Source organism: Actinoallomurus sp. NBC_01490 (assembly GCF_036227085.1).
In the GTDB taxonomy this organism is placed as follows: domain Bacteria; phylum Actinomycetota; class Actinomycetes; order Streptosporangiales; family Streptosporangiaceae; genus Actinoallomurus; species Actinoallomurus oryzae.
On the sequence record NZ_CP109433.1, the window covers coordinates 6691618 to 6749288 of the forward strand.

At 71.2% G+C, this 57671-nt stretch carries 47 protein-coding genes, 1 tRNA gene and 1 pseudogene (2 of these 49 only partly in view); 27 read left to right on the forward strand and 22 right to left on the reverse strand.

What is annotated here, in order from left to right:
- From OG417_RS31310 to OG417_RS31330, 5 genes are all read right to left on the reverse strand, one after another.
- A protein-coding gene (locus OG417_RS31310) for a hydrogenase maturation protease (protein WP_329236175.1) crosses the window boundary here: on the reverse strand, window positions 1–37 show its 5' portion. Its footprint begins 461 nt before the window's first position; the window shows 37 of its 498 coding nt (coding positions 1–37); the start codon lies at window positions 35–37; its stop codon lies off the left edge, out of view.
- Window positions 34–1068, reverse strand: a complete 1035-nt coding sequence (locus OG417_RS31315) for a hypothetical protein (protein ID WP_329236177.1) — start codon at window positions 1066–1068, stop codon at window positions 34–36. Before OG417_RS31315 ends, OG417_RS31310 begins: the two co-directional genes overlap by 4 nt.
- 176 nt (window positions 1069–1244) lie before the next feature.
- Complete coding sequence (locus OG417_RS31320; RefSeq protein ID WP_329236178.1) at window positions 1245–1931, reverse strand: D-sedoheptulose-7-phosphate isomerase; 687 nt, start codon at window positions 1929–1931, stop codon at window positions 1245–1247.
- A 31-nt stretch (window positions 1932–1962) separates the two neighbouring features.
- The gene (locus OG417_RS31325; protein ID WP_329236180.1) at window positions 1963–2166 is read right to left on the reverse strand and encodes a HypC/HybG/HupF family hydrogenase formation chaperone; all 204 of its coding nucleotides are present in this window, start codon (window positions 2164–2166) and stop codon (window positions 1963–1965) included.
- Window positions 2163–2774, reverse strand: a complete 612-nt coding sequence (locus OG417_RS31330) for a D-sedoheptulose-7-phosphate isomerase (protein WP_329236182.1) — start codon at window positions 2772–2774, stop codon at window positions 2163–2165. Before OG417_RS31330 ends, OG417_RS31325 begins: the two co-directional genes overlap by 4 nt.
- A 303-nt stretch (window positions 2775–3077) precedes the next feature.
- Here OG417_RS31330 and OG417_RS31335 point away from each other — a divergent pair, with 303 nt between their 5' ends.
- From OG417_RS31335 to OG417_RS31345, 3 genes are all read left to right on the forward strand, one after another.
- The gene (locus tag OG417_RS31335; protein WP_329236184.1) at window positions 3078–3323 is read left to right on the forward strand and encodes a DUF6400 family protein; all 246 of its coding nucleotides are present in this window, start codon (window positions 3078–3080) and stop codon (window positions 3321–3323) included.
- The gene (locus OG417_RS31340) at window positions 3310–3531 is read left to right on the forward strand and encodes a hypothetical protein (RefSeq protein ID WP_329236186.1); all 222 of its coding nucleotides are present in this window, start codon (window positions 3310–3312) and stop codon (window positions 3529–3531) included. The genes OG417_RS31335 and OG417_RS31340 overlap by 14 nt, the downstream gene beginning before the upstream one ends.
- A gap of 209 nt (window positions 3532–3740) precedes the next feature.
- Complete coding sequence (locus OG417_RS31345; protein ID WP_329236188.1) at window positions 3741–7268, forward strand: FG-GAP-like repeat-containing protein; 3528 nt, start codon at window positions 3741–3743, stop codon at window positions 7266–7268.
- A 66-nt stretch (window positions 7269–7334) separates the two neighbouring features.
- Here OG417_RS31345 and OG417_RS31350 read toward each other — a convergent pair whose 3' ends face one another.
- Window positions 7335–7844, reverse strand: coding sequence for a hypothetical protein (locus OG417_RS31350; RefSeq protein ID WP_329236190.1), 510 nt, complete (start codon window positions 7842–7844; stop codon window positions 7335–7337).
- 229 nt (window positions 7845–8073) lie between these two features.
- Between OG417_RS31350 and OG417_RS31355 the strand changes: the two genes are divergently transcribed.
- On the forward strand, window positions 8074–9531 hold the full coding sequence (locus tag OG417_RS31355) for an MFS transporter (RefSeq protein ID WP_329236192.1): 1458 nt from the start codon (window positions 8074–8076) through the stop codon (window positions 9529–9531).
- Between the two features lie 30 nt (window positions 9532–9561).
- On the opposite strand, the gene OG417_RS31360 is transcribed toward OG417_RS31355, so the two are convergent.
- The 3 genes from OG417_RS31360 to OG417_RS31370 all read right to left on the reverse strand — a co-directional run bounded on the left by OG417_RS31360 (window position 9562) and on the right by OG417_RS31370 (window position 12821).
- A complete protein-coding gene (locus tag OG417_RS31360; protein ID WP_329236194.1) occupies window positions 9562–11121 on the reverse strand; it encodes an MFS transporter in 1560 nt (519 codons plus the stop codon).
- Window positions 11118–11816 (reverse strand): LppX_LprAFG lipoprotein, encoded by a 699-nt coding sequence (locus OG417_RS31365; protein WP_329236196.1) that lies wholly within the window; start codon window positions 11814–11816, stop codon window positions 11118–11120. The genes OG417_RS31360 and OG417_RS31365 overlap by 4 nt, the downstream gene beginning before the upstream one ends.
- 285 nt (window positions 11817–12101) lie before the next feature.
- Window positions 12102–12821 (reverse strand): MBL fold metallo-hydrolase, encoded by a 720-nt coding sequence (locus OG417_RS31370; protein ID WP_329236198.1) that lies wholly within the window; start codon window positions 12819–12821, stop codon window positions 12102–12104.
- 481 nt (window positions 12822–13302) lie between these two features.
- Here OG417_RS31370 and OG417_RS31375 point away from each other — a divergent pair, with 481 nt between their 5' ends.
- The gene (locus OG417_RS31375; protein ID WP_329236200.1) at window positions 13303–14352 is read left to right on the forward strand and encodes a LacI family DNA-binding transcriptional regulator; all 1050 of its coding nucleotides are present in this window, start codon (window positions 13303–13305) and stop codon (window positions 14350–14352) included.
- Window positions 14353–14575: 223 nt separating this feature from the next.
- On the opposite strand, the gene OG417_RS31380 is transcribed toward OG417_RS31375, so the two are convergent.
- Window positions 14576–15700 carry a helix-turn-helix domain-containing protein gene (locus tag OG417_RS31380; RefSeq protein WP_329236202.1) on the reverse strand — a complete coding sequence of 375 codons (1125 nt, stop codon included), beginning with the start codon at window positions 15698–15700 and terminating at the stop codon, window positions 14576–14578.
- Between the two features lie 125 nt (window positions 15701–15825).
- Here OG417_RS31380 and OG417_RS31385 point away from each other — a divergent pair, with 125 nt between their 5' ends.
- Window positions 15826–16275, forward strand: a complete 450-nt coding sequence (locus tag OG417_RS31385; protein ID WP_329236204.1) for a hypothetical protein — start codon at window positions 15826–15828, stop codon at window positions 16273–16275.
- Between the two features lie 108 nt (window positions 16276–16383).
- On the opposite strand, the gene OG417_RS31390 is transcribed toward OG417_RS31385, so the two are convergent.
- On the reverse strand, window positions 16384–16572 hold the full coding sequence (locus OG417_RS31390; protein WP_329236206.1) for a hypothetical protein: 189 nt from the start codon (window positions 16570–16572) through the stop codon (window positions 16384–16386).
- 136 nt (window positions 16573–16708) lie between these two features.
- The gene (locus OG417_RS31395; protein WP_329236208.1) at window positions 16709–17545 is read right to left on the reverse strand and encodes a nitroreductase/quinone reductase family protein; all 837 of its coding nucleotides are present in this window, start codon (window positions 17543–17545) and stop codon (window positions 16709–16711) included.
- Between the two features lie 74 nt (window positions 17546–17619).
- Between OG417_RS31395 and OG417_RS31400 the strand changes: the two genes are divergently transcribed.
- A complete protein-coding gene (locus OG417_RS31400; RefSeq protein ID WP_329236210.1) occupies window positions 17620–18069 on the forward strand; it encodes a MarR family winged helix-turn-helix transcriptional regulator in 450 nt (149 codons plus the stop codon).
- A 23-nt stretch (window positions 18070–18092) separates the two neighbouring features.
- Here the strand turns inward: OG417_RS31400 and OG417_RS31405 are convergent, their stop codons facing one another.
- Both OG417_RS31405 and OG417_RS31410 read right to left on the reverse strand, forming a co-directional pair.
- A complete protein-coding gene (locus OG417_RS31405) occupies window positions 18093–20057 on the reverse strand; it encodes a S9 family peptidase (RefSeq protein WP_329262758.1) in 1965 nt (654 codons plus the stop codon).
- A 151-nt stretch (window positions 20058–20208) separates the two neighbouring features.
- On the reverse strand, window positions 20209–20796 hold the full coding sequence (locus OG417_RS31410; protein WP_329236212.1) for a helix-turn-helix domain-containing protein: 588 nt from the start codon (window positions 20794–20796) through the stop codon (window positions 20209–20211).
- A 202-nt stretch (window positions 20797–20998) separates the two neighbouring features.
- Between OG417_RS31410 and OG417_RS31415 the strand changes: the two genes are divergently transcribed.
- The 7 genes and pseudogenes from OG417_RS31415 to OG417_RS31445 all read left to right on the forward strand — a co-directional run bounded on the left by OG417_RS31415 (window position 20999) and on the right by OG417_RS31445 (window position 30544).
- Window positions 20999–21673, forward strand: coding sequence for a cyclase family protein (locus OG417_RS31415; protein ID WP_329236214.1), 675 nt, complete (start codon window positions 20999–21001; stop codon window positions 21671–21673).
- Window positions 21674–21722: 49 nt separating this feature from the next.
- A complete protein-coding gene (gene gabT, locus OG417_RS31420; RefSeq protein WP_329236216.1) occupies window positions 21723–23060 on the forward strand; it encodes a 4-aminobutyrate--2-oxoglutarate transaminase in 1338 nt (445 codons plus the stop codon).
- Window positions 23061–23095: 35 nt separating this feature from the next.
- Window positions 23096–24529: an aldehyde dehydrogenase family protein gene (locus OG417_RS31425; RefSeq protein ID WP_329236218.1), complete on the forward strand. Its 1434-nt coding sequence runs from the start codon at window positions 23096–23098 to the stop codon at window positions 24527–24529.
- A gap of 80 nt (window positions 24530–24609) precedes the next feature.
- Entirely contained in the window at window positions 24610–27120 is a 2511-nt protein-coding gene (gene pepN, locus OG417_RS31430) for an aminopeptidase N (RefSeq protein WP_329236220.1), read from the forward strand.
- 420 nt (window positions 27121–27540) lie between these two features.
- A complete protein-coding gene (locus tag OG417_RS31435; protein ID WP_329236223.1) occupies window positions 27541–28416 on the forward strand; it encodes a LysR family transcriptional regulator in 876 nt (291 codons plus the stop codon).
- 224 nt (window positions 28417–28640) lie between these two features.
- Window positions 28641–29383, forward strand: a pseudogene (locus OG417_RS31440) (SAM-dependent methyltransferase).
- A 201-nt stretch (window positions 29384–29584) separates the two neighbouring features.
- Window positions 29585–30544, forward strand: coding sequence for a LysR family transcriptional regulator (locus tag OG417_RS31445; RefSeq protein WP_329236225.1), 960 nt, complete (start codon window positions 29585–29587; stop codon window positions 30542–30544).
- A gap of 60 nt (window positions 30545–30604) precedes the next feature.
- Here OG417_RS31445 and OG417_RS31450 read toward each other — a convergent pair whose 3' ends face one another.
- The gene (locus OG417_RS31450) at window positions 30605–31861 is read right to left on the reverse strand and encodes a lactate racemase domain-containing protein (RefSeq protein WP_329236227.1); all 1257 of its coding nucleotides are present in this window, start codon (window positions 31859–31861) and stop codon (window positions 30605–30607) included.
- Window positions 31862–33039: 1178 nt separating this feature from the next.
- Here OG417_RS31450 and OG417_RS31455 point away from each other — a divergent pair.
- Window positions 33040–33115 (forward strand) — tRNA-Leu (locus OG417_RS31455).
- Between the two features lie 612 nt (window positions 33116–33727).
- On the opposite strand, the gene OG417_RS31460 is transcribed toward OG417_RS31455, so the two are convergent.
- The 3 genes from OG417_RS31460 to OG417_RS31470 all read right to left on the reverse strand — a co-directional run bounded on the left by OG417_RS31460 (window position 33728) and on the right by OG417_RS31470 (window position 37472).
- Window positions 33728–34729 (reverse strand): sulfotransferase family protein, encoded by a 1002-nt coding sequence (locus tag OG417_RS31460; RefSeq protein ID WP_329236229.1) that lies wholly within the window; start codon window positions 34727–34729, stop codon window positions 33728–33730.
- Window positions 34730–34816: 87 nt separating this feature from the next.
- Entirely contained in the window at window positions 34817–35857 is a 1041-nt protein-coding gene (locus OG417_RS31465) for an acyltransferase family protein (protein WP_329262762.1), read from the reverse strand.
- Between the two features lie 1351 nt (window positions 35858–37208).
- A complete protein-coding gene (locus OG417_RS31470; protein ID WP_329262766.1) occupies window positions 37209–37472 on the reverse strand; it encodes a GlsB/YeaQ/YmgE family stress response membrane protein in 264 nt (87 codons plus the stop codon).
- A gap of 227 nt (window positions 37473–37699) precedes the next feature.
- Here OG417_RS31470 and OG417_RS31475 point away from each other — a divergent pair, with 227 nt between their 5' ends.
- Window positions 37700–38506 carry a SecDF P1 head subdomain-containing protein gene (locus OG417_RS31475; RefSeq protein WP_329236231.1) on the forward strand — a complete coding sequence of 269 codons (807 nt, stop codon included), beginning with the start codon at window positions 37700–37702 and terminating at the stop codon, window positions 38504–38506.
- 421 nt (window positions 38507–38927) lie between these two features.
- Here the strand turns inward: OG417_RS31475 and OG417_RS31480 are convergent, their stop codons facing one another.
- The 4 genes from OG417_RS31480 to OG417_RS31495 all read right to left on the reverse strand — a co-directional run bounded on the left by OG417_RS31480 (window position 38928) and on the right by OG417_RS31495 (window position 46257).
- Complete coding sequence (locus OG417_RS31480) at window positions 38928–42305, reverse strand: pyruvate carboxylase (RefSeq protein ID WP_329236233.1); 3378 nt, start codon at window positions 42303–42305, stop codon at window positions 38928–38930.
- Window positions 42306–42413: 108 nt separating this feature from the next.
- Window positions 42414–43337 (reverse strand): hypothetical protein, encoded by a 924-nt coding sequence (locus tag OG417_RS31485; protein ID WP_329236235.1) that lies wholly within the window; start codon window positions 43335–43337, stop codon window positions 42414–42416.
- A gap of 173 nt (window positions 43338–43510) precedes the next feature.
- Window positions 43511–44734 (reverse strand): helix-turn-helix domain-containing protein, encoded by a 1224-nt coding sequence (locus OG417_RS31490; protein ID WP_329236237.1) that lies wholly within the window; start codon window positions 44732–44734, stop codon window positions 43511–43513.
- Window positions 44735–44934: 200 nt separating this feature from the next.
- Window positions 44935–46257 (reverse strand): PucR family transcriptional regulator, encoded by a 1323-nt coding sequence (locus OG417_RS31495; protein WP_329236239.1) that lies wholly within the window; start codon window positions 46255–46257, stop codon window positions 44935–44937.
- A gap of 531 nt (window positions 46258–46788) precedes the next feature.
- Between OG417_RS31495 and OG417_RS31500 the strand changes: the two genes are divergently transcribed.
- From OG417_RS31500 to OG417_RS31550, 11 genes are all read left to right on the forward strand, one after another.
- Complete coding sequence (locus tag OG417_RS31500) at window positions 46789–47400, forward strand: hypothetical protein (protein ID WP_329236240.1); 612 nt, start codon at window positions 46789–46791, stop codon at window positions 47398–47400.
- A 116-nt stretch (window positions 47401–47516) separates the two neighbouring features.
- Window positions 47517–48149 carry a hypothetical protein gene (locus OG417_RS31505; RefSeq protein ID WP_329236242.1) on the forward strand — a complete coding sequence of 211 codons (633 nt, stop codon included), beginning with the start codon at window positions 47517–47519 and terminating at the stop codon, window positions 48147–48149.
- A gap of 120 nt (window positions 48150–48269) precedes the next feature.
- Window positions 48270–48770: a hypothetical protein gene (locus OG417_RS31510; protein ID WP_329236245.1), complete on the forward strand. Its 501-nt coding sequence runs from the start codon at window positions 48270–48272 to the stop codon at window positions 48768–48770.
- A gap of 210 nt (window positions 48771–48980) precedes the next feature.
- Window positions 48981–50939 (forward strand): DUF6801 domain-containing protein, encoded by a 1959-nt coding sequence (locus tag OG417_RS31515; protein ID WP_329236247.1) that lies wholly within the window; start codon window positions 48981–48983, stop codon window positions 50937–50939.
- 389 nt (window positions 50940–51328) lie between these two features.
- Window positions 51329–52018, forward strand: coding sequence for a hypothetical protein (locus tag OG417_RS31520; RefSeq protein ID WP_329236249.1), 690 nt, complete (start codon window positions 51329–51331; stop codon window positions 52016–52018).
- A gap of 360 nt (window positions 52019–52378) precedes the next feature.
- Entirely contained in the window at window positions 52379–53350 is a 972-nt protein-coding gene (locus OG417_RS31525) for an ABC transporter ATP-binding protein (protein ID WP_329236251.1), read from the forward strand.
- Window positions 53347–54135 carry an MlaE family ABC transporter permease gene (locus OG417_RS31530; protein ID WP_329236253.1) on the forward strand — a complete coding sequence of 263 codons (789 nt, stop codon included), beginning with the start codon at window positions 53347–53349 and terminating at the stop codon, window positions 54133–54135. The genes OG417_RS31525 and OG417_RS31530 overlap by 4 nt, the downstream gene beginning before the upstream one ends.
- A 4-nt stretch (window positions 54136–54139) precedes the next feature.
- Window positions 54140–54964, forward strand: a complete 825-nt coding sequence (locus tag OG417_RS31535; RefSeq protein WP_329236256.1) for an MlaE family ABC transporter permease — start codon at window positions 54140–54142, stop codon at window positions 54962–54964.
- Window positions 54961–56187: an MCE family protein gene (locus OG417_RS31540; protein ID WP_329236258.1), complete on the forward strand. Its 1227-nt coding sequence runs from the start codon at window positions 54961–54963 to the stop codon at window positions 56185–56187. The genes OG417_RS31535 and OG417_RS31540 overlap by 4 nt, the downstream gene beginning before the upstream one ends.
- Window positions 56184–57230 carry an MCE family protein gene (locus OG417_RS31545; protein ID WP_329236260.1) on the forward strand — a complete coding sequence of 349 codons (1047 nt, stop codon included), beginning with the start codon at window positions 56184–56186 and terminating at the stop codon, window positions 57228–57230. Before OG417_RS31540 ends, OG417_RS31545 begins: the two co-directional genes overlap by 4 nt.
- Window positions 57227–57671: the 5' portion of an MCE family protein gene (locus OG417_RS31550; RefSeq protein ID WP_329236262.1), read on the forward strand. It continues 566 nt past the right edge of the window; 445 of the gene's 1011 nt are visible here — the first part of the coding sequence; the start codon lies at window positions 57227–57229; its stop codon lies off the right edge, out of view. The genes OG417_RS31545 and OG417_RS31550 overlap by 4 nt, the downstream gene beginning before the upstream one ends.

Sequence of the window (57671 nt, forward strand, 5' to 3'; positions counted from 1 at the left end):
GGAAGACGTTGCCCACGCCCGCGACCAGGATCTTCACAGCGGCTCCACGTCCTGCGGGCCGAAGTACCAGTAGCGACCCTGGGCCCGGCGCAGGTCCGTGCCGGGGTCGTCGTCGACGGTGACGGCCAGGTGCCGCGAACCGTCGACGTCGAACAGCACGGCCTCGACGGTCGCGATCCGCCCGGCCACGAACATGTCCTGCGCGTCGGCGCGCCCGCCCGGCGTGAGGCGCACCTTGCTGCCCCTGCCGACCTCGTGCCCGGCGATGGTGATCCGGTCGGCCTCCGGGGCGGCCGGAGCGTCGGCGCCAGAACCCCACCAGGGCCGGTCGGTGGGCGTCGTCGCGGGCTCGCCGGGGTCCTCCCCGGTGAGGCGCGGCCGGTCGCGCAGGATGACCGGCGAGGACAGCACCAGGTCGTCCGCGACCAGCACCGGCCAGGCGCGGAGGTTCTCGCACCCTTCGGCGTACGGCCGCGCCCACTCCGGCGGGTCGGCCAGTGAGAGGAACACCCCGCCGGTGAGGCCGAGCAGCGCGTGCGCCGCGACGAGCGAGCGCCGCAGCGCCTCGGGCCGCTCTTCGCCGGTCCATCCGCTGGTGTTCTCCAGCCGCAGCCGGAGCCGCACCACGCCGTACGGGCCGGGCAGGCGCTCGGCGGAGGCGCGGACCCGCACGTCGAGCGGTTCCGCGGTGCGGGTGACGCCGTCGGCGGTCTCACGGCCGCCGGGGATCCGTTCGTCGTGCCGGCGTTCGCCGGCGAGCAGGTCGGCGAGGGGCCAGGCGAGGTCGATCTCACGCTCGGCCGCCTCGTCACGCGGTGCGGCGCCCTCGGCGGTTCGCGCCCGTACGTGCAGGAAACGGCAGCGTACGTGCAGCACCCCGCCGTCGCCGCCGTCCAGCAGGCACTCGGTCTGGGCGGCCGACGGTTCCTCGGTGGCGGTGAAGCCGGACGGTACGAGCACGCCGAGCTGCCGGCGGGCCCGATCCCGCACCGCGCCGTACGGAGCGGGCCGGTGACCGTCGTAGAGGACGGCGTCGGCGACCGCGCGAGCGACCTCCAGGTCGGTCACGGGGCCTCCTTCGCCGGAGGGGCGACCACGCGCGCGTGTCTTCTGGCTCGTGCGCTCACGAGGCCTTCTCTCGATGGCCATCGTGGCGGTGACCTGCGATGACGGGCACCTTTGACAGTTACCCACCAGGTGGAGGCGCCCAACCCACCGAACCGGCAGGCGGCGCGGGGAGGGCGTCAGAGCTCGTACTGGGTGAGCTCCCACAGGGCGTGGTAGACGGTCGTCTGCGCCTCCTGGATGCGGTGCACCGATGAGGAGGGCACCGTGAAGAGGTGGTCGAGGCCGTCGAGATCGGCCATCTGCCCGCCCGTGTGCCCGGCCAGTCCGATCGTCAGCATTCCCCGGCGCGTGGCCTCCTCGAAGGCGCGGATCAGGTTCGTGGAGTCGCCGCTCGTCGACAGGCCCAGCGCGAGGTCCCCCGCCCGGCCGAACGCGCCGAGCTGGCGGGCGAACACCACGTCGAAGCCGATGTCGTTGGACAGCGCGGTCATCACCGCCACGTCGGTGGTCAACGCCAGCGCCGGCAGCGGACGCGCGTCGCCACCGGGGTTGAGGAAAAGCGCGGCGACGTCCTGCGCGTCGGTGGAGCTGCCGCCGTTGCCGAAGGTGAACAGCCGGCCGCCGGCACGGAAGGCCGCCGCCATCCGCGCGGCGCAGGCCTCCAGCCGCGGGCCGTCCAGGGCGAGCACGCTCTGGCGCAGCGCCACGATCTCCTCCGCCTTCTCGACGGTGGACCGGCGCACGTCGGCCAGGACCGACTCCAGGTCGGCCGTCCCGGAGTAGAGGAACGGGTACAGCTCCCGTATCCCTCCCGGGAGCGCCCCGTCGCCGGACGGCACGCGCTCGTCGCTCCGCTCTCTCATGAGCCCTCCTCCGCCGGGCGGTCCGGTTCGCTCACGGCACCAGGCCGATCGCCTCTTTGGCGTGGACCAGGATGACGTCGCCGACCTCGGCGTCCACGAGGGCGACGCTGACCTCCTCGATGCGTCCGCCGCCGACGTCGACGTCGGCCAGGTCGCCGTCGCGCAGGCGGACCACGCGCACCGCGACGGCCTCGTCGGAGCAGGTCACGCAGTGGTCATCGGAGCAGTGGTTCACGTGATCACCTCCGGGCCGAGCACGCCGGGCTGTTCGAGGAGGACGTGGACCAGCTCCCACAGCACGTGATAGGCGGTGACGTGCACCTCCTTGACCACGCGCGGGTCATCGGAGGGCACCACGATCCGGTGGCCGGCGACCCCGGCCGCGGCGATGTCGCCGCCGTCGCCGCCGAGCAGCGCCACCGTCAGCAGGCCCATGTCCCGGGCGGTGCGCAGCCCGGCGAGCACGTCGGCGCACCGGCCGTCGGGCGAGACACCGAGCGCGATGTCGTCGGGCGCGGCGAAGTGCCGCAGCTGGTGCGCGAAGATGTCGGCGAACCCGGCCGCCGCGCCGACCCCGGTCAGCGTGGCGACGTCGCCGGTCAGCGACAGGGCGGGCAGGGCGCGCTTGCCGACGATCACCGGGTGGACGAACTCGACCGCGATGTGCTGGGCGTCGGTGGCCGCGCCGCCGTTGCCGAAGGTGAACAGCCGGCCGCCCCGGTGAAAGCGCCCGGCCATCGCGTGGCAGGCCTCCGCGATCGCTTCCGCGTGGGCCGCCAGCGCCCGCCCGGGCGCCTCTCGCCGGGCGAAGACGGCACCGAGGTGTTCTGTTGTCCGCGGCATGGCGGACCTTCTTCCTGCGCGAGGTCGGAGGCGTCGATGACGGCCTGTGACAGAGGACTCACGGAACATATGTCAGCCGCCGGGGAGCGACAACGCGGTCCGCACCAAGGGATCTCCTGTGCTTCTCCAATCACGACAATGCCCCGGCCAAGGACTCCGGGGCCGCTCGGACGGCGTTCAGCCCATGACGGCACCTCGCTGACCAGCGATAACATGAGGCATAACCCCCTTTGTCCAATTCCACCCTCCGTGATCGGCGTGCCTGTTCCGGGCGTCCGGTCACCCCCACCCCCGGGAAGCCGAATGCATCAGGACCCCCAGAGGTACGTCGTCTTCGAGGTCGATCTCGAGCGCGAGGAGGCCCGCCGCCGCGCCGAGGCGGTCGCGGCGCTCGGCCCGCACTGGGATCCGGCCGCCGCGCTGCGGGACGAGGAGGCCGCGCACGACCTGCTCTACTCCGGTCTCGACGCGAAGCAGCAGGAGATCTACGACCGGCTGGTCTCGGCCGGTGTGCTGCCGCGACGGGAGCCCGGCCGTGCTGCCGATTGACCCCGGCGCCGACATCGCACGCCGCGCCTGGATCCCCTGCCCCCGGTGCCGTGACCACGAGGGCTGCGACGACTGCGGTGCCGGCCGTACGTGCACCGTCCACTGGCGCTACCTGCTCGCCAACCGAGGCCGCGTCCTGTACCTGCAGTGCCCGTCCTGCACCCACCTGTGGGAGCACGAGACGCCTCTCGGCGGCGACGCCGCGTAGCGCGGAAACCGGGCCCACGGGGCGATGCGCCCGCCCGTGGCCGGGAGATGACGGTCACCGTGCCGCTCGACGGCGACCGCGTCGCGGGCGTTCACCGCATCCCGATAACGCGAAAATTACTCATGTCCTCATGCGGTCAAAGGGGTATTCCTGACTCCCCGATTGCCTCAATGTGATCAGCGCGATCAGACGCGATTGAGGTGGGTCGGATGAGGCGTGTCCTGGCCGTCGTGTTCGCCGTCGTCCTCGTGGTGACGCTCTCCGCCGGTCGGGGCGGCGCCGCCACCTTCCCGGCCGGGCCGCCGGACGACCCCGACTACGCGCCCGCCGAGCAGGGCGGCGCCCTCACCTGCCTGACGACGGGGGCGCCCGGGGCCGAGCAGCACAACCTGTACTCCTTCATGCCCCGCTGTACGCCGGGCGCGAAGGACCCCGAGGGCGCGTCCGGCATGTCGGTCGACGCGGCCTGGCGGGACTACACCACCGGGTCGCCCGACACGGTGATCGCCTACGTCGAGGCGGGCATCAACTGGCACGGCTCGGACGTCGCCGACCTGGCGAACAAGGTCTACCTCAACACCGGCGAGCTGCCGAAGCCGCAGGGCTCCGCGTCCTACGACCGCGACGGCGACGGCGCGGTCACCGCCGCCGACTACAAGGACGACGACCGCGTCCACGACGCCAACGGGAACGGCCTCATCGACCCCGAGGACCTGATCGCCGCCTTCTCCGACGGCAAGGACGACGACGGCAACGGCTTCACCGACGACATCTCCGGCTGGGACTTCTACGACGACCAGAACGACCCGGCCACCTCCGACGGCACGTACGGGCACGCCAACGACCAGCTCAGGAAGGCCGGCGCGCAGACCGACAACGGAAAGCTCGGCGCGGGGATCTGCCCGAAGTGCCGGCTGATGCCGATCCGGGCCGGCCAGGAGGCGCTCGACCGCACCGACGACCTCACCGCGGCGTGGCTGTACGCGGGGCGCGCGGGCGCCAAGGTCATCGTGAGCACCACCGCCGACCTCGGCTACTCCTCCGCCATGCGCCGCGCCGTGGACAAGCTCTGGAACGACGGCGTGATCATGGTCGAGTCCAGCAACGACTTCGACTCGACCGACCACCAGGGCGGCATGTTCTGGCCCCACGTCATCCCCGGCAACGGGCTGGTGCCCAACACCGACGGCGTCACGGGCCCGCTCGCCAACGCGCTGACCACGACGTACCGCGAACGCTCCAACCTGACCTCCTTCGGCGCGCACGCGATGTTCTCGGTGGCCACCATGGGCGGCTCGACGTCGGAGTCGACGCCGACGACGGGCGGGCTGTTCGGCCTGCTGCTGTCGTACGGGGCGCAGGCCGCGGGAGAGAAGAAGATCGCCTGGCCGCTGAGCAACGGCGAGGCCGTGCAGGTGATGCGGGCGACCGCGAGCGACATCGCCGACACGAGCCTCGGCTGGCCGGGCCGGCCCGGCTGGGACAGCCAGTACGGATACGGCCGGCCGAACATCCACGCCGCCATGGCCGCGGTGGCGAAGGGCGACATCCCCCCGGTCGCCTCGATCGAGAGCCCGGACTGGTACTCCCTCTACGACCCCGAGACGACGGCGTCGGTGCCGGTCACCGGGCACGTGGAGGCGCGGCGGGCGTCGGGCTTCCGGTACGAACTGCAGTTCGCGCCCGGCCTCGACCCGGCGGAGGGCGACTTCGCCAAGGCCGGGTCGGGGGACGGCAGCGGCGTCTACGACGGCAGGGTCGGCACGCTCGACCTCTCCGGGCTGCCACGGTCCTTCTGGACGAAGGCCTACACGATGTCGGACGACAAGGCGCTGTCGTCCACCGAGCAGTACACGGTCACCCTCCGCCTGCGCGTCTGGGACGACCAGGGCCGGATGGGCGAGGAGCGGCGTACGATCGCGGTCCACCACGACGCGAGCCTGCGGGCCGGCTTCCCGCAGAAGTTCGGCATCGGCGGGGAGAGCCAGCCGGCGCTGGCGGACCTCCAGGGCACGGGCCGCCAGGCGATCGTGTTCGGCGACGCCGACGGCCGGGTGCACGCGATCGACGGCGTGAGCGGCAAGGAGCTGCCCGGCTGGCCCGCGTCCACGAACGCGAGCCCCGTGCGGATCCCCGGCTTCGACCCCGGCCACGAGCCGATCGTCGCGCCGGTCGCGGTCGGCGACCTGTTCCACGACGGACGGCAGGAGGTCGTGGCGACCAGCACCACCGGCCGTGCGTACGCCTTCGACTCCTCGGGAAAGACGCTGCCGGGCTGGCCGAAGACGCTCGACACGGGCGTGAGCAAGCCGGCCATCCCGCGGCCCTCGCTGCCCTACACCCGTCTGCCGCACCAGGGCGCGACGGCCTCCCCCGTCCTCGTCGACCTGGACGGCAAGCCCGGCCTGGAGGTCGTGCAGGCGGGCTGGGACGGGCACGTTCACGCCTGGCACGCGGACGGCGGTGCGGTGGCCGGCTGGCCGGTGAAGGTCGCCGACCCGCCGAAGCCCTCCTCGGGCGTCGCCATCGACGACGCGAAGCTGGACGCGACGCCGGCCGTGGCCGACCTCGACGGCGACCACAAGCCGGAGATCGTGGTGCGATCGCAGCACTCCGAGAGCCCCGGCGCGGGCATCCAGCTGCTCGGCGCGAACTACGTGTACGCCTACCACGCCGACGGTTCGCCGGTCGGCGGCTGGCCCGTACGGCTGCCGTCGATCATCACCTACTACGGCAGCGCGCAGGAGTTCATCACCGAGGCGGCGGGCAGCCCCGCCGTGGCCGACGTCGACGGCGACGGCAAGGACGAGGTGGCGGCCGGGCCGTCGTTCGCGGCCACCTTCCTGGTCGGCGGGGACGGCAAGGTGCGGAACGCCTACGGCCCGCTGAACAACCCGGCGCTCGGCCTGCTGAACGGCGACGAGAGCGTCATCCGGGCGCTGCTGGGCGGCAAGCTGCCCGCCGACGTGCCCGCCTCGTTCACCACCACCGGCGCGTTCGGGCGCTTCGGGGCGGCCGGGCGGCTGGGGTACGCCGAGTCGGGATCGGGCGCGGTGTCGCTGATCGCGGCGCTGCTGTACCCGGGCAGCGGCAGCCCGATCGGCAACTTCGAACGCGGCTACGACGCGGTCACCGGGCTACCGGTCCCCGGCTTCCCGCACGAGCGGGCGGGCCTGGACTTCCTGGGCGCGCCGCTGATCACCGACGTCACCGGCGACGGTAAGGCCGAGATCGTCGACGGCGGGGACACCTCGACCGTGCACGCCTTCACCTCCTCCGGTCAGGCCGCGGGCTTCCCCAAGTTCACCGGCGGCTGGACCCTGTTCTCCCCGGCGGCGGGCGACCTGGACGGGGACGGGAAGACCGACCTGGTCACCACGACCCGCGAGGGCTACCTGTTCGCCTGGAAGACCGACGGCAAGCCGGACGCCGAGTCGTGGGCCTACCACCACGACGAGTGGCGCACCGGCCGGTACGGCACCGACACCCGGCCGCCGGGTCTGCTGAAGGATCTCCAGCGCAGCGGCGCGACGGTCACCTTCACCGCGCCGGGCGACGACGGGTACACCGGCCGCGTGACGTCGTACCGCGTCACGGCCGACGGGACCACGACGACGGTCCCGGCGACCGTGGACGCGGGCGGCAGGCAGAGCGTGACCGTCCCGGCCGGCGCGCAGAAGATCACCGTCCAGGCCGTGGACGACGCGGGCGGTCTGAGCCTCCCGGCGAGCCCGTGAGCGTACGGCATGCCGATCTCGCCGCCGCGTCATGGACCCACGGCGGGCTCTCGGCGTCGACGCTCTCTAGTCGTCCGCCTGCGCGACGATGCTGGAGGCGATGTCGTCGACCACAGAGCCGGTCGCGTAGACCTCGATGGCGAGTTCGGTCTGACAGTCCTTCAACCACGCGAGCAGATTCGTCGCGTCGTTGACGTCGTACGACGGACGGTCGAAGACGATCCGTGCGCCACCGGCCGCACCGGGAACCCTGAGCGGCGCGTAGCCGGTGACGTTCGTGTCTCCCTCGCTGCGCCGTAGGTCGGCTTCCTTCGGGCAGTGGCTCATGGTGGAGTAGCCGGCCGTCATGACCGTCTCCCCGGAGGCGTCCCGCCAGTGATGGCCGCCGTTTCCATCCGTCTCCTCCCGCCACTCTCCCGGCACCGCGAAGGCGAAGTTCTTCCAGGAGACCGCCTTCATCCCTCCGGGGGGAGAGATCGTGGGAAACGGCGCGTCCTCGCCTCCCACGCGAAGCCCTGAGCAACCCGACGAGACCAGCGTGAGGACGGCGGTGGCGATCAGGAACCAGCGTCGCAAGATGAGATCCGATCTGAAGGCCGCGAAACGGATGTCAAAGGCGGGGATCCCCGGTGGCCGCTGCCGGCAGCCGGGATGCCCGCTCTGCCGGGGCGAACCACCGTACCGTCCGGGTTCGAGGGTGTCAGCCCGGTTCGCCGGGCCTCCCCTCTCGTCCCCGTTCCTGCCAGCGGAGATATCCTAAGTTAGTTAGGTTCGGTAACTAACGTTGGTCAGTGCAGGAGGCTCGGTGCCGGAACTCGCCCACCGCCGGCGAACACTCGTCCTGGCGATCTGCTGTATGAGCCTGTTCATCGTCGGGCTCGACAACACGATCGTCAACGTCGCTCTGCCCTCGCTCCAGCACGATCTCCACGCACCGGTCAACGGCCTGCAGTGGACGATCGACGCCTACACGCTGGTGCTGGCGAGTCTCCTGATGCTGGCCGGTTCCACCGGTGACCGGATCGGCCGCAAACGCACCTTCCAGACCGGCCTCGTCGTGTTCGTCGTCGGCTCGGCGCTCTGCGGCACGGCGCCGAGCCTGGGCTGGCTCGTGGCCTTCCGGGCGCTGCAGGCCGTCGGCGGGTCGATGCTCAACCCGATCGCCATGTCGATCATCACCAACACCTTCACCGAGCCGCGCGAACGCGCCCGCGCGATCGGCGTCTGGGGCGGCGTGAGCGGCGTGAGCATGGCGCTGGGCCCGATCGTCGGTGGTGTTCTCATCGACTCGGTCGGCTGGCGATCGATCTTCTGGATCAACGTGCCGGTCGGAGTGGCGGCTCTCGTGCTGACCGCCCTCTTCGTTCCGGAGTCCAAGGCGCCCCGGGCGCGCCGGCCCGACCCGATCGGACAGCTCCTCGTCATCGTCACGCTCGCGGCGCTGACCTACGCGATCATCGAGGGGCCGCACGCCGGCTGGACCTCAGGGAAGATCCTCGGTTTCTTCGGGCTCGCCGCGGCGGCGCTGGCCGGGCTCCTCGTGTACGAGCCCCGCCGCACCGATCCGCTGATCGAGTTGCGGTTCTTCCGCAGCGCGCCGTTCTCCGGCGCGACGGTGATCGCGGTCAGCGCGTTCGCGGGGCTGGGCGGTTTCCTCTTCCTCAACACCCTGTACCTGCAGGACGTGCGCGGTCTGTCCCCGCTCCTCGCCGGCCTGTACGTCCTGCCCATCGCGGCGATGACGATGGTGTTCGCCCCCGTGTCCGGCCGGCTCGTCGGCAGCCGGGGTCCGCGTCCCTCACTGGTCATCGCGGGCGTCTGCCTGACCGCCGGTGGTGTTCTGCTCACCGGCCTGACCACCGACACGTCCACCGGTCTGCTGATCACCGCGTACTTCGTCTTCGGCGCCGGGATGGCGATGGTCAACGCGCCGATCACCAACACGGCGATGTCCGGCATGCCCCGGGACCAGGCGGGCGTCGCCGCCGCGACGGCCTCCACGAGCCGCCAGGTCGGCCAGTCCCTCGGCGTCGCCCTCGCCGGTTCGCTGGTGAGTTCGGGGATCCATGGAGCGTTCCGATCGGGCTTCGCCTCGGCGAGTCACACCGGCTGGTGGCTCGTCACGGCGTACGGCCTCGTCGTGCTCGTGCTGGGCATGGTCACGACCGGACGGTGGGCCCGCGCCACCGCGGCACGTGCCGCCGGGCGGTTCTCCACCGACGACACGGCGCGGGTCGCCGCGGAACCGCTCGCGCGACGGTGACGGGGAACGGGCGGTGTGAAACCGCCGATGTCACGCCGTCCCGGCCGGGCCGGTGAGGGCGTCCTCCTCGGCCGGTGCCGCCGGTCTCCCGCCGGGAGCGGGACGGCGGCCGATGGCGAGCGCGAGCAGGGCGGTGGCCAGGCACAGGGCGGAGGTGGCCCAGAAGATGTCGGCGTACTCCGTGTGCAGGGCCGCCTTGACCGCGGCCAGATAGGCGGCGAGACGGCGGGCGAACTCCGTACGGCTCATCCCGATCGGCAGCGGCGTCGTCAGGTGCGCGGTCAGCGTCTGGAACCGGTGGAATCCCCACGCGCCCAGCGCCGCGACGCCGATCAGCATGCCCATCATGCGGGCCACCACGACCGCGGCCGACGCGATGCCGTGCTGCGCCGCGGCGACCGACCGCAGCGCCACCGACGACAGCGGCGCGATCACCAGCCCGAGCCCGAGCCCGGCGATCACCAGGTCGGCGTCCACCCGCGGGACGGTGAACAAGGGCAGGTCGTACCCCAGGCCCTGGGCGTGCAGCGGCCAGGCCGCGATCCGCGCGTAGCCGGCCGCCGCGACGAGCATTCCCGCGAAGATCAGCCAGCGCTCGCCGAGGCGGCGTGCCAGCAGGCCGCCGGCGACCGCGGCGACCGCCAGCGGCACGAGGAAGCGGGCCAGCAGGTACGCGCCGCCGGTGGCGTTCCGGCCGAAGAGCGTCTGGGCGACGAGTTGCACGTCGACCAGCGTGGTCATCAGCGCCGCGCCGGACAGCAGGCTGACGCCGAACGCGGCGAACAGGCCGCCGCGCCGGGCGCCGCGCAGGTCGAGCAGGCGCGTACGGGCCCGTGCCTCCCAGACGGCGAACGCCACGAGCACCACGATGCCGGCCGCCACGCACGGAAGACCCCAGGACGGCAGCGCACTGTGGTTCGGATCGGGGTTGTACAGGCCGGCGACGAGGAGGCCGAGCCCGGCCGCGAGCAGCGCGCCGCCGACGACGTCGATGCGGGTGCGGGCGGCGGGACGCCCGCCGGGCACCGTCCACTGCACGGCGACCATCGCGAGCAGCGCCACCGGGATGTTGATCCAGAAGATGCCGCGCCAGCCGGCCACCGCGGCCACCGCGGCACCGTACAGCGGGCCGAGCACGCTGCCCATCTCCTGCGCGGCGCCGACCCCGCCGAGCACGGCCGGACGGCGCTGCTCGTCCCACAGGTCGCCCGCGAGGGCCATCGTGATCGGCAGCAGCGCTCCCCCGGCGAGCCCCTGCAGCGCCCGGCCGGTGATCAGCGTCGGCATCGAACCGGCCAGCGCCGTGACCGCCGACCCGGCCGCGAACCCGGCCAGGCAGGCCTGGATCATGATCCGGCGGCCGAACCGGTCCGAGAGCAGGCCGAGCAGCGGCATCCCGGCCACGTAGCCGAGCAGGAACGCCGTGACGACCAGGCTGGCGCGCTCGATGTGGTTCACCGGCACGCCGAGGTCGCCGACCATGGTCACCAGGACGGTGACCACGACGTACGCGTCGATGGCGGCGAGGAGCACCACCACGCCGCCCACGCCGATCGCGACGCGCCGCGCTCCGTGCCCCTCGGCGTTCACTTGGCCGGCGCGCTGATCGGGAACGGCTTGCCGAAGTCGGCGAACGTGATCGTCACCTTGCCCGGCTTACCGCCGCTCTTCGCGGGAACCTCCACCTCGGCCTTGAGCACGTGCTTGTCGGCGGTGGAGACCCAGATGTCGGCGGGCGCGTCGGCGTTCATGCCGGGCACGAGCCGGCTGAGCGCGGCGCGGGCCAGCGTCGCGTGGACGCGATAGCACTCCTGGCCCGCCACCTTGTCCTTGCCCTTGGTCTCGGCGTTCTTGGCGGTGAGCAGCAGCTGCACCAGCCCGCGGTCGGGGTCGAGGATGGCGGACGGATCATAGATCCCGGCCACCTTGGACAGCGGCTCCTTCTGCCATCCGCCGGTCAGCCCCTTGAAGTGAACGGTCTCGCCGATCAGGACGAAGTCGAGCTGGATCGGCATCCCCAGCTCGCTCACCTGCACCGACCCCTGGGAGTTGCCGTTCTTCAGCAGCTTGGCGTCGACGCTCTTGACGTTGACGTTCGGGTCGCCGCTCGTACGCAGGGTGAAGCTGAGACTGGTGACTCCGCGCAGGACGTTCGCCGCCTGCTGGAGCAACGGCCCGCCGGGCGGGTTCTTGTCCGAACCGCCCCCGCCCGAGCAGCCGGCGGTGAGGACGATCGCGAGCACGGCGGCGAGCAGGCCGGTGAGTCTCGCCCGGGAAGACGACATACCGAGAACATAGCGCGGCGCCCCGGCGCGGGTAGCGAAGATCGCCTCAGGCCGGCCGCGCCGCACCGGCCGCCGGTACGGCGACGGCGGTCCCGCGCCTCGCCGTCCGGCGACCGGTCAAACGGCGAGTGCCCGTGGCCCGCGGCTCGGTCGCCGCAGCCGCAGATGAGTCTCAGCCGATCCGACGAGCGCGGTGGGGACGCCCGGCCGACCCGGGTCGACACCACGGCAACCCGCGCGTGACATCGAGGCCGTCGACCAGGCGCCCCACCAAGGCGGCGCAGGTCACCCGGCGTCCGCCGGGTCCGGGCGGTTCGCGGCGGCGCGCAGGCGGTCGGCCGCGCCCTCCGTGAGGGGCTCGCCGTGGCCGAAGCAGGCGATCTCCGCGTCGACCGCGGCCAGCCGCGCGAACGAGGCCGCGGCCCCGGCCCGGTCGGCGTTGAAGACGCCGAGGATGACCTCACCGTCCGGCGTGCGCGCCACGGCGTCGCCGGTGAACAGCACACCGGAGCCGGACAGGAAGAGCCCCAGGCTGCCGGGCGTGTGCCCGGCCGCGCCGACGACGTGCGCCCCTCCTCCGAAGTCGAGCACGTCACCGTCCCCGACCGGGCGGTCGACCCGTACGGGCGCGGGCGGGTCCGCGGGCAGCCCGGTGGTGACCCGCTCGTACAGCGGCCGTTCCCAGTCGAGCAGATCCGGCGGGGGCCCGGCCTGCTCGCGCTGGATGTAGGGGACGTCGTCCCGGTGGGCGACGACCTCGACCTCGCCCCAGCCGGCGATCTCGGCGGCGGAACCGACGTGGTCCTCGTGAAAGTGGGTCAGCACCAGCCGGCGCACGTCCTCGGGCCGGTGCCCGAGCTCGCGGATCGCGTCGGCGATCGCCGGCGCCGAGCCGGGAAGGCCGGAGTCGACGAGCGTGAGCCCCTCGGGCTCCGCCCAGAGGTAGACGTGCCCGACGGGGAAGCGGAGGAAGGTCAGTCTGGAAGTGAGCGTGACAAGGTCCATGTGCCGGACGTTAGATCGCCGGCCCCCGCTGGAGCCCGATCTACGCCCAGCGCGAATCCGCTCTGAGCTGAGAGACCGGTTCCGTCCCGCGCAGGATGGGGATGCGGCCGGCGGATGGTCGACCGCCCAGCGCGGTGTGTGCGGTCGTGATTGCAGGTAGCAGCCGGCGAGAGAGCGCTTGTCGTCGGCCCGTGGTCGTCGGCCCGTGGTCGTCGGCCGTCGGCTGCGGTCGTCGGCCGCGGTTGTCGGCCGCGGTTGTCGGCCGCGGTTGTCGGCCGCGGTTGTCGGTTGTCGGCCGTGCGGCCAAGACCGGGCTCGCTCCCTCCCTCGCCTGGGCGCCGTTCGCCGACGGGCGAGGGGTTTTGTTCCGGGCGGTCTCGGACGCATATGCGGTTCCGGTAGTGCCGGGACCACGGTGTGGCCTCATCGGGCCGGTCGTTCCGGCACCGTTCACCGGGCGGCGCCTGGTTAGATCTCGAAGATGACCGAGGACTCGGTGCGGCCCCGCGTGGAGCAGCCGACGCTCGACGATGTGGCACGGCTCGCCGGCGTGTCGCCCGCGACGGCCTCCCGCGTGCTCGGCAAGAGCACCCGAGCCGTACGCCCGGAGCTGCGGGAGAAGGTCCTCGACGCCGCGGCCCGCCTGTCGTACACCGCGAACCCGCACGCCCGCGCGCTGGCGCGCAGCGCCTCCGACATCGTCGGGCTCCTGGTGCACGATATCGCCGACCCGTACTTCTCCTCGATCGCCGCGGGCGTGACGCGGGTCGCCGAGGAACAGGGCGCGCTCATCGTCCTCGGCACCACGCTCCGCGACCCCGAACGCGAGATCGAGTACGCCGCGACGCTGCGGGCGCAGCGGGCCCGCGCCATCGTGCTCGTCGGCAGCCGTACCACCGACCGGCGGACGACGTCGCGGCTCGCCGCCGAGCTGGCGGCGTTCCGGTCCGCGGGCGGCCGGGTGGCGTGCGTCGGCCAGGACGGGCTGGAGGTCCCGACCGTACGCCCGGACAACCGGGCGGGCGCCGACCGTCTCGCCCGCGCGCTGACGGGACTCGGGCACCGCCGTTTCGCGGTGCTGTGCGGGCCGCCCGACCTGGTGACCGCGCGGGAGCGCCTCGACGGCTTCCGCGCCGGGCTCGCCGCGTCGGGCGGTACGACCTGCGCCGTGGTCGAGGGGGCGTTCACGCGGGACGGCGGGTACGCGTCCGCGCTGGAGCTGGTCCGGCACGGCATCGAGGCGACCTGCGTGTTCGCGGTGAACGACGTCATGGCGGTCGGCGCGATGGCAGCGCTGCGGGAACGGGCCGTCGGCGTGCCGGACGACCTGTCGGTGGCGGGGTTCGACGACATCGCCACGCTGCGCGACACGATCCCGGCGCTGACGACCGTACGGCTGCCGCTGGAGGAGATGGGCGAACGGGCGGCACGCCTCGCCCTCGCAGCGGACCCGCCGGAGGACGGCGAGCCGATGCGCGTTCCGGTGTCGGGCGAGGTCATCCTGCGCGAAAGCACGCGCCGACTGGACTGAGCCGGCGCATCGCCGGGTGCACCGGGCGATGCGTACTCACGCCCTCTCCGCGCCGGCGAGGGCTCCAGCACCCGCCCGCCTGGCCACCAGGCCTGCCCAGTCCACGGGGCTACCAGGTCTACCCGGCTGACTGGCCTGTCTGATCCGCCCACCGGCGCCTCGGTACGTGCGGTGTGCGGGGTGTGCCGGTGCCGGAGACGGCGCGGGCCCGGCGGACGGGGGCTTACTCCGGCTGCACCGAGCGTAGGTGCTCGCTTGCCTGGCGCACTTCGGAGACGTCGGACCAGCGCGTCGACATGCCGAGGATGTCGGCGATGTGGGCGTTCACCCGGGCCGAGGACACCATCGGGGCGATGCGGGCCAGGACCGCCATGTGCTCCGCGGCCATCAGCGGCTCCGACGCCGCCAGCGCCGCCTCGGCCTGCCACGCCTTGTAGGCCACCAGCAGGAGGGGGGAGCATTGCCCGCTGAGCGCGACGGCCTCGGCGATCGCCGCGTGCGCGTCGGGGTACGCCCGCATGCGGGCCAGTGCGACGCCGACGTTCCCCTTCATGTCGGCCTTCTCGTACGGGGACAGTCCCTCGGTGTCGCCGAGTTCGGCCAGGCGGTGGCGGGCCGCGCGCTCCCGGCCGCCGACCAGCGCGAGTGAACGCGCCATCCGGAGCTTCAGCCACGCGCGTTGTGACGGGGACAGGTCGGGCAGCGCCAGACCCTGTCGCGCGTACATGATCCCTCGGTCGCCGTGACCGCGGTCGATGCTGATGCGGCTCAGCGCGCTGCAGGCGGCGGCCTGGCCGTTGACGTCGCCTGCGCGCCGCGCGAGCTCGAAGGCGAACGACCCGGCGCGCTCGGCCACGTCGTACCGCCGGGCGTCATAAAAGATCCGCGCGGCCTCGCAGGCCAGATCGGACGCCGCGGACTGAAGTTTGCGATCTTTGCCGGAGATCACAAATCCGACTTTCTTCAGATGTCGCAGCGCAGTAGAGGAAACCGGGATACCGCCCTGTGCATATCGATCTTGGGCGAGCCGCTCGGCGAGCGTCCGCACATATTCCGGGTCCTGATATGGCGCGGTTTTTGGGGATGGCACGAAGGCGATCGAACCGACCGCCGAGACGAAATGTCTACGTTTCACGGTATCGTTCTCCGTTTTGGGGGTTATGCGAACTTCCCAGCCGATGCGGTCGAGAAGTCGCTGCACCTTGGCGATACCGCTGTCTTTCACACCGCGCGATGTCTGCGAGACCCACGACTGCGACACGCCCAGTTCGGCGGCGAGCTCCACCTGCGACCATCCGTGCCGAGTCATGATCGCTTTTAGGGCGTTGGGAAGAACGTCGGCGTCCATGCGGTCACCGTATGACCGCCGGAACTTGCGGCGCTACCGAAATCGCATTACCTCGTGCATGCTCTCCATTACAGGACATCGGCATCCCGGCCACAAAGGTCGCCGGGAGATGGAGTTATGCCCCAATGACCAATTGCGACGTTCATCTACTTGCCGAGAAACTCGCCGACGACTGCACGAAGGCAGGCCTGGAGGCCGAAGTGCTGGCGCCGACCCGGGTCCGCGTCGGCGCCCCCGGTGGCCACGCCCGCCTGATCGACACGGTCCGCTGCATGCCCGTCCCGCACGGCGACGAGGGCCTGATGTGGTGGTGGTCCTGGGGCGAGCCGATCGGCCCCGCGGCGCACATCCCGGACGCGGTCCGCGTCATCTCCCGAGTCCTGTCCCCTCGTGCCGGCATTCCGGAGGAGGTGCTCGACGCGCGGGGCCGGGTGGTCTCGGAGGTGCCGCACACGGCGCGGGGGCCGCACGCGGCGCGGACGGTGGCGGCGGAGGCCGGTGACGTCCCGCCCTCCCACGCCGGCGGCACGTCGGACCCGGCCACCCCGTACCGGGCCCACCCCGACGTCCTCTGACGATCCACGGGCGCGCCGTGCCGGGCGGGCGCCTCCGCCACAATGGCGCCGGCCGACCCCACGTTTCGGCCGTACGCGCGGTGTGACCCGGCCGGCCGGGTCACCCGCTCAGCGAACGCCCTTGCCAGGGAGGACGACGATCGCGCCGCCCACCGGGCGCCGCGCCGTCGCGTCGGACGGAATGTCGACGAGCCGCACCGCCCCGACCCGGCCATCGCTCGCCCGCGCCCACACGCTCGACCAGATCCCGGAGGCGGCCGAGTCCAGCCGGTCCCGCCGGCCCGGCGGCAAGCTCATGCTCGTCCTGTGACCGTTTTACCGGCCTGATCAGGCGAGACGACCTGCGGGAACGGCTTGCCAGGCCGCCGGAGCGGACGGCGCCCTCCGGGCCGACGCGGTCCTCGCGACGGCGGCCGGCGCCCGAATCCGTCCCCTACAGGGCGTTCAGCGCCGGGACGAGGCGCCGTTCCTCGCGGTCGAAGTGCGCCTCGATCTCCTTCGCCAGCCCGCGCAACTCGCCCAGCACCTCCCCCGGCGACGCGGCGCGCGCCAGCGTCTCCTCGAACCGCGACCGGATGCCCGCCAGCACCGCGTGTTCCTCGGCGAACTCCGCGAGCACGGGTTCCAGGCCCGGATACCGCTGCGCGAGACGGGGAAAGCCCCGGCCCGCCTCGTTGCCGTGGTGGGCGTGCACGTCGGCGCAGAAGGACAGGCAGCGCGAGCGCAGCCCCGCGGCGAGGTCGCCGGGCGGCGACGCCGCGGGACGGCCCGCCGCGAGGTCCTCCACGGCGGCGAGGATCCCGGCCAGTTCCTCGCGCATGCCGCGGTGGATGGCGACGAGTTCGTCCCCCAGCGCGCGGGCACGCTGGTCGCGGTACAGCGCGACGACCGGGATCACCCGGCTCGTGCCGGCCTGGTACTCGGCGAAGACGGGAGCGATCGCGGCCTGGCGCGCGTAGAGCGCGTCGCGTTCGGCGCCCTCGAGCGGCTGGGCCGTCGCGGCGTACGTCTCCTCGCCGGACTCGACGGTGACTCCGGGGTTCGCCAGCAGGTTGTGGTACCAGGCGGGATGGGCCGGGGCACCCGCGTTGGAGGCGAAGACCACGACGCGCCCGCCGTCGTGCAGGCAGGTGACCGGAGTGGTGTGACGCCGGCCGGTACGGGCGCCGACCGTGGTCAGCAGGACGAGGGGCGTGCCCTCGAACGGGCCGCCGACCGCGCCGCGGTTCGCCCGGAACTCTTCGATGATCTTCTGATTCCAGTCCGACATGGGCCGATAGCCTCCGAGGCGATGACGACAACGCATATTTGCTTTACAAGCAAAGCTATTTTGGAGATCAAGGTATGTCAACGGGGCTGAGTGTCGACGAGGGCATCCGTACGCTGCTCCTGCTGATGCCGCGCCTGGTCGGCCGCGCCAAGCGCACGCCGGTGCCCGAGCGCCTGAGGTCGCTGGACCTGGCGCCGCGGCACCTGTCGCTGCTGTCCTACCTGCTCTTCGACGGGCCGCAGAGCGTCAACGAACTCGCCGCGCGGCTGGAGGTGGCGCCGACCACGGTGAGCCTCATGGTCGGTGAGCTGAGCCGCAAGGGCGTGGTCGAACGCCGCGAGGACGAGGCCGACCGCCGCCGGACGATCGTGAGCATCGCCGACGACAGCCGTACGTCCGTCGACGCGTGGCTCGCCAACGGCGCGCGCGCCTGGCGCACGGCGCTCGAACCCCTCACCGACGAGCAGCGGGCGATGTTCGTCGCGACCCTGCGCGCGTACGAGGAGGCGGCGGCCGGCCGCTGATCCCGCGGGCCGGTGAGACGCCCTCAGACCAGATCGGGGCGCTTCCACTCCTCTCCCAGGACGTGCTGGGCGAGGAAGGCGAACACGGTCTCGTACCAGACCGTGGCGTTGCCGGGCGTGAGGATCCAGTGGTTCTCGTCCGGGTAGTAGAGGAACTTCGCCTCCACGTCGTGCCGGACCAGGTCCCCCCACAGCCGCAGGGCATTGTGGATCGGCACCCGGTAGTCGCGGTCGCCGTGGATGAGGAGCATCGGCGTGCGGATGTTCGCGACGTGCCGCGCCGGATCGTTGGCGGCCCACCGCTCGGGCCGTTCGGCCGGGTCGCCGAACTCCCGGATGAAGTAGTGCGCCTCGTCGGAGGTCAGGAAGGTGTCCACCGGCCAGGCGCTCGCGTGCGTGACGAGCGCCTTGAAGCGGTCGGTGTGGCCGGCGATCCAGTTGGCCATGTATCCGCCGTACGAACCGCCCATGACGCCGGTGCGGTCGGCGTCGACGTCGTCTCGGGCGACCGTGGCGTCGGTGATCCTCATCAGGTCGTCGTACGCGGGCTCCGCCCAGCAGCCCTGCGCGCGGCGGATGAAGTCCTGTCCGTAGCCGAGCGACAGCGCGGGATCGGGCAGCAGGACGGCGTACCCGCGCGCGGCCATCAGCCACCAGTTCCACCGCCACGCCCAGGGGCTCCAGCTGGCGTACGGCCCACCGTGCGGCCACAGCAGCAGCGGCGCCGGCGACGCGGCGGACGCGCCGTCCGGCAGCACGAGCCAGCCGCGGAGCGGTGTGCCGTCGGCGGCCGTCGTCGTGACCTCGGTGAGGGTGCCGGGCAGCTCCGGCGCGTCGCAGAGCGGCAGCCGCTCCGGCTCCCACGCCGGGCCGGTCGTGTCCAGCCGGACCGGGGCCTGCGGCGCGTCGATCGCCGACCGCACCGCGTAGACGTGCCGGCCGTCCGGGGAGACGTCCACGAGGTCGTACGCGCCGTCGTCGCCGCTCAGCCGCGTGACCTCACCCGTGGCGACCTCCACGCGGAAGACCGGCGCACGCCCCTGGTCGTACGCGGCGCAGTAGACGAAGCGCCCGTCCGGCGACCAGATCGCGTCGTACGGCCACCGGTCGAAGTCCGGCGTCAGGTCGCGGCCCTCGCCGCCGTCGATCGGCACGATCCACAGCGTCTCGTCGGGCGGTTCGCTCAGGTTGTTGTGGCGTTCGCGCACGCAGACCACGTGGCGGCCGTCCGGTGAGACGACCGGGCGGACGAAGTCGAAGCCGTCGGCGCCGGCGAGCCGGCGCCGCTCCCCCGTCGCCGTGTCGATCGCGACGAGCTCGGAGCGGCGCCGGCCGCGTGGAAGCGTCAGCCACCATCCGGTGACGACCGTCGCGCCGTCCGGGGCGACCGCGAAGTCCTGCCCGGCCAGCGCGTGTCCCGGCTCCGGCGTGAGGTCGCGCGGCGCCTCGAGCCCGGACCCGTCCGGCGCGGGCGGCGCCGCCGCGAACAGCCGTCGCTCACCGGGGCCCAGGTGATGGTCCCAGTCGCGGATCGGGAAGCCCTCATGCAGGATGGCGGTGACGCCGGCCGCCTTACGGCGCTCGGCACGCTCGTCGTCGCCACCGGGCAGCACCGGCGCCGCGAACACCACGGTGCCGCTGTCGCGTGCGACGGCGAAGTCCTCGATGCCGCCGGGGTGGTCCGCGACCTTCCACGGCTCGCCGCCCTCGGCGGGCAGCAGCCACAGCCGCTGGAGCTCCTCATCGCCGGCACCGCCGGCATCCGTACGGGCGGAGGTGAACAGCAGGGACCCGTCGGGCAGGAACACCGGGTGCCCCTCCCCCGCCTCCGAGCGCGTCAGCCGCCGCGGTCCGGCCACGCCCTCCGGGTCGACCTCCCACAGCGCCGTCCGGTACTTCTTGCCGTCGGACGCCAGGGCCCGCACGACGGCGACGAGACGCCGCCCATCTGCCGACAGCCGCAGGGTGAGCACCCTCGGCAGCGCCATGTACTCATCGAGATCGTGAAACGGCGTCACATCGTCTCCCTCGTCCGTGGCTGTGGCCGAGCGTACCGAGGACGCCTATCAGACGGCTCTGACGCCGCTACGCACGGGCGTCCGGCCGCCGCCGAGCACACCGGCGCCGGCCGGAGCGGTGCTAGGCGGTGGTCTCCCACGAGGCGGGGGCGATCACCCAGAGGACCTCGGCGGGCTCGTCCGGGTCCGGGTTGCGCCATGTGTGGGGTTCGCGGCCGGAGAAGGTCATCGTGTCGCCCGTCTCCAGCACTTCCGCCGACCGGGAGAACACCAGCTCCAGCCGGCCGCGCACCACGTGGACGACCTCCACCTCGCAGTCGAGGGTGTAGAGCTCTTCACCGCCCGTGCCGCCGGGGTCGATGACCGAACGCACGAGCTGGAGCCGCCCCTGGCCGCGCGGCGTCAGCAGGCGCTCGTCCGCGCCCGGGCCGGCGAGCTGGATGTACGGGGCCTCCGCCGCGCGTACGACGTCGGTCTTGGGGGTGACGAACAGCTCCCCGACCGGCAGGGACAGGGCGGCGCACACGGTGACCAGGGTCGACACGCTCGGCGAGGTCATGTCGCGCTCGATCCGGCTGATGAACCCCTTGGTCAGGCCCGTGCTCCGCGCCACCTGGTCGATCGTCAGGCCCTGCCGCCGCCGGGCGTCGCGCAGGCGGGCCCCGATGCGCAGCTCCTGCTGGCCGGCGGCGATCGGCACTGATCTCATGAGCTCTCTTCGTCGGGGCGGCCCGGTGCGGACGGCGGGTGGTCGCGGCGGGTGGTCGCGGACGGCGAGCCGCGGCCCACGGCGCGCCGGAGGACGATCGTCTCACGGTCGCCGATGGTCGGGGTGATGTTTCTTGGTAGGAAACCAAAGTTGCCCTACAGTTATCTCATCAGCCCTCCCCCGGTCCGTGGAAGGAGCCGCCGTGCGCGTTCGCCGCATCGTCGACCTGTCGGTGCCGCTGTCGGCGTCCACCCAGGTCTACCCGGGGGATCCGGTGCCGCGGATCGAGCCCGCGGCCACCATCGAGGCGGACGGCTTCAACCTGCTGAGCCTGCGGCTCGGCTCCCAGACCGGCACGCACGTCGACGCCCCGTACCACTTCCGCGCGGACGGCGCCCGCATCGACGAGATGGACCTGTCGCTCTTCGCCGGCGAAGGTGCCGTCATCGACGTCACCGGCCTGGCGCCGCGGGCCCGCATCACCTGGGAGTCGATCGCCCCGGCGGCCGGGCGGCTGGGGCCCGGCGTGATCGCGCTGCTGCACACCGGATGGCCGGACCGGTACGGAACGCCGGCCTACTTCGACCATCCGTTCCTCGACGCGGACGCCTGCCGCCGGATGCTCGGCCTCGGCGTACGGACCTTCCTGCTCGACTTCCCCAACATCGACGAGACCCCGGACGCCGCGCATCCCGGTGAGGGCTTCCCCGCCCACCGCCTGATCGCGGCGGCGGGCGGCGTGATCGGGGAGAACCTGCGCGGCTTCGAGCAGATCGACTTCACGCCGTTCGTCTCGTGTCTCCCGCTGCGCCTCGCGGGCGCCGACGGCGCGCCCGTACGCGCCGTCGCCATGGACCTTGCCCCTCCCGCCCGATGAGCGCGCCACGTCCGGCGTAGCCTCGGCACTATCGACCGATCGGAGTGTCATGACCGGTATTGAGCAGCGTCGCATTCTCAACACGGCGATTCCCGGCCCGCGTTCGGCCGCGCTGCAGGCACGCAAGAACGCCGCGGTCTCCGCCGGCGTCTCGACCGGGCTGCCGGTCTACGTCGAGCGGGCCGGCGGCGGCATCCTGGTCGACGTCGACGGCAACCAGCTGATCGACTTCGGTTCCGGCATCGCCGTGACCACGGTGGGCAACGCCGCGCCCCGCGTGGTCGAACGGGTCCAGGCCCAGGCCGCCGACTTCACCCACACCTGTTTCATGGTCACGCCGTACGCGGAGTACGTCGAGGTGGCCGAGGCCCTGGCCGAGCTGACGCCGGGCGACCACGAGAAGCGCTCGGCGCTGTTCAACTCCGGCGCCGAGGCGGTGGAGAACGCCGTGAAGATCGCGCGCTCGGCCACCGGGCGGCAGGCCGTCGTCGCCTTCGACCACGCCTACCACGGCCGGACCAACCTGACGATGAGCCTCACCGCGAAGAACATGCCCTACAAGCACCGCTTCGGGCCGTTCGCCGGTGAGATCTACCGCGTGCCGATGGCCTACCCGTACCGCTGGCCGACCGGTCCGGACAACTGCGCCGAAGAGGCGTTCGCGCAGTTCGCCGCCCAGGTGCACGCCCAGGTCGGCGAGGAGAACACCGCCGCGGTCATCATCGAGCCGATCCAGGGCGAGGGCGGTTTCGTCGTGCCGCCGGACGGCTTCCTCACGCGTGTGGCGGACTGGTGCCGCGACAACGGCGTGCTGCTGATCGCCGACGAGATCCAGACCGGCTTCTGCCGTACCGGCGACTGGTTCGCCTGCGACCACGAGGGCGTGGTGCCCGACCTGATCACCACGGCGAAGGGCATCGCCGGCGGCCTGCCGCTCGCCGCCGTGACCGGGCGGGCCGAGATCATGGACGCCGTCCACCCCGGCGGCCTGGGCGGCACCTACGGCGGCAACCCGGTGGCCTGCGCGGCGGCGCTCGGCGCGATCGAGACGATGAAGGCCGAGGACCTTCCCGGGCGCGCCCGTGCCGTGGAGGCGCTCTTCGTGCCCCGGCTGCACGAGATGGCCGCCAAGTACGCCCCGATCGGCGACGTACGCGGCCGCGGCGCGATGCTCGCGGTCGAGCTGGTGTCGGACCCGGTCGCCAAGACCCCGGACCCGGCGCTCACGGCCGCGGTGAACAAGGCCTGTCACGCCGGGGGCCTCGTCACGCTGACCGCCGGCACGTACGGCAACGTCCTGCGGTTCCTCCCGCCGCTGTCCTCGCCCGACCACCTGCTCACCGAAGGCCTGGACATCCTCGAGGGCGCCTTCGCGGCGTCCGTCTGAGCCATCCGCCCCCGACTCAAGCGAGGTTCTCCGTCATGTCCGACGTCACGCCCTTCCTCCTGTCCGGAACGCCCACCACCGGCGACGACACCCTCACGGTGACCTCGCCGTGGGACGGCTCGGTCGTGGGCGAGGTCGCGGTCCCGACCGACGCCCAGGTGGAGCAGGCCGTCGCCGACCTGCACGCCGTACGGCACGAGGCCCAGGCCACGCCCGCGCACGTGCGCGCCGCGGCGCTCGACCACATCTCGGCCCGCCTGTCCGAACGCGCCGAGGAGCTCGCCGCGCTGATCACGGCGGAGAACGGCAAGCCGCTGGTCTGGTCGCGCGGTGAGGTCACCCGCGCCGTGTCGACGTTCCGGTGGGCCGCCGAGGAGACCCGCCGGTTCGCCGGCGACCTGCAGCGGCTCGACACCGACGCCGCCGCGACCGGGCGGATGGCGGTCGTCCGCCGGTTCCCGCGCGGTCCCGTGCTGGGCATCGCGCCGTTCAACTTCCCGCTGAACCTCGTCGCGCACAAGGTCGCGCCGGCCATCGCCGTCGGCGCCCCCATCCTCGTCAAGCCGGCGCCGGCCACCCCGCTGAGCGCGCTGCTGCTCGGCGAGATCATCGCCGAGACGGATCTGCCGCCGCGGATGGTCTCGGTGCTTCCGGTGCCGAACGAGAAGATGTCCTCGCTCGTCACCGACCCCCGGCTGCCGGTGATCAGCTTCACCGGTTCCGGCCCGGTCGGCCTGTCGTTGCAGGAACAGGCGCCCGGCAAGCACATCACGCTGGAGCTCGGCGGCGACGCCGCGGTGATCGTCACGGCCGACTGGCCGGACCTGCCCGCGGCCGCCTCGCGCATCGCGCTGTTCGCCAACTACCAGGCCGGCCAGTCGTGCATCGCCGTGCAGCGGGTGCTGGTCCACACCGACGTCTACGACGCCTTCGTCCCCGAGCTGGTCTCGGCGGTCGAGGCGCTGACCACCGGCGACCCGACGGCCGACGGCGTCCAGGTCGGCCCGGTGATCAACGACGCGGCGGCCGAGCGGATCACGAGCTGGGTCGCGGAGGCAGCCGAGGCGGGCGCCTCCGTGCTCACCGGCGGCACCCGCGAAGGCCGTACCGTCGCGCCGACCGTCCTGGCGGACGTGCCCGCCGGCACGAAGATCGCCGAAGAGGAGGTGTTCGGTCCGGTCCTGTACGTCGCGCGGTACGGCGACCTCGACGAGGCCTTCGCGACGGTCAACTCCTCCAAGTACGGGCTCCAGGCCGGGATCTTCACCACCGACGTACGGACGGCGTTCCGCGCCCACCGCGACCTGGAGGTCGGCGGCGTGATCGTCGGGGACGTCCCGAGCTACCGCGCCGACCAGATGCCCTACGGCGGCTGGAAGCAGTCCGGCGTCGGGCGCGAGGGCCTGCGGTCGGCGATGAACGACCTGACCGAGGAGCGCGTGATGGTCCTGACCGGTCTCGACCTCTGAACGACCTCGCCGGGGCGGGGGCCGTCGATCGGATGCGGCCCCCGCATCTCATCTCACCGAGATAGGGCAACATAGCCGACATGCCAGCACCACTGACTCGCACGGAGGCGCAGGACCGCGCTCGGCTGCTGAACGTTCACTCCTACACCGTGCACCTCGACCTCACGCGGGGTGAAGAGGTGTTCGGCTCCACCACGGTGATCCGCTTCGGCTGCGCGGAGCCCGGCGCCACGACGTTCGTCGAGCTGCGGCCCGCGCGCCTGCACCGGCTCACCCTCAACGGCGCCGACCTGGACCCCGCGTCGTTCGACGACGGCCGCCTGCCGCTGCCCGACCTCGCCGCCGACAACGAGCTGCGCATCGAGACGGACATGTACTACTCCCGTACGGGCGAGGGCATGCACCGGTTCACCGACCCGGCCGACGGTGAGGTGTACGTCTACACGCAGTGCGCCCCGGACGAGGCGGACCGGGTCTTCGCGTGCTTCGACCAGCCCGACCTCAAGGCGGTCCTGGAGATCTCGGTGACCGCGCCCGGCCACTGGACGGTGCTGAGCAACGGGACCGGCGAGCGCACCGCGGACGGGCGCTGGGAGTTCGCCCGGACGCCACCGATCAGCACGTACCTCGCCGTCATCGTCGGCGGGCCGATGCACTCGGTGCACGCCGAGCACGACGGCGTCCCGCTGGGCCTCCACTGCCGCCGTTCGCTCGCTCCCTTCCTGGAAGCCGAGGAGATCTTCGACCTCACGCGGCGCAGCCTCGACCGCTACCACGAGCTGTTCGACGAGCGGTACCCGTTCGGCAAGTACGACCAGGCCTTCGTGCCCGAGCTGAACTTCGGCGCGATGGAGAACCCGGGCTGCGTGACGTTCCGCGACGAGTTCCTGTTCCGATCGGCCGTCACCGACACCGAGCGCGAGCAGCGCGCCATCGTGATCGCGCACGAGATGGCGCACATGTGGTTCGGCGACCTGGTCACCATGCGGTGGTGGGACGACCTGTGGCTCAACGAGTCCTTCGCCGAGTACATGGGCCACCAGGTGATCTCCGAGGTCAGCCGCTTCACCACGACCTGGACCGGGTTCGCGGTCAAGCGCAAGGCCTGGGGCTACGACGCCGACCAGCGCCCCTCCACCCACCCGGTCGCCGCCCAGGGGCTGGCGGACACCGCGGCGGCGCGGGTGGCCTTCGACGGGATCTCCTACGCCAAGGGCGCCTCCGTCCTGCGGCAGCTCGTCGCCTGGCTCGGCGAGGAGGCCTTCCTCGCGGGCGTCAACGCCCACTTCGCCCGGCACCGGTTCGGCAACGCCGACCTGGCCGACCTGCTCGACGCCCTCGCGGGAGCCGCGCCCGGCCGCGACGTCCACTCCTGGGCCGAGCGCTGGCTGCGGAGCAGCGGCGTGGACACCCTCCGCGCCGAGGTCGAGGAGCGGGACGGCGCCATCGTCTCCGCCGCGATCACGCACACCGGCAGGCCGACGCGCCCCCACCGGATCCTCCTCGGCCTGTACGACAAGGCGGACGGCGACGGCGCGTACCGGCTGACGCCGCGCGACCGGATCGGCGTCGACCTGCCCGCCGATGGCGCGGACCGTACGACGCTGTCCGAGCTCACGGGCGCCGCGCGCCCCGACCTGCTGGTGATCAATGACGGCGACCTCGGCTACGCGAAGGTACGGCCGGACCACCGCTCCTGGGAGACCGTTGCCGCGGGGCTGTCCGCGATCGAGGACCAGCTGACCCGCGCGGTGCTGTGGAACACCGCCCGCGACATGGTCCGCGACGGCGACCTGCCGGCCGCCGACTTCCTCGCGCTCGTCGAGACGCACCTGCCGGCCGAACCCGCCGTGTCCGTGGTCGAGGCGATGCTCGCGTTCGCCCGCGACCAGATCGCCGACCGTTACCTGGCCCCCGAACGGCGCCCGGCGGCCATCGCCACCCTCGCCGAGGTCTGCCGCCGCATCATCCGGACCACCGACGACGACCCCGGCATACGGCTGGCCGCCGTACGCGGCCTGATCCGCAGCTCGTCGACGCCGGACGAGGTGGCCGCGCTGCGCGCATGGCTGCGGGAGGAGCGGGTGCCCGGCGGGCCCGACCTCGATCCGGAGCTGCGCTGGAAGGCACTGCTCCAGCTGTCCGCGCTCGGCGAGGTGGGCGAGGCGGAGATCGCCGAGGAGCTGGCCCGCGACCCGAGCGCCACCGGCTGCCAGGGCGCGGCACGCTGCGGCGCGGCCCTGCCGGGACGGGACACCAAGGAGCGCGCCTGGCAGCAGATTTTCACCGACGGCGCGCTGTCGAACCGCCTGCTGATCGCGACCGCCGAGGGCTTCTGGCAACCGGCGATGCCGGAGGCGACCGAGGGCTACGTGCGGCGCTACTTCGAGGAGGTCCCGGCGGCGGGGAAACGCGGCCCGATGGTCGCGATCGCCCTGGGACAGGTGCTCTTCCCCGACCACGCGGCCACACCGGAGACCGTACAGGCGGCGGAACGCTGCCTGGAGGAGGACCTCATCCCCGCACTGCGCCGGGCACTCGCCGACCAGCTCGACGATCTACGACGCGCGGTCCGCATCCGGGAGTCGTGACGGGCCCCGCAGATGTGTGGTCGGTGCCCGGGTAGGACCGGGTACCGACCGGACGGGCACGGTCGCGGACGGATCAGGGCGGCCGCTCGCGATCCGTGCCCGCGGCGGAAGGATGCGGTGCCCGCGGGACGCGGCCTCCTCCCCATGAAGGCGCGGCCCCGCGGGCGCCCGCCGTTCCCTGCGAATCCGGGTCGCCTACGAACTCCGGTCCGCGGGACGCGGCCCTCGCATCGGCTGCCTGCGATGAATCCCCCTGCATCCATCCGGCGCGCGGGGCCGCTCCTGGTGGTCCTCACGAATGGTGGGACGACGGTGCCGCGCGAGACACGCGGCCCGTTCCCCCCAGCACGCCTCTATAGTGGCTCTGACCTGGCGTATCAGGCAAAGACCGGGTTCTTCTGCGCCTCATATAATTTGTTCATGACACTGCGGCAGTTCGAATATCTGATCGCGGTGGCCGAAGAACACTCCTTCACCCGGGCGGCCGAGCGGTTGCTCGTCTCCCAGCCGGCGCTGTCCCACCAGATCAAGGTCCTCGAGGACGAGGTCGGCGGCCCGCTGCTGGACCGGCTCGCCCGTACGGTCGAGGTGACCGAACTCGGCAACGCCTTCCTGCCCCATGCCATCGCCGCGGTGCGCAGCACCGACGAGGCGACGTCCGCCGCCCGCGCGGTCGGCCGGCTCTCCGGAGGCGAGCTGCGGGTCGCGACGCTGCGATCGATCGCCCTCGGCATCATCCCGCGGGCCATCCGCGTGTGGCGGCACGAGCACCCCCAGGTCCGGGTACGGATCCGGGAGTTCTCCCACGTCGACCTGCTGACGGCGGAGATGCTCCACGGCGGCGCCGACGTGGCGATCGGGCCGGCGCCGGCGAACTGGACCGGCCCGTGCCGGGCCCTGGGCCCCGAGGAGTTCCTCGTGGTGCTCCCGTACGACGACCCGGAGCTGCGGAACGGCGGCGGGTCGATCGATCTTCGGCGGCTGTCGGACCGCCTCTGGGTGCTGTACGCGCCCGACTTCGGCCTGGCACCGTTCGTCGGCGCCGCCTGCGCCCGCGCCGGCTTCACGCCGAGGGCGGCCGTGCGCACCCACCACACCGCGACAGCCGTCGAACTCGCGGCGGCCGGGCTCGGCCCCGCCCTCGTGCCCGCCAACGTGGTCGGCCCCGACTTCGAACGCTGCACGATCCGTCCCGATCCGCCGATCCGCCGTGAGCTGGTCGCCTTCACCCGCCAGTACGTCTCCCCGCCCGCGTCGGCGTTCATCGAGACGCTCGCCGAGCACGCCACCTTGTGACGGAGCAGAACGAGCGAGCCCGGCGTCCGGCGGAGCACCGCACCATGGCCACGGCGGCCGGCGAAGAGGCGACCGCCTCTCCCCGGCGGATGGCCGGATGAGGATGCGTTGACGCGTCCCACGAGGGGGTGCCGGGGGATAGTCTCGCATTCCGCGATCTTGAGGAAGGCGGTGCGGCCATGGTCGGCGAACATGTCGATCCGGAGACGCCCAACGTCGCCCGGATGTATGACTACTATCTCGGCGGCAAGGACAATTCGCCGCCGATCGCGAGGCCGCCGAGCGGATCATGAAGATCATGCCGCACGCCGCGGAATGGGTCCGGGCCAATCGCGGTTTCCTGGCCCGCGCGGTGCGGTTACTCTCCGAGTCGGGGATCCGGCAGTTCATCGACATCGGCACCGGCCTGCCCACCCGGGAAAGCGTCCACCAGGTGGCCGGGCGGATGGACGCCGAGTCGCGTGTGGTGTACGTGGACATCGACCCCGTGGTGGTCTCCCACGGCCGCGCCCTGCTGGCGACCGACGAGCGGAGCACGGTGATCCAGGCCGACCTTCGCCGCCCGGACGACATCCTGAGCCATCCCGAGACCCGCGCCCTGATCGACTTCGACCGCCCCGTCGGCCTCCTGCTCGTGGCGGTGCTGCAGTTCATTCCCGACGACCGCGAGGTCTCCGACATCCTCACCCGGCTGCGCGCCGCGCTGGCCCCCGGCAGCCACCTGGTGATCTCCCACATCACCGCCGACGAGGTCGCCCCAGCGGTCGTCGGCGAAGGCCGCGAGATCTACGCGACCACCTCTCTCGGCTCGATCACTCCACGCTCCCCATCCCAGGTGGCGGCCTTCTTCGACGGCCTGGAGCTGCTCGAACCCGGTTTGGTCGGCGTCGAACACTGGCGCGCCGCCGAGCCACCGCCCGGCGACCGCGTACCGCTCGGCTTCCTCGGCGCGGTCGCCCGCCGCTGACGGAGAAGGAGACCGCGAGGTCGCGTTCTCGCGGCCTCTGGGGCCCGTGCGGTCCAGGTGCGATTCTGTGACGGCTGATATTCGCGCCACTCGACCTGACCAGCGGTCCGCTCCGGGCCCGCGTTCGTGGAGACGGTCACCGCCGGCGAGCAGCCCTTCTCGGCTCGGCAGGCCTCTCACCTGCGGACATACAATTTCCGCATGAGCTTCCGGCAGATGGAGTACCTGCTGGCCGTCGTCGAGGAAGCCTCGTTCACCCGGGCGGCGCAGCGGCTCTCCGTCTCCCAGCCCGCGCTCTCCCACCAGATCCGGGCGCTGGAGCGCCACGTCGGGCATGCGCTGCTCGAACGCCTTCCCGACGCCGTACGCCTGACGCCGATGGGTCGTGCGTACCTGCCGCACGCGATCGCCGCGCTGCACAGCGCCGAGGAGGCCCTGCACGTCGCCCGTCCCCACGGGGAGATGGCCCGGATCGGCCTGCGGATCGCCGCGCTGTACTCGATCGCGCTCGGCATCATCCCGCCGGCGGTCCAGATGTGGCGGCGGCGGTACCCGGACTCCCACGTCGAGCTGCTGGAGTTCGGCAACAGCGCCGACCTGGCGAACCTCGTGTCGGCGGGCGGTGTCGACGTCGCCGTCAGCGCGGCACCGCTGCACTGGGACGGGCCGGTGCGCACGCTCGGCAGGGAGGAGCTGGTCGTGGTGCTGGCGAAGGACGACCCGGTGGCCGCCGACGGTCGCCGCCGGGTGCGCCTGGCCGAGCTCGCGAGCCGGCCCTGGGTGCTCTACACGCCGGACAACGGGCTGGCGGGCGTGGTCGCCCAGGCGTGCTCGACCGCCGGATTCATCGCACGCCCCGCCGTACACACGCACCACACCTCCACCGCGGTCCAGCTCGCCGCGGCGGGGCTGGGTCCGGCGCTGGTGCCGCGGAACATGATCGAGGCCGACTTCGGCGGCGTCCAGCTCGAACCGGACCCGCCGGTCCACCGTGAGCTGGTCGCCTTCACCACGACCGCCGAGGTGCCGCACATCTCCGCGTTCATCGACATCCTGGCCGAGCACGGCGCCATCCGCTCACGAGCCGTCGCCTCTCCGCACCCCGCGAAAACGCTCCGCAGGCACCGGGTCTCCCCGGGAACCCCGGACGGGGAGGGGTGACCCGCCGCGCGACCTCCCGGTTCGCTGGCTCAGGACGGCCGCGCCGGCCGTCTTCCGGTGTCAGCGGAGGCGGTAGAGGATCTCTCCCGCGTCGGGGACGACGAGGGTCTCGGGGTCGCGGGACCATTCCTCCACGTCGATCGTGGCCGGGTCGAGGTAGGACAGGGCCAGGTCACCCGTGGTGCCTGCGTCGATCCCCGTGGCGAGAGTGACCTCGATGCGGCAGCGTTCCTCGCCCGTCGCCGGGTCGTACGTGCCGCCGCCGCGCAGGTGCGTGGAGTGGGCCAGTACGCCCCACGGCCGGTCCTTGTACCGGTCCCACTGTTTCACGAAGTAGTCGCGGCAGTGGTAACCGACGGCGCGGATCGCCTCGCCGTGGGTGCGGCTCACCTCGGTGACGTGCGGCGCGTACAGGACCACCTGGCCGCCGTCGGCGACGACCGGCTCGACCTTGTACATGCCCTTGGCGGCGGTCCAGATCTCGTCGTAGCGACGCGACACGAGGGAGAGCACCCGTTTGACCGGCGCGTCGAGGTACTTCACGTCGACCTGGGCGGTGATGTCCGCGGCGGCGGCCCAGGCGTCCCGGGTGCCCCCGTAGGTGATCGCGTGCAGGTTCGACGTGCCGGACTCCACCACGAGCGAGAAGCACCGCAGCTCGCTGGGCACCTTCGCCGCCGCGCGGTCGATCAGCGCGCGTACCGGCGTCGTGCCGCGTGTCCCGATGATCTCCGCGCTGGTGATCAGCGCGCCCAGCCAGTGCGACACGTCGATCACCTCCTGGCCCGACACCCCGGGGAACAGGTACTTGTTGCCGCCCGAGAACCCCACGACCTCATGCGGGAAGACGGGGCCGACGACGAGCGTGATGTCGCTTTCCACCACGGCCCGGTTGAGGCGCACCTCCACCGGGTCGGACAGCCGGCCGCCGGACAGCTCGGCGAGCTCCGCTCCGCTGATCTCTCCGACCGAGGCGAGCATGCCGGGGTCCCACCACTCGTGGTTACGGATCGCGACCCCCGGGTAACGCTCGGCGGCGCGGCCGGGTGGGTAGCCGAACAGGGCGGCGAGTTCCTCCTCGCTCATCGCCGGGTGGGTGCCGAGCGCGACCATGAAGGTCAGCTCGGCGACGCGCCCGTGCAGGGCCGCGTGCACACCGTCCAGGAGCATCGGCAGCGGGCAGCTGCGGGTGGCGTCCGGCACCAGCACGCAGACCTTCTTGCCGGTGTACTCATCGTCGTCCAGCGACGAGCGGATGAACCGCTCGACGTCGGCGGCGGCCAGCACCTCCTGCGGCGAACCGAGGACACGGGCCATGGGCAAGCTCACCTCTCTTCGGCATCGGCATGTCCAGTATGTCGGTGACCGCCCAGGACCGTGACGCGGGTGATGTTCTGGTACTCAAGAGACCGCTGCGGCGTCGGCGCGGACCCATATCACCGACGCACGGCCGTCGCGCATCCCGGCCAGCCGGTAGATGTGGGTTACCGCTGGCGGGACCCGAAGATGGTGGCTGGCCGCGCTGACTTTCGGCCCTGGACCGGCGAAAGTGGATGGCGTAGTCGGAGGACGAAGCGAGAGCCCGTCCGGGCGCTCTCCACCGGTGGCCCCCCGGTCGACATCCGACTGACCGCCCCCACGGTCACTGCGGTTGCGGGCCGCGGCGGACTCCCCCACCGCCGCGGCCCGCAGGCCGAAGGCACGGCGAAGCCGCCGCCCCCTGGCGAGCCATTCCCAGACGCCGGGCGAGGGCGGCCGGCGGACGGCGCGGCGAGCCGCCGTCACATGAGCCCGAGGTCCCTCGGCGCATCCGCTGGAGGCCCGCCGCCCTTCATCGTTCATCGTCAGCGGACAAGGGCCGCCCGAGCGCACCCACCACACCACCGAGCGCCGCGCCGCGGTCCGCCGAGCGCCGAAATCCCAGGACCGGCCGCTGAGCGCTCTCGCGGCCCCTGGGACGAGCGATCCTCCGCAAGGTAGCCCGTTTCGCGGGCGGTTCACCGCCCGGTCGCAGACCTCGGTGACAGCGGCCCGGTGCCCCCGACCCGCCTCCCCGCAGAGCGCTCACCAAGGACTCTCCGGCCCGCGGGCGGAACCTCCTTGAACGGTCCGCCCCGGGGACACGCGTCCGCGCAGGCCACCCGGGCCGGTAGAGCAGCCCGAACCACCCCTTTTCGGCGCCGCTGATATGCGACTAAAGGCAGCCCTTTAAGCATCTCTAATGCCAGCTCTAACGAATTAGGGGGATGACGCGGGGCAATTGCCGAAATAGATTGCGATAGTCAAGCTCGAACGAGCGGCGAATGACCCGTGTGGCGGACGACGGCGACTGGCGGAGGGGGGTGCCGGCGTGGCACAAATCGTCTCTTCACGGGACGGGCCCGACCTCCAGCGCTGAACGTCACGCACCGACGCCGCCGAGTGATCGGCGCGATCGGCCGGGCACCGCCGACATCTCCAGCGTCCGCCCGGCCCGTCCGTGACCGGATCATCTTGCCCCGGTAGCCCAATTAGGACGGAGGCAGCGGACTTAAAATCCGCGAAGTGTGGGTTCGAATCCCACCCGGGGTACTCGCAGAATCGACGGCCGGCGCCGCCGGACCGGATCACCGTACGCCGGCCCGGAACAAGGCGGCGATCAGGAAGGACGGCAGCGTCCACGACTGTGCGTGGTACGCGAGGCTCGCCCCGCAAACGATCTTGTACGATCACCGGCTAGGCCAGATATATCGGCTTTTGCCCGGCGTCGAGCACGGCGGCCCTGAATGGGAGGGAACCGCCTTTCATCGCTGTGCTGCCACTTCGGCGGTCTTCACCTCTGCGGAGGAGAGCGATGGCCGCTGGACGGGCTGGTGTCCCGCACCGACGCGTTGGGCCGGACCACCCGCTACACCTACGACGCCCACGGCTCCCTGAAAGAGTTCACGACGGCCACCGCGTCCGCTTCGAATACAACGATCTCCGCGGCGACGGATCCGCTGGGCTCGACCACGACCTGCGCCCACGACGGTCGCGGGGAACCTCAGCGCCGTCCGTGACGCCATGGGCGGCGCCTACCGTGTTCAGGAGGACCTCGGCAGCACCGAACCGGCGCACGTCGTCGCGCGGCACTGACGACGGCGGCGAGTGCGTCGAGGTACCCGTCGTCGACGCTCGACGACCCGTAGGTCTCCTCTGTGCCGGTCAGTCGGGCAGAGGGGGTGACGGGAGCTGGTAGGCGACCTCGGTGGGCTCGGTGCGGCGGTGGACGAAGTCGAGCAGGTCGCGTTTGCGTGCGGCCAGGCGGCGGTGGGCGGCGACGCGGCGGTAGTGGGCGTGGTCGCCGCGGTCCGGCCGGGCGGCGCCGTCGACCTCGTAGCCGTGCTCGCGCAGCAGGTCGCCGGCCACGGTCTCGCACAGGGCGATCTCCGCTGCCGTCAGGCGCGTGCGCCAGGTGCCGGCGCGGGTCGTGGTGACCTCTTCGTGGGTGCGGGCGTGCCAGACCTTGCGGCCCGGTACGGCGACGGCGGCGACCTGGTCCGGCTCGCACATCGCCGGGTCGAAGTCCTCGCCGAGGAAGTCGCACAGCGCCTTGAGCTCGGTGGCCGGGTCGCTGATCAGGCGTTCGTAGTAGAGGCGGTGGTAGGACTCCGGGCCGAGCGACCGCGCCGCCCGCTGCCCCGCCTCGATCGACTCCACCCAGGTCGCGAGCGCGTGGTAGGAGTCGTGTTTGTACCAGTCCATCTCCTTCAGCGACGCGACGCAGTCGCGGCCGTCACGGATGAGCTGGACGATCTGCGCGTCGGGGAACAGGCGTCTCAGCGCGGAGATGCGCTGGAAGTACCCGGGTCGCTTGTCACCCCACCGGGGCTTGCCGAACCTCGCCGCGTACGCGCGCAGCACGATGCCGAGCGCGGAGCCGAGCGTCGGCGGCCCGGCGACGATCTGCTCGATGATCCGTTCCCCGTCCAGACCCAGGTCGGCGAAGCGAGTCTTCTTGCGCTCGACGATCCAGCGCGCGAGCGCCAGGCGGTTGTTCGGCATGCGGAGGTCGCCGAAGTCGGAGCGCGCGTCGTACGCGGCCATCAGGAACCGCGTCTCGGGCGGAATGGCGATGCGCGGGTGGGCGTGCAGCATCAGTTGCAGCATGGTCGTTCCGGACCGTGGACAACCGACGACGAAGATGGGTCGCTCCGGCTGGGTCATCGCTCCACGGTAGGGAAAATTACTGAGAGTTGGTTGAGAATTTACCGAGAACCTGTTTTCTTTTATTCCCTATCGGATTGGTAAGGCTTATCGGAACAGCCACTCCAGACGCGGCTCGACGGCCCAGCGGAACGTCTTTCGTACGGGATCGGTCATCAACACGACGGCCAGGAGGACACAGCCGAACGTCAGCACCGGCACCTGCCAACCGGAGATGCGGTAGTACCAGCCCTGGTAGGACAGGAAGAGCGTGACGAACCCGTGGAGCAGGTAGGCGTACATGGAGGCGGCGCCGAGCCGGCTGAACCACGTACGGCGGGCCGGGACCACGGCCAGGAAGGCCGCGGTGAGCAGGGCCGCCGCGCCCAGCGCGAGGACACGGAAGCCGACGCCCGAGGGGGCGCCGACACCGAGCTCGGCGAAGCTGCGCCGCCAGTGCACCCATTCGGGGTCGACGCTGCTCTCCAGCACGTACGCGGCCGCCGCCCCGGCGACGAGCGTCAGTGCCCCCGCGACGCGGATCGCCGGCCTTCTGAGCAGGGCGAAGTGGCGCGGCCCGAGGATCAGCCCGAGCACGAAGAACGGCAGGAACGACAGCACCTGAACCGCGTCGAGCATGCTGGGCAGGGTGACGAGCCCGGCGAACAGCCAGATCGCGACCGCCAGCCCGATCGCGATCGGGAACCGCAACTGCTGCCACAGCGGCACGGAGAGCCGCCAGGCGAGCAGGGCGGGCAGGAACCAGGTCAGGTAGTAGGGCTCGAGCGGATCCCAGCGCATGTGCCGGCCCGCGAGGAACTCCGTGTAGACGACGTAGACGGCGCTGAACAGCACGTACGGGACGACGATGGCGGCGACGAGCTTGCGGGTGCGGTTCCGGGAACGGCTGAATCCGCGGGAGAAGTATCCGCACATGACAATGAATACGGGGAGATGGAAGGCATAGATGAATGACTGCCCCGCCCCGAGAACTCGCCCGCCGACGGCCGCACCGCGCAACGGCTCCCAGGCGTGCCCGACGACGACCAGAGCGACCGCGAGGAACTTCGCGTTGTCGAAGTAGGGGTCCCGGCTGGTCGGTATTTCCCGGGTGATTCTATCGGCATTACTTGATTTATCCGGCTCCATCAGATTCGCGTCACCGGGCGGCGCCGGTTCCGCCGCCACGGGCCCGTACCTGCGGCCGGAGCCGGCACCGAGGCCTTCCGCCGTGCCGACGTCCGCGCCCGCGCCGCCGGGACCGCGAAGCCCGCCGTCCCCCACCGCACCGCGGTCGTCTCGGCCGGGCGCCGGTCCGGAGCCGCCACGGCCACCAGAGCCAGGATCCGTGTCCGCGCCGGGAGCCGCCCCGGTGCGACGGCCCGGTTCGAGCAGGGCGCTCCGCCCGCTTCCGAGCGCGGCATCCCGCCCACCGAGCCGCTCGGCACGGTCCGCGGCGGAATCCTCACCCCCGCCGAGCACGCCACCCTCGCCGACGCCACGACCAGCGGCATTCACACCGCCGCCGCGACCGTCACCGGGACACGCCTCACCTGCGCCGCCACGGTCGCGATAAGCCACCGGCCCGCCCTCCGCCGCCGACCCACCGCGGAACACCGCTCCACCCCTGCCCGTACCGCCACCCGCCGCCGAACCGCCCCCGCCCGCGGAGCGACCGCCGGCAGCCGAGCCGCCACCGGTCCCCGGTACACCACCGTCCGCCGCCGAAAACGCCTCCGACCCTTCCGCCACTCCGCCGGACCAGGCCGTACGTTCGGGCGCACCACCGGTCACAACGCCGCCACCGGTCGCAGACCCACCGCCTCCCGCCGGGAACGCCTCCGACTCGCCCGACCGCGCCGTACGCTCCGGAACAGTGCCGGGCGCACAACCACCCCCGGTCGCAGACCCACCGCCTCCCGCCGGGAACGTCTCCGGCGTCTCCCCGCGCGAGCGCGCCGGGTTTCGCGGGCCACCATCGGTTTCACGTCCGCGGGCGACCGTGGTGCCGGGGCTCGCCGCCGGGGCGTCGTCCTCCGACGGGTCGTCGTCTCGGCGGTCCGCCGTGGGCGGCTCGGCGCCGCGGCCCTCCTCCGGCTCGCCGTCGTCGGTCGCCCTCTCCTGCGTCGTCACAGGACCACTTCCGCCCTCACCAGGGTCACCTTTCCGCCGTGCTTTCGGCCGCATCGTGAGTACCACCGTCCTCCACCCCATCACCGGGGGATGAGACCGGGCTGGGATCAGGCTGAGAATCGCCACCACATCCGATCGTCTCCGGGCCGGCGGCGAATGGTCGGTTCGCCGTCGCTCGCCGGGCGGCCCGTTCCCTCCCCTGCCGAGTCACCGGTCGCGCGGAGTCCGTACGGGGAGCGCGCACGCGGCGCCGACCAGGGCGTTCCGGGCAGCGGGCGGCCGTGGCCCGGAGCGGGGCCACGGCCGTCGTCGTCCGCCGGGGTCGCGGTCAGGTCCGGGTTCGGGAGCCGCGCCCTGACCGGCCGGCTCATCTTCGGGCATAGAGCCTCGTGGCCGCGGCGACGCCCACGGCCGCCAGTACGACCTGGATCGCCAGCTCGATCCAGTCGATTCCCGCGGTGTCGGCCACACCGGCCGCTCCTGCGATGGCGGTGCCGATCAACGCGGCGATGATACCGATGACGATGGTCAGCCAGATCGGGATCGGCTGACGGCCCGGAATGACCAGCCGGCCCAGCGCGCCGATGATCAAACCGATGATGATCGCGGTGATGATTCCGTTGACCTGCATATCGGGGGCTTCCTTTCGTTCGTGAGGACGCGCAACGGTTCTCCCCGCGATCGCCCGCCCTAAGCCCGAACTCGCCATCGAATCCGACTTACAGGGCGTAACCGGGCCACTCCCCCGGGCCGTGATCTACCGGCTCCACGTCCATGCGCTCTCGCCACCGCGCTCGGCCATCACCGGTTTCGCCGGAGTCCTCGATCGATGGGGCACGGTGGTGTAGGACGGGGCATATGACCTTCCCGCCCGAGCCGCCGCGGCCGGAGGACCCGCGGAGTACGCCGGGCACACCGCCACCCGCCGCGCCAGGCACTCCGCCGCCGGGCACACCGGGCACGCCGAGCACACCGCCACCCGCCACGCCGAGCACACCGCCACCCGCCACGCCGAGCGCACCGCCGCCGGGTACACCGCCGCCGGCCGTGCCGGTGGGACCGCCGCCCGCCGTGCCGGTGGGACCGGCGCCGTACGGCTGGGACACCGCCCCGGGTCCCCCACGGCGCGGCCGGGGTCTACTGGTCTCGCTCATCGTGGCCGCGGCGGCGTTGGTGCTGGTCGGAACGGTCGCGGCGGTGCTCCTCCTTCACGGAGGCGGTTCCGCCGACAGCGCCTCCGGCCCGCTCAAGACGCCGATCCGGTTCCTACCGGTGCTGTCGGAGACGCCGGGCTCGTGCCGCGGGGCCGGGACGCCGAGCAGCGACCACCGGACCTGCTACCGGACCGCCCTCAGCGGGATGACGGTGACGCGGGTCAAGTCCATCTCGGTGATGTCGCCGGATCCCGAGCACGGCATGACCTCCTGGGGGATCGACCTGAGCCTGGAGCCCTCCGATGGCCGCGCGTTCGAGCAGCTCAGCGCCACGGCCGCCGCGGCAGGACCGCAGCGGCCGGGCAACAAGATCGCGATGGTGGTCGGCGGCGCCGTCGTCTCCGCACCGATGGTCACGGAGACCATCACCGGGGGCCGCGTCCAGATCACGGGCCCCTTCGACGAGCAGGCCGCCAAACGACTTTTCCACCAGCTCATCGGCGAAGGCTGACGCACCGCCGGACCCGAGGAGCCCGCGGCCGGGTCCGGCGGCCACTGCGGACAAGCCGTCGGCGCCTCACTCTGACGGACCCCGCGTTCACTTCCCCGCACGCGTCGCCGGGGGATCGGCTCAAGCGCCGCCGGGAGGCCACGCGCCCCCGGCGTGAGGATGGCGCCGGCAACTCCCCGCCGCCACGGAACAGCGCGCCCTGGTTCACCTCGTCGGCCCCTTCCGCGGCGGCGACGGCTCCACGACGCCGCGGTGCCGGCGGCAGGCAACCGCCGGCCGCCTCGTGGGCGTGCCACACCAGGCCGCCGCCACCTGCCGGTCGCCACGGCCCCGGCCGGCACGCCGGCGCGGTCAGCGCGCCGCCGGCCCCCGGCGGCTGACTCGGCCGGTCGGTAGGACGACACCGCCGGTGGTCCTGGAGTCAGCCGAGCTCGATGAGCAGGTCTCCGCCTTCGACCTGCTGCACCGCGCCGACCGCGAGCCGGCGGACCGTGCCGTCGCGCTGGGCGGTGATGGAGGCCTCCATCTTCATCGCCTCGATGGTGGCCACCGTCTGCCCGGCCGACACCGTGGCGCCCTCTTCCACCTGCAACGTCACGACTCCGGCGAACGGCGCCGCGACGTGCCGGTCGTTGCCGCGCTCGGCCTTCTCGGCCGCCTTGACGTCGGTGGCGATGGACTCGTCGCGGACGCGGACCGGGCGCAGCTGGCCGTTCAGCGTCGTCAGCACCGTACGGTAGCCGCGCTCGTCGGCCTCGGAGATCGCCTCCAGCTCGATCAGCAGCGACACGCCGTGCTCCAGCGTGACGGTGTGCTCGGTGTCGGGTTCGAGGCCGTAGAAGAAGTCCTTCGACGACAGCACCGACGTGTCGCCGTACGTCTCGCGCCGGCGGGCGAACTCCTTCGCCGGTCCGGGGAACAGCAGCCGGTTCAGCGTGGTGCGGCGCGACTCGCGCAGCCCGCGGAGGTCGTCCTCGCTCAGGGCGGTCACCTCGGCGGCGGGCGGCCGGCCTTCGAGCGCCCGCGTGCGGAACGGCTCCGGCCAGCCGCCCGGCGGGACGCCGAGCTCGCCGCGCAGGAAGCCGATCACCGAGTCCGGCACGTCGAACTTGGCCGGGTCGGACTCGAAGTCGGCCGCGGTGACGCCCGCTCCGACCAGGTGCAGGGCCAGGTCGCCGACGACCTTGGAGGACGGCGTCACCTTGACCAGCCGGCCCAGCATCCGGTCGGCCGCGGCGTAGCAGTCCTCGATCAGCTCGAACCGGTCGCCGAGGCCGAGCGCGATGGCCTGCTGCCGCAGGTTCGACAGCTGCCCACCGGGGATCTCGTGGTGGTAGACACGCCCGGTCGGCGAGGCCAGCCCCGACTCGAACGGCGCGTACACCTTGCGTACGGCCTCCCAGTACGGCTCCAGGTCGCCGACCGCCTGGAGCGACAGGCCGGTCGCCCGCGGCGTGTGGTCGGTGGCCGCGACCAGCGCGGACAGGGAGGGCTGCGAGGTGGTGCCGGCCATCGAGGCGACCGCCGCGTCCACGGCGTCCACCCCGGCGTCGATCGCCGTGATCAGGGTGGCGAGCTGCCCGCCGGCGGTGTCGTGGGTGTGCAGGTGGACCGGCAGGTCGAAGCGCGACCGCAGCGCGGTCACGAGCGCGCGGGCGGCGGGCGGGCGCAGCAGGCCCGCCATGTCCTTGATCGCCAGAATGTGCGCGCCCGCCTCGACGATCTCCTCGGCCAGCCGGAGGTAGTAGTCGAGCGTGTAGAGCGTCTCCGACGGGTCGGACAGGTCGCCGGTGTAGCAGAGCGCCACCTCGGCGACGGCGGTGCCCGCGGCGCGTACGGCGTCGATCGCCGGGCGCATCTGCCCCACGTCGTTGAGCGCGTCGAAGATCCGGAAGATGTCCATTCCGGTCGCCGTGGCCTCGGCCACGAAGGCGTCGGTGACCTCCGTCGGGTACGGCGTGTAACCGACGGTGTTGCGGCCGCGCAGCAGCATCTGCGTGCAGATGTTCGGGACCGCCTCGCGCAGCGCGGCGAGCCGCTCCCAGGGGTCCTCGGCCAGGAACCGCAGCGCCACGTCGTACGTCGCGCCGCCCCAGCACTCCAGGCTGAGCAGCTGCGGCGCCGTACGGGCGAGGTGCGGCGCGACCGCGAGCAGGTCACGGGTGCGTACCCGCGTCGCCAGCAGCGACTGGTGCGCGTCGCGGAACGTCGTGTCGGTGACCGCGACCGCGGACCGGGCCCGCAGGTCGGCCGCGAACCCCTCCGGCCCGAGGGCGGCGAGCCGCTGCCGCGACCCCTCCGCCGGCGCGTCGGTCAGGGACACGGCGGGCAGCTTGTCCACCGGCTCCACCACGACCGGGCGCGGTCCGTGCGGCCGGTTGACGGTCGTCTCGGCCAGGTGGCGCAGGACGCGGCTGCCCCGGTCGGCCGGGGGCCGGGCGTGCACCAGGTCCGGCCGGTCGTCGATGAAGGCGGTGGTGATCCGCCCGGCGCGGAAGTCGGGGTCGTCGAGCACCGCGCCGAGGAAGGACAGGTTCGTGGCCACACCGCGGATGCGGAACTCGGCGATCGCGCGGCGCGCCCGCCGGACGGCGTTGCCGAAGTCGTGCCCGTGGCAGGTGAGCTTGACCAGCATCGAGTCGAAGTGCGCGGAGACCTCGGCGCCGGTGTGCACGGTGCCACCGTCGAGGCGGACGCCGGGGCCGCCCGGTGAGCGGTACGCCGAGATGGTGCCCTTGTCGGGACGGAAGCCGTTGGCCGGGTCCTCGGTGGTGATGCGGCACTGCAGCGCCGCGCCCGACAGCGTGATCACGTCCTGGGTCAGGCGCAGCTCGGGCAGGGTCATGCCCGCGGCGATGCGCATCTGGGCGATGACCAGGTCACGGTCGGTGACCTGCTCGGTCACCGTGTGCTCGACCTGGATGCGCGGGTTCATCTCGATGAACACGTGCCGGCCGCGCTCGTCGAGGAGGAACTCCACGGTGCCCGCGTTGACGTAGCCGATGTGGCGGGCGAAGGCCACGGCGTCGGCGCAGATGCGGTCCCGCAGGTCCGGATCGAGGTTCGGCGCGGGCGCGATCTCGATGACCTTCTGGTGCCGTCGCTGCATCGAGCAGTCGCGCTCGTACAGGTGCACGACGTTGCCCTCGGCGTCGGCGAGGATCTGCACCTCGATGTGGCGCGGGTTGACCACGGCCTGCTCCAGGAAGACCGTCGCGTCGCCGAACGCGGAAGCGGCCTCGCGCATCGCCGCGTCGATCGACTCCCGCAGCTCGGCCGGCTCGCTCACCCGCCGCATGCCGCGCCCGCCGCCGCCGGCGACGGCCTTGACGAAGACCGGGAAGCCGATGTCCTCGGCGGCGGCCAGCAGCGCGTCCACGTCGGTGGAGGGCGCGGAGGAGCGCAGCACCGGGATGCCGGCCTCACGCGCCGCCGCGACCGCCCGTGCCTTGTTGCCGGTCAGGTGCAGCACCGGGGCCGGCGGGCCGATGAACGTGATGCCCGCCTCGTCGCAGGCGGCGGCCAGCCCGGGGTTCTCGGACAGGAAGCCGTAGCCGGGGTAGATCGCGTCGGCGCCGGCCGTACGGGCGGCCTTGACCACCTCGTCGACGGAGAGGTAGGCGCGGACCGGGTGGCCGGGCTCGCCGATCTGGTACGACTCGTCCGCCTTGGCGCGGTGCAGCGAGTTGCGATCTTCGTACGGATAGACGGCGACGGTGGAGATTCCCAGTTCGAACGCGGCGCGGAACGCCCGTATCGCGATCTCGCCACGGTTGGCGACCAGGACCTTGCCGAACATCGAGCTCCCTCAGGTGGTCGTAGTCCCGCATCACATCGTCGTGGCGCCGGCCACGTCGATTATCCATGGACGCGGACCTTGATCACAGGCCCGGGGAGCCGGTGTGGATTACGACCGGGAGCGGCGAGCGGCCGGGCGCGCCGGCCGGCGGCGGTTCAGCCGCAGCTGGGTGAGCAGCAGGGAGATGCCGACGAGCAGCGCCGTGAGCCAGGCCACCTGGGTCCACAGGAGGCGGTAGGAGGTCGCGTCGAGGCCGAGCGGCGAGGTCTTCGTGCGCAGGGAGACCGGCTGCATGTCGGGCGCCTGGTTCGGGGCGACCGCGGGTGCCTGCCCAGCGATCAGCGGGAGCTGCGCGCCGGCCGGGCCGCCGGCCGTGGGCGTGGTCTGGCCGGGCAGGCCGAGGCCGGTGGCCAGCGCCGCCGACGGCAGCTCCGCCGCCGCGGCGGACGCGCCCGCGGACGACCCGGCACCGGTGACCGTGATCTTGCCGGCGGCGCTGCGCGTGCTCGCGCGGTCGGCGCTGAGCGAGGCGGTCACGGTGACGGACCCGGCGGCGTGGCCCGCGGGGATCTTCACGACGGCGGACGCGGAGCGCGCCGCGCTCACGTCGCCCAGCGAGAAGACGCCGCTGATGACCGAGGCACCAGGGGCGGAGAACCGAAGCGTCGTGTGGTGGGCGACCGCGTTCGACGCGCTCACCCGCGCGGTCGCGGTGACCGCGGCGCCCGGGGCGGCCTTGCCCGCGGAGAACGACAGGTGGACGCTCAGGGACGGTGTCCGCTGGTACGGCGGCGCGGAGTTCGGCGGTGCGGGTTTGACCGGGGGCGAGGAGGCGGGCGGCGGATCGCTCGGCGGGTCACTCGGGTCGCTCGGGGTGGTGGTGCTGCCGGACGGATCGGGCGCGGGGTCCTCGCCGGCCGTGGGCGACGAGTCGGCGAGCGCCGTCGCGGGAGTCGCCACCGCGCCGAGCGTGATGACCGTCGCCGCGCCGATCGCGACGAAGACTGGTCGTGCGTTCGATCCGGACAGCACTCCGGCACCTCCGCGTCCATCGCCGTACGCCTTCGGGAACCCTGCCTACCCAAGGCGATCAGGCCCATGCGAACACGGGACCGACAGATGGATCAACCATGGCGCGCAGCCCTATCAACAGGTGCGTAATTCGCCCCGCGCCTTATCCCCCGGGTTAGCGGAATAAGTGAAACTCATGCTCCGTCCACGGGCGCGTCGTGGGCCTCGCGTACGGGCTCCTGCCCGCGCAGCCAGAGCGCGCGCAGGGCGACCTCGGTGGCGAAACGCGTGTCCGGATCGGCGAGGTCGTCGCCGAGGGCGTGCTCGATCTGCCGCATCCGGTAGCGCACGGTCTGCGGATGCACGCCCAGCTCGTCGCCGACCTGCGCGGCGGTGCCGCGGGTGCGCAGCCACACCCCGAGCGTCTCGACGAGGCGTTCGCGTTGCCGCGCGGTCAGGTGGTCCAGGGCGGCGAGCTGCCGGCGGGCGATCTGGTCGATCAGTGGCGCGTCCGCGAACAGCCAGAGGGTCTCCAGGTGGTTCGCGCAGAGGGTGAGCGGGCCGTCGTCGATGATCTCCGAATGGATCAGGCCGAGCGCCTGCCGGGCCCAGCGCAGCGAGTCGGGGGCCCGGTCGAGTGACACGGTCAGCCCGGCCGCCGCCTTGGACTCGGCCACCGCGAGTTCGAGCATCGCCCGGCGGTCGGCCGTCAGCGGGCCGGGGACGAGCAGGTACGGCTCGGTGCCGTCGAGGTCGGTCAGCAGGTCGTCGTCCAGCAGCGTCCGTACGATCGGGGCGTTCGGGCGCAGCACGACCACGGTCACCTCGTCCGGGAGCACCCAGCGAGCCGATCCGGCGTGCTCCTCCAGCAGGTCGCGCGGTGCCCCGTCGGCGATGAGCCGCAGGAGCCGCCGGCGGCCGGCCTGCAACTCGTCGTTCAGCTGCGCCTTGGCCTCGCGGTAGCCCCGCACCGACGACGACGCCAGCTCTTCCATGTAGGTGAACAGGGCGTCCGCCAGCACCGAGACGGTCGCCGGGGCGAGGTTCTGCCGCTGGTGCAGCGCCATCACCCGTCGCCAGCCGGTCTGGGCGCCGATCCGGTACGCGGACTGCAGGACGTCCAGCTGGCGGCCCTCGTACGCCTCGAACCAGCCGAGCTTGTAGCAGATGTCGTCCGGAAGGGCGTCGGGCGAGCTGATCCATTCGACGAATCCGGCAAGGGCGCGTTCGACCCCGGAACGGAGCGTCCGGCCGTACGGGCCGTCGATGGGGCGGGCGTATTCGGGAATGCCGTCCCGGATCGCGGCCACGATCTCTTTCGTGAGGCTGGGCAGTTCGATCCGCATGATCGCCGTCAGCCGCTCGGCCAGTTCGGAACGTGACCCGTTCAGACCGTTCGGTTCGAGCGTTCGAGGCATGCGTGTACCTCCCACCACCACCGTCGGAGTCGGTGCGTCGCGGGGCGGGGTCGCCCTTATTCAGATCGGCCGTCAGGTGGCGCTTGCCGGTGACCGCGGGCCGCACGGGAAATACCGAGCGGGGAACCCCTGTATCTTCCGCACGAACCGCGATCTAGGACACCGTGACCGTAGAGCAGAGAACCGGCTCCGGCAAGGATTTACCGGTATCGCGTTCCCGGACCGTACGGTCTGTCATTGACCGTGTGCGATTCATTGTTTTCGGACAGCGCGGTACCTTTTTTTGTGACGGGATGATGAGAAAGCGGGGTCGCCGGGCGGGCGTTCCTGCCGTCCCGGCCGCCCGGGGGCGGCGGGCGGTCGCGCAGCCGCTGGGCCCGCAGCACGAGTTCCAGGCCGAACCGCGCCTCCGGGTCGGTGAACCGCTCGCCCAGGCTCTCCTTGAGCTGGTTCAGCCGGTACCGCACGGTCTGCGGGTGTACGTGCAGCCGGTTGCCCACGTCGGCCGCGGTGCTCCAGCTCTCCAGCCACACCCGGAGCGTCTCGGTCAGCGCCTTCTGCTTGCCGGCCGGCATGCCGTCGAGCCGGGCGAGCCGCTGCCGCGCGAGCTCGTCGATGAGCTGCGGGTCCGACATCAGCCATAAGGTCAGTAGATGGTCCTCGCAGAAGGTCAGCCGCGTGTCGTCGACGACGCCCTCGGCGATGAGACCGAGGGTCCGCACGGCCCAGCGGAAGGAGTCCGCCACCTCCTCCAGCGGCACGGTGACCCCCACGACGATCCGGTCGCGCGGCACCGCGGCCTCGATCGTCGCGCGCCGGTCCGGGGTGAACCGGCCGGGGACCAGGAGCCGCGGCTCGGCGCCCTCGAGGTCGGCGAGGATGTCATCGGCCAGCGCGGTACCGACCAGGCGGGCGCCGGGCCGTACGACGATCGGGGTCGCCTCCGCGGGCACCGCCCAGTCGGCGCGCTCGGCGAGATCGGCGATCTCCTGCCGTGGAGCGGCCGGCCGCTCCACGATGAGTCGTAAGAGCCGGAGGCGCAGTTCGGCGAGTTCCTCCGGCGTGTGCGCGCTCGCCTCCAGGTAACCCTCGACGGCGATCGAGGCGAGCTCGTCCATGTACTCCAGTTGTGCCTCGGCCAGGCCCGCGACGGTCTCGGACGGGAGCTCATGACGCGCGCAGATGCTCGTGGTCCAGTGCCAGGCCACCCGGAAGGCGATCCGGAAGGCGGCCTGCAGGGCGTTGAGGTTCCGTCCGTGGTGGGCCTCGATCCGGCCGAGCAGCCGGCACATGTCGACGAGCCGGCCCGACGGCGCGGCGGGTTCGGCGATGCGGTCGATGAAGGAGGCGATGGCCTGCTCCGTCGCGGGCCGCATGGCCGGCCCGAACGGCCCCTCACCCGGCGTCGCGTACTCCGGGATGCTCTTGCGGATCTCGCCGCAGATCTCGTCGGCGAGGCCGTCCAGCTCGAGCCGCAGCAGCCCGGCCAGCTTCCGCCTTTCCGCCTCGTGTTCGAGCCACACCGTCCGTCACTCCTCCCATCGCCGCCGCACCGGCCGCGAATGACAGCCGGCGACCACGCGTGCGACGACCAAGCCGCCCAGACGTGATCCGGGACACATCGTGACGCTAACGAAAACCTCGGCGCATTGCAGCCATCCGATCAACCGCTCACTTGACGCGTACAGCCGATGACGGTTTGTGGTTCCGGCTGATCGCCGGCGCACGGCTTCACCGCTGACGGATCCGGATTAGTTACCGAACGATAAAAACGCGAAGCGCTTCTCGCAGTTGATGACAATTTATCGCTTGCGCCGAAATTTCCTCTTGTTCGACACGTAACACGTGCTTAACCTACTGACAGGTAGCAAGCCTACCGAAAATACTAGCACGCAAGATCATCTTTGGCGAAACGCCAACGCCACCAAAGGCGCTGACTGCGATATTCCACGGACCATTGAATGTGGCTACGGCATGGGAAGGGGCCGCCCCTGGACGGTTCGGTTCACGCGCCAGGTTGAACAGTTCGAGAAGATGAAAGGGAACTACGGAACATGCGTAAGATCGCGACAACAGCCCTCCTCACGGCCGCCGCCGCGGCCACCGCCATCAGCCTCTCGTCCTCCCCCGCTCTGGCCGACAGCACCTGGACCATCGGCCCGGAGGCCTCCGGCCCGGTGGACTTCGCCGCGGACTCGACGACGAACCTGGTCCTGACCGACAACAACACCGGCACCAAGCTCACCTGTACGTCATCGTCCGGCAGCGGTGACGCGCAGTACGGCTCGGGGCAGAGCGGCACCGACCTCGCGAACGTCGAGTCCCTCGACTTCGCCAGTTGCTCCGGCCCCGCCGGAATCACGTTCACGGTCCAGACGACCGGATTCCCGTGGGCCCTCAACGCGGACTCCTACGACGGCGCCGGCACGACGACCGGAAGCATCAGCGGCGTTGTCGCGCACCTGAGCGGCCCGCTCTGCTCCGCGGACGTCGCCGGCTCGGTGCCGATGACCTACTCCAACGACGGCACCCTGAGCGCCACCGGCGGTGCCGGTCTGACGATCACCAACGTCAGCGGCTGCCTCGGGCTCATCAACAACAACGACACGTCCGGCTTCGTCGGCAGCTACGCCGTCGACCCGGCCGTCACCATCACCAGCCCCTGATCGAGGTCGGCGAATCCGACTGTACCCGTGCGGCCGGGAGGCATCCCGGCCGCACGGATTCATGTTGATGACCAGCCGGACGAGCACCGTCGTCTCAACCGGAAGGTATACGTCTCATGCGGAACTGCACGGCCAAGATCCTCATCGCCCTCACCGCACTGGTCACAATCATGGCCGGCGCGCCGCCCGCCTCCGCCGACCAGACCTGGACCGTCGGCCCGGCCACCGATGGCGCTGAGATCGACTTCGAAGGCACGGCATCAGGTGTCACGTTAACCGACAATCACACCGGAGCCTTCTACACCTGCCAAAGGCCCTGGGTGGCGGGCGAGACATTCGCCGGCTCCGGTCAACCGGGCACGGGCATCGCCGAAATCGAGGCCATGGGAGCCGGCGTTTGCAACGGACCTGCTGGCATGACCTTTTCGATAACGACGACCGACTTCCCATGGCAGTTCAATGCGGAGACCTTCAGTGATGGGGTCACGACCGGAACGATCAGCGGCATGAGCCTGCACTTCTCCGGCCCGTTCTGCCAGGCCGATTTCGACGGCCCTGGCGGCGCAGGCAGTGGTACCGGCGAAGTCGTCGGCACCTACGATAATTCCGCCCACCAGTTGGTCATCAGCGGTGGAAATCTGACGATAAGCAATGTCTACAGTTGCCTCGGTTTGCTGCAGAACGGCGACTCGATCACGCTCAACGGCGCATACACGCTGTCGCCGGAAATCACCATTACCAGCCCCTAACCGGGCTAACGGATCCGTGCTCGCGCAGCCGACTCGTACCGTCGTCTCACCGGAGGGATGCGTTCCATGCGAAATTTCGCGGCGAAGATCCTCTTAGCCCTCACCGCGCTGGTCACGGTCGTGGCCGGCGCGTCGCCCGCGTTCGCCGACCAGACGTGGACCGTCAGCGGGACGGACTCCGCGGGGGACGGCACGATCACCATCGGCCAGTGGACGTGTTCGTCAACGATCACGACCGACTTCCTTCCCGGGCCGGGGGCGCCGGGTGATGGGCTCGGCCGCATCGAGACCATCTCATTTTCATCGTGCACGAATCCATCGGGGTTCACCTTCGTGATCAGCGTCACGCTCCCATGGCTGATAAACGCCAAGGCATACTCGTCCGGCCGGACCACCGGAACCATCACCGACGTCGGTCTCCATTTCAGCGGGCCGCTCTGCAGCCTGAATCTTGGCGGCTCGCTCGACTTCTCCTACGACAACCCATCACACACCATGGCGTGGTCGGGAGACCTGACCGCCCAGAATGTGTCCGGCTGCCTCGGGTTGATCCAGAACGGCGAGACGGAGCCGGTCAGCGCGACGTACGTATTCACCGATCTCACCATCACCAGCCCATGAGGTGGTCGGTTGTCGCCGCGGTGACAACGGCATCCACGAGGACTGTCATCCGATGACAATGATCGCACCGGCGATCATTCTTCGATCAGTGGCTCTTGTGGGCCGGCAGCGACATAAGTAGCGTACTCGCGAGTAGCCATGTCTGCCGACGTGCGCGTCATTCCGATGAATGGTCCTCGTCGTAGCGGGCGTCAGGACAGGTAGCCGAATATGAGATTCAGTTTCTGGACGCGACGTGGCCTGGCGCGCGCTGCCGTGGCCTGCGTCATCGCGATCACCGCGAGCCTGCTTTCCACCATCGCCGCGGTCGCCGGCGAGCGGGCCGTCGACCGCACCTTCACCTATGCGTGTCAGCTGCCGTCGGGCACGCAGCAGGTCGCGGTACGCGTCATCGCGAACGTCCCGGACTCCGCCACGGCCGGCAGGCCGATCCGACTGGGGAACGTGACCGTCCTAGTCGCCCTTCCCGCGGCCGCGGTCGCGGGCCTGACCAAGCAGGGCGTCACCACGGTCGGCGGCACACTCAGGATGACCCCTCTGGTGACGGCCAACGGCTCCCCGGCTCGGATCACCGGGTCCGACTTCGCTGTTCCAGAGACGTCTGTCGGAGCGGATCAGCTGGTTCTGGCCGGGTCCGGGCAGGAGCCGGCACCGACCGTCGCCGCACCCGGTCGGGTCGTCTTCTCCGTCGCCGATCTGAGCGCCAGCCTCACTCTCCGACAGGCCGACGGCACGGCGGCGCAGCCCGCCACGATGTCGCTCTCCTGTTCACCGAACCTGGGCCAGGACACGGCGCTGACCACCATCGCAGTATCGGCAGCGGACGCGACAGGCGCCTCCGGTCCCGGCAGCGTCTCACACGCCACTGCGGCCAAGGCCCAGGAGGACTACTGCCCGCCGGACGTCACGGGAGGTTTCAGCGAAGACTTTCCCCTTCCCACGCCGCCTCCTGACACTCCGATCATCGAGACCACTCCTCTGTACGCCTGCGCGAAGATCAGCGGGTTCTCGAATGTGGCGAAGCTCAACGGCGCGGCGCCCTTGTTCGGGAAGATGGCGTTGGAGGTGGGAAACCGTTCACTGTACAACCTAAACGCCAACTATTTTGAGACGGATTCTCTCGGCGCCTCTCATGTGGAGACCTCGCAGGCGACGTTTCTGGCCTTCGGTTTCATGCCGACCACGGCCGAACTGGATGTCACGCAAGTGGGCAAGACCACAGCCTATCAGAATGCGAATATCACGGCCGTGGACTACGTGAATCGGTCGCCTGAACTGCCGCCAAGATACACGACCGCGTCAGCCTACGTCTCCCTTCGAATTCATGATGTCCGTATCAACGGCGTTCCACTGGACGTGGGGGCTGACTGCACCACCGCCCAGCCGATGAAGCTCCAGCTGAGTGCCAGCACCAATGATGATCCGACATATGTGGTCAACAGCGGAGGGTTCCTGACCGGGACGGCGACCATTCCCCCATTCCAAGGATGCGGGGTCGGCGAGAGCCTGGATCCGCTGTTCACAGCCTCGCTATCCGGACCCGGGAACTACATCAGGATAACCCAGGGGCAGATCTGCGATGCGGATCATCCCTTCCGACCGCCGACACCGTGCCCGGTTCAGGACTTCGGATGGGACGTCGAACCCGGCGGGCCCCTCACAGCAAGCTCGGGCGCATATAGGCTGACGCTTCCGAATGCGGGTTTCTCATGCGAATCCACTTCGTTCAGCCTCAGCCTCAACGGCGGCAAGGCTCGAGATGGCGACGATGTCCACATCGGCGTTAGCAAGAAACCCACGTTCACGAACTGTCACGGCGAAGGAGCGCTGAGCCAGGCCGCGACCATAAGCTTCCTCACCGCCAGCCCCCCTTTCTCGCTGACGACCTACGATCCGACGACCGATGTCGCGTTCGGTGAACTGCCGAACCTCAACATCACCCTCAGAGACGGGACGTCCTGCACCGTCCGGATCAGCGGGGCTAGCATAGGCTTCAGGTACTCTAATCTGACGCACGTGATGTCCCTGACCCAACAATCATCCGCGCCCCCGACCGTGAAGGGCGTGACCGGATGTGGCGGCAGCATCAATACGGGCGAACCGGTCGATTTTTCCGCGAATTACGTCTTCAGCGTTCCACAGAGGATGGTAAGACCGGGATACAAATAATACGCTGGCGCGACCAGGCGAGCGACATGAGTGGTTACCGACATCCGAGCTCTCGCGTTGCAGACCCCCGGCAACCGTCCCTGAATTAGCACCCAGAGATAAACAACAGCCAGGCGACGGTGCACTTCATGACAACTCCCCGCAGCAACAAGGAACGGCGACGGCTTTTCTCGGTTCCGGGTCTTGTATTGCCTATCGCGAGCACTTAATCTTCGGGACAATAGGGTAGATTCCGAAGATTCCACGTCAGGTCAATGGGTCTTCGGGGTCGACGCTGGAATCAAACCTCGTATCGGTCGTGACCGCACCGGCCCGACGAAATCGAGCGGGGTTTGCCGGTAGGGGCACCGTATGACCGACTCGGTGTCCGCGCACCAAGGAGGTTCCACATGCCGGCTGAATCGCTTGCGCCCGTCAGGCGCTGGGGCAGGACCACCGCCGCCGCGACCGCGTCGCTGGCCGCGCTCGGGGTCCTGTCCACCACCGGGACGGCGCACGCGGACGTCGTGCTCAAGCTGAACTATCCGCTGACCGGGACCACGACCATCAAGTCGACCAACTCCTCGATGTCCCTCGGCCCGGGGACCCTGGCGACGGCCGTCGACGACACCGGTGGGCTGACCGCCACGGTCGACCTGCCCCCGGCGACCGGCTCGTTCAAGGAGTTCGGCGTCATCCCGGTCTCCGTCACGACCGAGTTCGTCGAGGCGTCGCCGACCACCGGAACCGTCGACATCAACACCGGCGCGGTGCAGACCACGTCACACCTCACCATCAAGATCACAGAGCTCAAGGTCGCCGGCATCCCGACCCCCGTCGGCGGCAGCTGCCGGACCGAGACCCCGGCGGAGGTCTCCGTCGCCTCCGACGCCGATTTCAGCGTCATCAACGGCGGCAACCTCAACGGCACCTACACGATCCCGAAGTTCAAGGACTGCCTGCTCGCCACTCCGCTCATCAACCTCGTGGTCCCCGGCTCGGGGAACACCATCACGCTGACCCTCGGCCCCGCGTCCGTCGCGAACTCGTCTCCCACCGCCGACCCGAGCAAGGTCTTCAAGGCCGGCGCCCTGCACTGATCACCGCCACCCGATCACCCGGCCCGCGGCGCGGGCCGGGTGATCTCGTATGCGCCGACGACCGCTCTTCGCGGAACCGGCGGGTCGCCCCTCTTCGACCGGGCCCATGCGCACTGAGCGACAAGAATCGGCAGCCGGTTTGTTATCCGATGATAAGCAATGCGCCGTGACCCGATTGTCTCATTCGAACGCTTGCGCCCCGAACACCCACGAAAGTAGCGTACCCGCCAGTAGTAATCACTGAGCCGACTCAAAAAGTCCCGCCAATACGAACTTTCAAGCCGAGCCGGTGATGAAGCTTCTTCTTTGTATCAGTGCGAAGTCAGGTGCTGGGAGAACTGTGATGGTCGGCTCGCGGTAATGGGCATCGAAGTGGTGGTCGAAGGACTGACGAAATCCTTCGGCCGGCAGAACATCTGGCGCGACATCACTCTCACCCTTCCGGCCGGTGAGGTCAGCGTGATGCTCGGCCCCTCGGGCACCGGCAAGACGGTCTTCCTCAAGTCGCTGATCGGCCTGCTCAAACCCGAGCAGGGACGCATCCTCATCAACGGCGTCGACATGGTCAGCAGCCCCGAGCGCAAGCTGTACGAGGTGCGGAAGCTGTTCGGCATCATGTTCCAGGACGGCGCGCTGTTCGGCTCGCTCGACCTGTTCGAGAACATCGCCTTCCCGCTGCGCGAGCACACCAACAAGAAAGAGTCCGAGATCCGGCGCATCGTGCTGGAGAAGATGGAGATGGTCGGCCTGGGCGGGGCCGAGCGCAAGCTTCCCGGCGAGATCTCCGGCGGAATGCGCAAACGCGCCGGGCTGGCGCGCGCCCTCGTCCTCGACCCGCAGATCATCCTCTGCGACGAGCCGGACTCGGGCCTGGACCCGGTCCGCACGGCGTACCTCTCCCAGCTCCTCATCGACCTCAACGCGCAGATCGACGCGACCATTCTGATCGTCACGCACAACATCCAGGTCGCCTCGACGGTGCCGGACAACATCGGCATGCTGTTCCGCCGCGACCTGGTCACGTTCGGCCCGCGCGAGGTGCTGCTGACGAGTGAGGAGCCGGTGGTCGCGCAGTTCCTCCGCGGCCGGCGGCACGGCCCGATCGGCATGTCGGAGGAGAAGGACCAGTCGCTGCTGGAGGCCGAACGCGAGGCCGGCTACCACGATGACGACGAGGGGCTGCCGCCGATCGTGCCGCAGCTGGAGCCCAGCCCCGGCCTGCCGCCCCGTCAGGCCGTCGAGCGCCGCCGCGCGCGGGTGATGGGCATGCTGCACGAGCTCCCGTACCCGGCGCAGCAGGAGATCCTCGCCAGCATCCGGGAGCGGCGATGACCACTCCGGCCGGCTCCGTCCCCGGCACCGCCGCGCTCCGCGAGACCGGGAAGCTGTTCGCGCTGGCCGCCGCCGCGCTCGGTGCGATGTTCCGGCGGCCGTTCCAGGGCCGGGAGCTCGTGGAGCAGTTCTGGTTCATCGCCAGCGTGACGATCCTGCCGACCGCGCTCGTGTCCATCCCGTTCGGCGCCGTGATCGCGCTGCAGGTCGGATCGCTCACCCAGCAGCTCGGCGCCCAGTCCTTCACCGGCGCGGCCAGCGTGCTCGCGGTCATCCAGCAGGCCAGCCCGCTGATCGTGGCACTGCTGATCGCCGGCGCCGGAGGCTCGGCGATCTGCGCGGACATCGGCTCGCGGACGATCCGCGAGGAGATCGACGCGATGGTGGTCATGGGCGTCTCGCCGATCCAGCGGCTGATCGCGCCCCGTGTGCTGGCGGCGATGCTCGTCTCGGTCTTCCTCAACGGCCTGGTGTCGGTGGTCGGCGTGCTCGGCGGCTACTTCTTCAACGTGATCATGCAGGGCGGCACGCCCGGCGCGTACCTGGCCAGCTTCTCCGCCCTCGCCCACCTGCCGGACCTGTACATCAGCGAGATCAAGGCGCTCATCTTCGGCTTCATCGCGGGCGCGGTCGCGGCGCACCGCGGCCTGAACCCGCGCGGCGGCCCCAAGGGCGTCGGCGACGCGGTGAACCAGTCGGTCGTCATCGCCTTCCTGCTGCTGTTCTTCGTGAACCTCGTGCTCACGGCCATCTACCTGCAGGTCGTCCCCCCGAAGGGAAGCTGAGCCGATGGCGATCCGTTTCGATCTCGACCGCCGGCTGTCCTGGCTGGACACCCTCGGCGACCAGCTGACCTTCTACCTGCGGGCACTGCTGTGGACGCCGCGGGCGCTGCGGCGCTACCTGCGGGAGATCCGCCGCCTGCTCGCCGAGGTCACGTTCGGCAGCGGCGCGCTCGGCGTCATCGGCGGCACCATCGGCGTGATGATCGCGATGACGCTGTTCACCGGCACCGTCGTGGGCCTGCAGGGGTACGCCGCGCTCAACCAGATCGGCACGTCCGCCTTCACCGGGTTCGTCTCCGCCTACTTCAACACTCGCGAGATCGCGCCGCTCGTCGCCGGGCTCGCGCTGTCGGCGACGGTCGGGGCCGGCTTCACCGCCCAGCTCGGCGCGATGCGCATCAACGAGGAGGTCGACGCGCTGGAGGGCATGGGCGTGCCGAGCCTGCCGTACCTGGTCACCACCCGGATCGCGGCGGGCGCCGTGGCGATCATTCCGCTGTACGGCATCGGCCTGCTCAGCTCGTACCTGTCCTCGCGCGAGATCACGGTGCTGTTCAACGGTCAGTCGTCCGGCACCTACGACCACTACTTCGGGCAGTTCCTGTCCTCGGTGGACGTGCTCTGGTCGTTCGGGAAGGTGCTGATCTTCTCGGTCATGGTGATCCTGGCGCACTGTTACTACGGCTACCGCGCGTCGGGCGGCCCGGCCGGGGTGGGCATCGCGGTCGGCCGCGCCGTACGCACCTCGATCGTGCTGATCAGCCTGACCGACTTCTTCCTCAGCCTGGCGATCTGGGGCGCCACCACGACGGTGAAGGTGGCCGGATGATCAGTGTGGAGGACTCGGCCGCGGTCAAGGCCCGGCGGCGGCTCACCGGACTGGCGTTCCTGCTCGTGCTGTGCCTGCTGGTGTGGCTGTCGATCGCGGTCTACCAGAAGCGCTTCACCGACGTCGCCATGGTGACGCTGCGCACGGACAGCGTGGGCAACGAGATGCACCCGCACGCCGACGTGAAGATGCGCGGCCAGGTCATCGGCGAGGTTCGCGACATCTCCGCGGACGGGTCGGGGGCCCGTCTGCGGCTCGCCCTCCAGCCGGGCGCGCTGAAGAACGTTCCGGCGAACGTCACCGCGCAGATGCTGCCCACCACGCTGTTCGGCGAGCGATACGTCGCGCTCGTCCCGCCGCCCGACCCCGCGCCGGTGGCCCTCGCCGCCGGGAGCGTGATCGGGCAGGACCGCAGCTCCAACGCCATCGAGCTGGAGCGGGTGCTGGACAACGTCCTGCCCCTGCTGACCGCCGTCCAGCCCGCCAAGCTGTCCGCGACGCTCACCGCGATGGCCCAGGCGCTGCAGGGCCGCGGCGACAAGCTCGGCCAGACCCTGGTGGACTTCGACTCCTATCTCAAGACGCTCAAGCCGCAGCTGCCCGCGCTCGACCGCGACATCAGCGAGCTGGTACGGGTCGCGCGCCTGTACTCCCAGGCGAGCCCGGACATCCTGCAGGCGCTCACCGACTTCACCACGACGAGCCGCACCATCGTCGACCAGCGCGCCAACCTCGCCGAGCTCTACGACTCGATGACCGACTCGTCGCGGGACATCACCGCCTTCCTGCGCGGCAACTCCGCGAACATCATCCGGCTGTCCGCGGACAGCCGCCCGGTGCTGGAGACGCTGGCCCGCTACTCGCCCTCCTTCCCCTGCACGCTGAAGACGCTCAGCGACTTCGTCCCCGCGATGGACCGCGCGCTGGGCAAGGGCACCGACCAGCACGGCATGCACGTCACCGTGCACGTGGTCCCCTCAAAGGGCAAGTACGTGCCCGGCCGTGACACGCCCGTCTACAACGCCGGCGGCGGGCCGCACTGCTATCCCGTGCCGTACGAGGGGGCCGCCGGCGCGCTCGGCGTGCCCAACTCGCCCGGGGAGAACGACCTCGTCAACGACCTGCTGAACACGAGCGGGACCGCGCCGCGCAAGGGCCTGCCCGACTGGAGCAGCGTGCTGGTCGGCCCGATCTACCGGGGAACGGAGGTGACGGTGAAGTGAACCGCAGAAGCCTCGCCGGGCCGCTGGCCAAGTCGGCGATCTTCATCGTCGTCACCACGCTGGCCACGGCGATCCTGGCGCTCAGCATCGCCGGCACCGGAGTGGGCCGGACCGCCGGTTACCACGCGACGTTCACCGACGTCACCGGCCTGAACACCGGGGACAGCATCCGCATCGCCGGGGTACGCGTCGGCGAGGTGGAGAGCATCCACGTGACCGGCCGGCGGCTGGCGCGCGTGACGTTCTCCGTCGAGTCCGGCCGTACGCTGCCCGCCTCGGTCACCGCGTCCATCAAGTACCTGAACCTCGTCGGGCAGCGGTTCATCGAACTCGACCAGGGCGTCGGGCCGGTCGGCGGCACCCTGCGGCCGGGCGGGACGATCCCGGTGGAGCGGACCACGCCCGCGCTGAACCTCACCCAGCTCTTCAACGGCTTCCAGCCGCTGTTCCAGGCCCTGTCCCCCAAGGACGTCAACCAGCTGTCCGGCGAGATCATCCAGGTGTTCCAGGGCGAGGGCACCACGATGGAGCAGCTCATCGCCTCGCTCGGCCAGCTGACCACGACGCTCGCCAGCCGGGACCAGGTCATCGGACGCGTGATCGACAACCTCACCACCGTCGTGCAGACCGTGAACTCCCGCGAGAGCCGGTTCGAGGGGCTCATCGAGACGCTGAAACAACTCGTGCACGGCTTCGCCTCCGACCGCAAGCCGATCGGGGAGGCGATCAGCGCGATCTCCGGCCTGACCACGAGCACGGCCGGGCTGCTGGGCCCGAGCCGCGACCCGCTGCGCCGCGACATCCACGACCTGGGCCGGCTGTCGTCCAACCTGAACCGCGACCAGCCGCTGGTGGAGGGCTTCGTACGGACGCTGCCGACGAAGATGACCACGATCGCCCGGCTCGCCTCGTACGGCTCGTGGCTCAACCTCTACATGTGTCAGGCCACGGTCTCCGGTGTGTCGTGGGCCTCGGAAGGCGGGCCGAAACCCGGACCTCCGCCGACCGGCATCCCGGTCACCGAATCGAGGTGCGAATCGTGAAGCCGATCCGGGAGCGGAACCCGGTCAAGGTCGCCGTGGTCGGCCTGGTGATCCTGGCCGGGCTGGGCACCGCCGCGTACGCCGCCGACGACCTGCCCGTCATCGGCGGCGGCACGACCTACAGCGCGGACTTCACCGAGTCCGCCGGCCTGCGGTCCGGCAACGAGGTCCGGGTCGCCGGCGTGAAGGTCGGCAAGGTCACCGGGGTCTCCCTCGACCACGGACGGGTGAAGGTCAGCTTCCGCGTCAAGGACACCTGGATCGGCAACGCCTCGACCGCCTCGATCATGATCAAGACGCTGCTGGGCGAGAAGTACCTCGCGGTCGATCCGCTCGGCACCGGTCGGCAGAAGCCCTCCCGTCGCATCCCGGTCAGCCGCACGACCTCCCCGTACGACGTGACGGAGGCGTTCCAGCAGCTCGGCGGCACGCTGGGGCAGA

Coding starts and splice junctions, on each gene's coding strand:
- OG417_RS31515 (WP_329236247.1), top strand. CDS start 48,981: ATGAGATTCAGTTTCTGGACGCGACGTGGCCTGGCGCGCGCTGCCGTG.
- OG417_RS31375 (WP_329236200.1), top strand. CDS start 13,303: ATGACCGAGGACTCGGTGCGGCCCCGCGTGGAGCAGCCGACGCTCGAC.
- OG417_RS31525 (WP_329236251.1), top strand. CDS start 52,379: ATGGGCATCGAAGTGGTGGTCGAAGGACTGACGAAATCCTTCGGCCGG.
- OG417_RS31500 (WP_329236240.1), top strand. CDS start 46,789: ATGCGTAAGATCGCGACAACAGCCCTCCTCACGGCCGCCGCCGCGGCC.
- gabT (WP_329236216.1), top strand. CDS start 21,723: ATGACCGGTATTGAGCAGCGTCGCATTCTCAACACGGCGATTCCCGGC.
- OG417_RS31365 (WP_329236196.1), bottom strand. CDS start 11,816: ATGTCGTCTTCCCGGGCGAGACTCACCGGCCTGCTCGCCGCCGTGCTC.
- OG417_RS31505 (WP_329236242.1), top strand. CDS start 47,517: ATGCGGAACTGCACGGCCAAGATCCTCATCGCCCTCACCGCACTGGTC.
- OG417_RS31330 (WP_329236182.1), bottom strand. CDS start 2,774: ATGCCGCGGACAACAGAACACCTCGGTGCCGTCTTCGCCCGGCGAGAG.
- OG417_RS31445 (WP_329236225.1), top strand. CDS start 29,585: ATGAGCTTCCGGCAGATGGAGTACCTGCTGGCCGTCGTCGAGGAAGCC.
- OG417_RS31395 (WP_329236208.1), bottom strand. CDS start 17,545: ATGTCGGACTGGAATCAGAAGATCATCGAAGAGTTCCGGGCGAACCGC.
- OG417_RS31410 (WP_329236212.1), bottom strand. CDS start 20,796: ATGAGATCAGTGCCGATCGCCGCCGGCCAGCAGGAGCTGCGCATCGGG.
- pepN (WP_329236220.1), top strand. CDS start 24,610: ATGCCAGCACCACTGACTCGCACGGAGGCGCAGGACCGCGCTCGGCTG.
- OG417_RS31465 (WP_329262762.1), bottom strand. CDS start 35,857: ATGGAGCCGGATAAATCAAGTAATGCCGATAGAATCACCCGGGAAATA.
- OG417_RS31490 (WP_329236237.1), bottom strand. CDS start 44,734: ATGCCTCGAACGCTCGAACCGAACGGTCTGAACGGGTCACGTTCCGAA.
- OG417_RS31390 (WP_329236206.1), bottom strand. CDS start 16,572: ATGAGCTTGCCGCCGGGCCGGCGGGACCGGCTGGACTCGGCCGCCTCC.
- OG417_RS31335 (WP_329236184.1), top strand. CDS start 3,078: ATGCATCAGGACCCCCAGAGGTACGTCGTCTTCGAGGTCGATCTCGAG.
- OG417_RS31370 (WP_329236198.1), bottom strand. CDS start 12,821: ATGGACCTTGTCACGCTCACTTCCAGACTGACCTTCCTCCGCTTCCCC.
- OG417_RS31380 (WP_329236202.1), bottom strand. CDS start 15,700: ATGGACGCCGACGTTCTTCCCAACGCCCTAAAAGCGATCATGACTCGG.
- OG417_RS31540 (WP_329236258.1), top strand. CDS start 54,961: ATGATCAGTGTGGAGGACTCGGCCGCGGTCAAGGCCCGGCGGCGGCTC.
- OG417_RS31400 (WP_329236210.1), top strand. CDS start 17,620: ATGTCAACGGGGCTGAGTGTCGACGAGGGCATCCGTACGCTGCTCCTG.
- OG417_RS31520 (WP_329236249.1), top strand. CDS start 51,329: ATGCCGGCTGAATCGCTTGCGCCCGTCAGGCGCTGGGGCAGGACCACC.
- OG417_RS31405 (WP_329262758.1), bottom strand. CDS start 20,057: ATGGCGCTGCCGAGGGTGCTCACCCTGCGGCTGTCGGCAGATGGGCGG.
- OG417_RS31535 (WP_329236256.1), top strand. CDS start 54,140: ATGGCGATCCGTTTCGATCTCGACCGCCGGCTGTCCTGGCTGGACACC.
- OG417_RS31425 (WP_329236218.1), top strand. CDS start 23,096: ATGTCCGACGTCACGCCCTTCCTCCTGTCCGGAACGCCCACCACCGGC.
- OG417_RS31460 (WP_329236229.1), bottom strand. CDS start 34,729: ATGACCCAGCCGGAGCGACCCATCTTCGTCGTCGGTTGTCCACGGTCC.
- OG417_RS31435 (WP_329236223.1), top strand. CDS start 27,541: ATGACACTGCGGCAGTTCGAATATCTGATCGCGGTGGCCGAAGAACAC.
- OG417_RS31470 (WP_329262766.1), bottom strand. CDS start 37,472: ATGCAGGTCAACGGAATCATCACCGCGATCATCATCGGTTTGATCATC.
- OG417_RS31480 (WP_329236233.1), bottom strand. CDS start 42,305: ATGTTCGGCAAGGTCCTGGTCGCCAACCGTGGCGAGATCGCGATACGG.
- OG417_RS31345 (WP_329236188.1), top strand. CDS start 3,741: ATGAGGCGTGTCCTGGCCGTCGTGTTCGCCGTCGTCCTCGTGGTGACG.
- OG417_RS31450 (WP_329236227.1), bottom strand. CDS start 31,861: ATGGCCCGTGTCCTCGGTTCGCCGCAGGAGGTGCTGGCCGCCGCCGAC.
- OG417_RS31530 (WP_329236253.1), top strand. CDS start 53,347: ATGACCACTCCGGCCGGCTCCGTCCCCGGCACCGCCGCGCTCCGCGAG.
- OG417_RS31320 (WP_329236178.1), bottom strand. CDS start 1,931: ATGAGAGAGCGGAGCGACGAGCGCGTGCCGTCCGGCGACGGGGCGCTC.
- OG417_RS31385 (WP_329236204.1), top strand. CDS start 15,826: ATGACCAATTGCGACGTTCATCTACTTGCCGAGAAACTCGCCGACGAC.
- OG417_RS31475 (WP_329236231.1), top strand. CDS start 37,700: ATGACCTTCCCGCCCGAGCCGCCGCGGCCGGAGGACCCGCGGAGTACG.